General features: G+C 36.0%; 48 protein-coding genes, 2 tRNA genes and 1 pseudogene (1 of these 51 cut by a window edge). 23 read left to right on the top strand and 28 right to left on the bottom strand.

Annotated features, from left to right (window positions below):
• The first annotated feature begins 252 nt into the window (after positions 1-252).
• Positions 253-381 (top strand): hypothetical protein, encoded by a 129-nt coding sequence (locus ACSVH7_RS01015; protein ID WP_438064837.1) that lies wholly within the window; start codon positions 253-255, stop codon positions 379-381.
• Between the two features lie 87 nt (positions 382-468).
• On the opposite strand, the gene ACSVH7_RS01010 is transcribed toward ACSVH7_RS01015, so the two are convergent.
• Positions 469-687: a helix-turn-helix domain-containing protein gene (locus ACSVH7_RS01010; RefSeq protein WP_438064836.1), complete on the bottom strand. Its 219-nt coding sequence runs from the start codon at positions 685-687 to the stop codon at positions 469-471.
• 163 nt (positions 688-850) lie between these two features.
• On the opposite strand from ACSVH7_RS01010, the gene ACSVH7_RS01005 reads away from it, so the two are divergent.
• The 3 genes from ACSVH7_RS01005 to ACSVH7_RS00995 are packed head-to-tail and all read left to right on the top strand — an operon-like array spanning position 851 to position 1,941.
• Positions 851-1,261, top strand: coding sequence for a hypothetical protein (locus ACSVH7_RS01005; RefSeq protein ID WP_438064835.1), 411 nt, complete (start codon positions 851-853; stop codon positions 1,259-1,261).
• A 6-nt stretch (positions 1,262-1,267) separates the two neighbouring features.
• The gene (locus ACSVH7_RS01000; RefSeq protein WP_438064834.1) at positions 1,268-1,639 is read left to right on the top strand and encodes a hypothetical protein; all 372 of its coding nucleotides are present in this window, start codon (positions 1,268-1,270) and stop codon (positions 1,637-1,639) included.
• 11 nt (positions 1,640-1,650) lie between these two features.
• Complete coding sequence (locus tag ACSVH7_RS00995) at positions 1,651-1,941, top strand: hypothetical protein (protein WP_438064833.1); 291 nt, start codon at positions 1,651-1,653, stop codon at positions 1,939-1,941.
• 348 nt (positions 1,942-2,289) lie between these two features.
• Here ACSVH7_RS00995 and ACSVH7_RS00990 read toward each other — a convergent pair whose 3' ends face one another.
• From ACSVH7_RS00990 to ACSVH7_RS00955, 8 genes are all read right to left on the bottom strand, one after another.
• Positions 2,290-3,495: an NAD(P)/FAD-dependent oxidoreductase gene (locus tag ACSVH7_RS00990; RefSeq protein WP_438064832.1), complete on the bottom strand. Its 1,206-nt coding sequence runs from the start codon at positions 3,493-3,495 to the stop codon at positions 2,290-2,292.
• The gene (locus ACSVH7_RS00985; protein ID WP_438064831.1) at positions 3,492-4,235 is read right to left on the bottom strand and encodes a glycerophosphodiester phosphodiesterase; all 744 of its coding nucleotides are present in this window, start codon (positions 4,233-4,235) and stop codon (positions 3,492-3,494) included. Before ACSVH7_RS00985 ends, ACSVH7_RS00990 begins: the two co-directional genes overlap by 4 nt.
• A gap of 414 nt (positions 4,236-4,649) precedes the next feature.
• Positions 4,650-6,314 carry an alpha-amylase family glycosyl hydrolase gene (locus ACSVH7_RS00980; RefSeq protein ID WP_438064830.1) on the bottom strand — a complete coding sequence of 555 codons (1,665 nt, stop codon included), beginning with the start codon at positions 6,312-6,314 and terminating at the stop codon, positions 4,650-4,652.
• Complete coding sequence (locus ACSVH7_RS00975) at positions 6,314-8,680, bottom strand: TIM-barrel domain-containing protein (RefSeq protein WP_438064829.1); 2,367 nt, start codon at positions 8,678-8,680, stop codon at positions 6,314-6,316. Before ACSVH7_RS00975 ends, ACSVH7_RS00980 begins: the two co-directional genes overlap by 1 nt.
• Positions 8,681-8,745: 65 nt before the next feature.
• Entirely contained in the window at positions 8,746-11,037 is a 2,292-nt protein-coding gene (locus ACSVH7_RS00970; RefSeq protein WP_438064828.1) for a glycoside hydrolase family 65 protein, read from the bottom strand.
• Between the two features lie 62 nt (positions 11,038-11,099).
• Positions 11,100-11,759 carry a beta-phosphoglucomutase gene (gene pgmB, locus ACSVH7_RS00965; protein ID WP_438064827.1) on the bottom strand — a complete coding sequence of 220 codons (660 nt, stop codon included), beginning with the start codon at positions 11,757-11,759 and terminating at the stop codon, positions 11,100-11,102.
• Positions 11,760-11,773: 14 nt separating this feature from the next.
• Complete coding sequence (locus ACSVH7_RS00960; protein ID WP_438064826.1) at positions 11,774-13,102, bottom strand: MFS transporter; 1,329 nt, start codon at positions 13,100-13,102, stop codon at positions 11,774-11,776.
• Between the two features lie 625 nt (positions 13,103-13,727).
• A complete protein-coding gene (locus ACSVH7_RS00955) occupies positions 13,728-14,750 on the bottom strand; it encodes a LacI family DNA-binding transcriptional regulator (protein ID WP_438064825.1) in 1,023 nt (340 codons plus the stop codon).
• A gap of 234 nt (positions 14,751-14,984) precedes the next feature.
• Between ACSVH7_RS00955 and ACSVH7_RS00950 the strand changes: the two genes are divergently transcribed.
• The 4 genes from ACSVH7_RS00950 to ACSVH7_RS00935 all read left to right on the top strand — a co-directional run bounded on the left by ACSVH7_RS00950 (position 14,985) and on the right by ACSVH7_RS00935 (position 23,690).
• Entirely contained in the window at positions 14,985-18,065 is a 3,081-nt protein-coding gene (locus ACSVH7_RS00950) for a SusC/RagA family TonB-linked outer membrane protein (protein WP_438064824.1), read from the top strand.
• Positions 18,066-18,081: 16 nt separating this feature from the next.
• Positions 18,082-19,653: a RagB/SusD family nutrient uptake outer membrane protein gene (locus ACSVH7_RS00945; RefSeq protein ID WP_438064823.1), complete on the top strand. Its 1,572-nt coding sequence runs from the start codon at positions 18,082-18,084 to the stop codon at positions 19,651-19,653.
• A gap of 18 nt (positions 19,654-19,671) precedes the next feature.
• Positions 19,672-20,760, top strand: a complete 1,089-nt coding sequence (locus tag ACSVH7_RS00940; protein ID WP_438064822.1) for a SusE domain-containing protein — start codon at positions 19,672-19,674, stop codon at positions 20,758-20,760.
• Between the two features lie 71 nt (positions 20,761-20,831).
• Positions 20,832-23,690, top strand: a complete 2,859-nt coding sequence (locus tag ACSVH7_RS00935; protein WP_438064821.1) for an alpha-amylase family glycosyl hydrolase — start codon at positions 20,832-20,834, stop codon at positions 23,688-23,690.
• 67 nt (positions 23,691-23,757) lie between these two features.
• Here the strand turns inward: ACSVH7_RS00935 and acs are convergent, their stop codons facing one another.
• The 9 genes and pseudogenes from acs to ACSVH7_RS00890 all read right to left on the bottom strand — a co-directional run bounded on the left by acs (position 23,758) and on the right by ACSVH7_RS00890 (position 33,002).
• On the bottom strand, positions 23,758-25,665 hold the full coding sequence (gene acs / locus ACSVH7_RS00930) for an acetate--CoA ligase (RefSeq protein WP_438064820.1): 1,908 nt from the start codon (positions 25,663-25,665) through the stop codon (positions 23,758-23,760).
• A gap of 18 nt (positions 25,666-25,683) precedes the next feature.
• Positions 25,684-26,043, bottom strand: a complete 360-nt coding sequence (locus tag ACSVH7_RS00925) for a response regulator transcription factor (protein ID WP_438064819.1) — start codon at positions 26,041-26,043, stop codon at positions 25,684-25,686.
• Positions 26,040-28,751 (bottom strand): ATP-binding protein, encoded by a 2,712-nt coding sequence (locus ACSVH7_RS00920; protein ID WP_438064818.1) that lies wholly within the window; start codon positions 28,749-28,751, stop codon positions 26,040-26,042. The genes ACSVH7_RS00925 and ACSVH7_RS00920 overlap by 4 nt, the downstream gene beginning before the upstream one ends.
• A gap of 267 nt (positions 28,752-29,018) precedes the next feature.
• A complete protein-coding gene (locus tag ACSVH7_RS00915; RefSeq protein ID WP_438064817.1) occupies positions 29,019-29,246 on the bottom strand; it encodes a DUF6814 family protein in 228 nt (75 codons plus the stop codon).
• A gap of 10 nt (positions 29,247-29,256) precedes the next feature.
• Positions 29,257-30,789, bottom strand: a complete 1,533-nt coding sequence (locus ACSVH7_RS00910) for an MFS transporter (RefSeq protein ID WP_438064816.1) — start codon at positions 30,787-30,789, stop codon at positions 29,257-29,259.
• A gap of 29 nt (positions 30,790-30,818) precedes the next feature.
• Positions 30,819-32,198, bottom strand: coding sequence for a porin (locus ACSVH7_RS00905; RefSeq protein ID WP_438064815.1), 1,380 nt, complete (start codon positions 32,196-32,198; stop codon positions 30,819-30,821).
• Between the two features lie 92 nt (positions 32,199-32,290).
• A complete protein-coding gene (locus tag ACSVH7_RS00900; protein WP_438065427.1) occupies positions 32,291-32,593 on the bottom strand; it encodes a helix-turn-helix domain-containing protein in 303 nt (100 codons plus the stop codon).
• 21 nt (positions 32,594-32,614) lie between these two features.
• A pseudogene (locus ACSVH7_RS00895) lies at positions 32,615-32,710 on the bottom strand (transposase-like zinc-binding domain-containing protein); the annotation flags it as partial.
• Positions 32,711-32,929: 219 nt separating this feature from the next.
• Positions 32,930-33,002, bottom strand: a tRNA-Phe gene (locus tag ACSVH7_RS00890).
• A gap of 99 nt (positions 33,003-33,101) precedes the next feature.
• Between ACSVH7_RS00890 and ACSVH7_RS00885 the strand changes: the two genes are divergently transcribed.
• The 6 genes from ACSVH7_RS00885 to ACSVH7_RS00860 all read left to right on the top strand — a co-directional run bounded on the left by ACSVH7_RS00885 (position 33,102) and on the right by ACSVH7_RS00860 (position 39,981).
• Entirely contained in the window at positions 33,102-33,836 is a 735-nt protein-coding gene (locus ACSVH7_RS00885; RefSeq protein ID WP_438064814.1) for a type III pantothenate kinase, read from the top strand.
• Positions 33,829-35,076 (top strand): hypothetical protein, encoded by a 1,248-nt coding sequence (locus tag ACSVH7_RS00880; RefSeq protein ID WP_438064813.1) that lies wholly within the window; start codon positions 33,829-33,831, stop codon positions 35,074-35,076. Before ACSVH7_RS00885 ends, ACSVH7_RS00880 begins: the two co-directional genes overlap by 8 nt.
• Before the next feature lie 22 nt (positions 35,077-35,098).
• Positions 35,099-35,653 carry an LPS export ABC transporter periplasmic protein LptC gene (gene lptC, locus ACSVH7_RS00875; protein WP_438064812.1) on the top strand — a complete coding sequence of 185 codons (555 nt, stop codon included), beginning with the start codon at positions 35,099-35,101 and terminating at the stop codon, positions 35,651-35,653.
• 12 nt (positions 35,654-35,665) lie between these two features.
• The gene (locus ACSVH7_RS00870) at positions 35,666-35,860 is read left to right on the top strand and encodes a hypothetical protein (RefSeq protein ID WP_438064811.1); all 195 of its coding nucleotides are present in this window, start codon (positions 35,666-35,668) and stop codon (positions 35,858-35,860) included.
• A 150-nt stretch (positions 35,861-36,010) separates the two neighbouring features.
• The gene (locus ACSVH7_RS00865; RefSeq protein WP_438064810.1) at positions 36,011-38,110 is read left to right on the top strand and encodes a peptidylprolyl isomerase; all 2,100 of its coding nucleotides are present in this window, start codon (positions 36,011-36,013) and stop codon (positions 38,108-38,110) included.
• A 101-nt stretch (positions 38,111-38,211) separates the two neighbouring features.
• Positions 38,212-39,981 (top strand): DUF4153 domain-containing protein, encoded by a 1,770-nt coding sequence (locus ACSVH7_RS00860; protein ID WP_438064809.1) that lies wholly within the window; start codon positions 38,212-38,214, stop codon positions 39,979-39,981.
• Positions 39,982-40,129: 148 nt separating this feature from the next.
• Here the strand turns inward: ACSVH7_RS00860 and ACSVH7_RS00855 are convergent, their stop codons facing one another.
• Both ACSVH7_RS00855 and ACSVH7_RS00850 read right to left on the bottom strand, forming a co-directional pair.
• Positions 40,130-42,832 carry a carboxypeptidase-like regulatory domain-containing protein gene (locus ACSVH7_RS00855; protein WP_438064808.1) on the bottom strand — a complete coding sequence of 901 codons (2,703 nt, stop codon included), beginning with the start codon at positions 42,830-42,832 and terminating at the stop codon, positions 40,130-40,132.
• Positions 42,833-43,026: 194 nt separating this feature from the next.
• Positions 43,027-43,938 (bottom strand): GLPGLI family protein, encoded by a 912-nt coding sequence (locus ACSVH7_RS00850; protein ID WP_159687821.1) that lies wholly within the window; start codon positions 43,936-43,938, stop codon positions 43,027-43,029.
• A gap of 111 nt (positions 43,939-44,049) precedes the next feature.
• Here ACSVH7_RS00850 and ACSVH7_RS00845 point away from each other — a divergent pair, with 111 nt between their 5' ends.
• Both ACSVH7_RS00845 and ACSVH7_RS00840 read left to right on the top strand, forming a co-directional pair.
• Positions 44,050-44,850: a hypothetical protein gene (locus tag ACSVH7_RS00845; protein WP_438064807.1), complete on the top strand. Its 801-nt coding sequence runs from the start codon at positions 44,050-44,052 to the stop codon at positions 44,848-44,850.
• A complete protein-coding gene (locus ACSVH7_RS00840) occupies positions 44,850-45,464 on the top strand; it encodes a deoxynucleoside kinase (RefSeq protein WP_438064806.1) in 615 nt (204 codons plus the stop codon). Before ACSVH7_RS00845 ends, ACSVH7_RS00840 begins: the two co-directional genes overlap by 1 nt.
• Before the next feature lie 68 nt (positions 45,465-45,532).
• Here ACSVH7_RS00840 and ACSVH7_RS00835 read toward each other — a convergent pair whose 3' ends face one another.
• Positions 45,533-46,123, bottom strand: a complete 591-nt coding sequence (locus ACSVH7_RS00835; RefSeq protein WP_438064805.1) for a thymidine kinase — start codon at positions 46,121-46,123, stop codon at positions 45,533-45,535.
• A 102-nt stretch (positions 46,124-46,225) separates the two neighbouring features.
• On the opposite strand from ACSVH7_RS00835, the gene ACSVH7_RS00830 reads away from it, so the two are divergent.
• The 6 genes from ACSVH7_RS00830 (at position 46,226) to ACSVH7_RS00805 (ending at position 52,835) form a co-directional block, all read left to right on the top strand.
• On the top strand, positions 46,226-47,110 hold the full coding sequence (locus tag ACSVH7_RS00830) for a hypothetical protein (protein ID WP_438064804.1): 885 nt from the start codon (positions 46,226-46,228) through the stop codon (positions 47,108-47,110).
• Between the two features lie 87 nt (positions 47,111-47,197).
• Positions 47,198-47,911: a 16S rRNA (cytidine(1402)-2'-O)-methyltransferase gene (rsmI, locus tag ACSVH7_RS00825; RefSeq protein WP_438064803.1), complete on the top strand. Its 714-nt coding sequence runs from the start codon at positions 47,198-47,200 to the stop codon at positions 47,909-47,911.
• 10 nt (positions 47,912-47,921) lie between these two features.
• Positions 47,922-48,272, top strand: coding sequence for a HopJ type III effector protein (locus ACSVH7_RS00820; RefSeq protein ID WP_438064802.1), 351 nt, complete (start codon positions 47,922-47,924; stop codon positions 48,270-48,272).
• 116 nt (positions 48,273-48,388) lie between these two features.
• Positions 48,389-49,579, top strand: coding sequence for an ATP-binding protein (locus tag ACSVH7_RS00815; protein WP_438064801.1), 1,191 nt, complete (start codon positions 48,389-48,391; stop codon positions 49,577-49,579).
• 293 nt (positions 49,580-49,872) lie between these two features.
• Positions 49,873-51,564, top strand: a complete 1,692-nt coding sequence (gene recJ, locus ACSVH7_RS00810) for a single-stranded-DNA-specific exonuclease RecJ (protein ID WP_438064800.1) — start codon at positions 49,873-49,875, stop codon at positions 51,562-51,564.
• A 2-nt stretch (positions 51,565-51,566) separates the two neighbouring features.
• Entirely contained in the window at positions 51,567-52,835 is a 1,269-nt protein-coding gene (locus ACSVH7_RS00805; protein WP_438064799.1) for an MFS transporter, read from the top strand.
• A gap of 10 nt (positions 52,836-52,845) precedes the next feature.
• Here ACSVH7_RS00805 and ACSVH7_RS00800 read toward each other — a convergent pair whose 3' ends face one another.
• From ACSVH7_RS00800 to ACSVH7_RS00780, 5 genes are all read right to left on the bottom strand, one after another.
• Entirely contained in the window at positions 52,846-53,529 is a 684-nt protein-coding gene (locus ACSVH7_RS00800; RefSeq protein WP_438064798.1) for a GNAT family N-acetyltransferase, read from the bottom strand.
• Between the two features lie 11 nt (positions 53,530-53,540).
• Positions 53,541-54,293, bottom strand: a complete 753-nt coding sequence (locus ACSVH7_RS00795) for a UDP-2,3-diacylglucosamine diphosphatase (RefSeq protein ID WP_438064797.1) — start codon at positions 54,291-54,293, stop codon at positions 53,541-53,543.
• 258 nt (positions 54,294-54,551) lie between these two features.
• Positions 54,552-55,004: a 6-pyruvoyl trahydropterin synthase family protein gene (locus ACSVH7_RS00790; protein ID WP_438064796.1), complete on the bottom strand. Its 453-nt coding sequence runs from the start codon at positions 55,002-55,004 to the stop codon at positions 54,552-54,554.
• Between the two features lie 42 nt (positions 55,005-55,046).
• Entirely contained in the window at positions 55,047-55,211 is a 165-nt protein-coding gene (locus tag ACSVH7_RS00785) for a hypothetical protein (RefSeq protein WP_438064795.1), read from the bottom strand.
• Positions 55,212-55,216: 5 nt separating this feature from the next.
• Positions 55,217-55,984 carry an enoyl-CoA hydratase/isomerase family protein gene (locus tag ACSVH7_RS00780; RefSeq protein ID WP_438064794.1) on the bottom strand — a complete coding sequence of 256 codons (768 nt, stop codon included), beginning with the start codon at positions 55,982-55,984 and terminating at the stop codon, positions 55,217-55,219.
• A gap of 128 nt (positions 55,985-56,112) precedes the next feature.
• Here ACSVH7_RS00780 and ACSVH7_RS00775 point away from each other — a divergent pair.
• Positions 56,113-56,186 (top strand) — tRNA-Ala (locus ACSVH7_RS00775).
• A 97-nt stretch (positions 56,187-56,283) separates the two neighbouring features.
• Here the strand turns inward: ACSVH7_RS00775 and ACSVH7_RS00770 are convergent.
• A complete protein-coding gene (locus ACSVH7_RS00770) occupies positions 56,284-56,982 on the bottom strand; it encodes a hypothetical protein (RefSeq protein ID WP_438064793.1) in 699 nt (232 codons plus the stop codon).
• Between the two features lie 7 nt (positions 56,983-56,989).
• On the bottom strand, positions 56,990-57,671 hold the end of the coding sequence (locus ACSVH7_RS00765) for a hypothetical protein (RefSeq protein WP_438064792.1). The gene runs 1,190 nt beyond the window's last position; only the last 682 of its 1,872 coding nucleotides appear in the window; the start codon falls outside the window, past its right edge; it ends in the stop codon at positions 56,990-56,992.

Here is a 57,671-nt window from a genome sequence, read left to right as displayed (position 1 = left end):
ATAGTGATTTGTGTTTTTTCTGTATTACCCCACCGCATTCGCCACAATATACCCACTGGTCCAAGCATTTTGAAAATTAAATCCGCCTGTGATGGCGTCGATGTTGACAATTTCGCCTGCAAAATATTTTGAGAAAAAGAATATGCTTTTGTAGTATTAAGAATAATGTCCTAGCGCTGAACTTATTTTGCAATTAATAAAGGGTTGATAAAATTTGTGTTGCAAAACATACTAATTTTAAAATCAACACTTATGTATAGTGTACTTGACAAAGATAAAATAAAAAGTGAGATTGTTCCTTATTTACCATTAGCAAAACGTGATTTTCTGGAAACAGTACCCTTAGAAGAAATAATAAATTGGGTTCTTTATAACCTGTAAACAAGAGTTCAAAGATGTCAATTGCCTGTTAAATCATAAGTGGCAATTTGTTTATTATCATTATCGAAAAAGGTGTGTTGTTTTGTTTTAAAACAACTCTTTAATTTCAATTTTAAGAGCTTTACAAATTTTGTATAGAGTAGAAATTGTGGTGCTAATTTCTCCTCTTTCAATTCTTCCAATTTGATTTCTAGGAATATTTGCATCATAAGATAAAATTTCTTGAGAAAGATTTAGGTTCAATCTTCTCAATTTTATTTTCTCTCCAACATCTTTTATTAATTTTATTTCTTCATTTTCTACCACGATTTAAAATTGCACAATCCTTTAATATTTAACTGACACATATTTGTGTCATTAAATTATTTTTTTTAATATTTGTAAAAAAAAATATCTGGCTTTTGAGGTTTCCCGTAAGGATCAAAAAAAAAACCGCCCTAATCTTGTATAAACATTAAATTAATAAATTATGAAAAAATTATTATTGCTTATTTGCACAGTTTTTTTGTTCAGTTGTTCCTCCGAAGAAAACGATTCAGGAAGTAGTTCTTATTATAATCCTCCTGCTTGGATTCAGGGAACTTGGGGAGAAAAAGCGGATGGAAATATAAATATTACAGACGAACCTTTGGTTAAATTTACTTCAGATAATTTTTGTCTCTTTGTTGGTGGTATAACAACACAATGTTGGAAAGAAGTAATTCAATTAACGCCACAATTTATGTCTGGTTCGGATAGTCATACTGATAGCACATATGAAATAAATCTTATATCAGGAAATGGCGCTGAAACATTAACAATGAATTTTAAAAAAGTTTCTGCAACTAAAATAATATTGGTAACTTCTACAGGGGGTAGAGAGTTAGATAAATTAAAATAAAAAGCTATGGTAATATTTATAATAATTGTGCTGGTAGTAATAATCTACATTTATAAATTTAATAACAGAGATAGAAATTTAGATTATAAACATTCACCTGAATATCAAAACCTTACTATTGCCGATAAAATGACAATAGATATAATAAATGGGCTAGAAGCTTCTATTAAACAGGATGTTTTAAATAAATTTAGTGATGACCATACAAGAATTACAGCTATAAAATCAATTATAAACCAAAGAGAAAATTCTTTTCTAAATAATATATATCAAATATCTAATCAAGAAAGAATATCTATTCCTTTAGCTTCAAAAGTAGTGAAAACTGCATGTGATACAGTTAGAATCACTTATGGATTAGACACAAAAAACTATTAAACTATTGATTTATGAAAATATATTTTAAAAAATACAAATACACTCATCAAATATTTTACTCTTCTGCCTCCGGGGCAAGTGTAGATATAACTAATGACGGGATTATTTTTGATTTACCGATGCACCCACAATTAAGTGGTACTTATTTCACTTTTGGAGAAGTTAGGAGAACAAATTCAAAGATTACTTATGAAGCACGAAAAATGGGACATAATGCAGTCTTTTATATCGATGAGGAAATTAACAGCAGTAAGTATAGTATTTATTTAGAAAATTTAGAAGGAATAATTTTAAAAGCTTGATAAAATTACCAACATAATTTGTCATTAAGCCAATAAATTCTTAATTTAAAAATAGTTAATAGATTAAATACAAACTAACCACAATACGGGTCTTTTAGCAATTCAATCTATTATTTTAATACAAAAAAAAACCTAAAATTTAAGTTTGCGACTTATATTTTAGGTTTTTTACGCAAAAGACAATTGTTGAATAAAAAATTAAATTAACGTTAATCCCTCACTCTAGACTTAACTCAATTGTTGGAAGCATAAAAAAATCAACCCTCTCCAACGCCCTGCTTGAAAAAATCGATTTTTTTTAAAAACTTCATCATTTTAAAATTGGGATTTTTGCTTTTTTAGTTATAATCACCCCACCGCATTCGCCACAATATACCCACTGGTCCAAGCATTTTGAAAATTAAATCCGCCTGTGATGGCGTCGATATTGACAATTTCGCCTGCAAAATATAGGTTGGGGTGGATTTTACTTTCCATAGTTTTAAAGTTGATTTCCTTTAAATCAATACCGCCAGCTGTAACGAATTCTTCTTTGAAAGTGCTTTTACCATTGATTTGGAAAACACCATTTGTGAGCTGTTGGGCCAAGTGTTGCAATTGGGTTTTGGACAAATCGGCCCATTTGGTTTCGGTGCTGATACCAGCGGCCAGCACCAAACTTTCCCATAAGCGGTTGGTGAGTTCAAAAGGTGATTTTTTGGCGACTGTTTTTTTAGCTTGTTCTTGTTTAAGGGTTTTCAATTGAGCAAGGGCTTCTGCTGTATCCAGATCATTGAGCCAATTCACCAATAGCGTAAATTGATAGTTTTTGTCGTGTAAAATGCGGGCACCCCAAGCGGATAGTTTCAAAATTGCGGGGCCACTCATTCCCCAATGGGTAATTAAAAGTGGTCCAGTGGCTTCGAGTTTGGTGTCCTTCACTCTTACGGTTACTTTTGCCGAAACGCCTGGCAACTCTTTGATTCGGGGGTCTTTGGTGTTAAACGTGAATAAAGAGGGCACGGGAGGAATGATGGCGTGGCCAAATTCCTGTAGCATATCCCAAATTTTCGGGTTACTTCCCGTAGCTAAAATCAAATTTTCGGCTTGATAGTTTTGATTTTGGGTGTCAATTTTCCAGTAGTTGTCTTTTTTGAAAATAGATTGTACGCTCTGACCTGTGAGGACTTTGATGCCTAGCTGTTGGGTAGCTTTTAGAAAACAATCAATGATGGTTTGAGAAGAGTTCGAAACGGGAAACATTCGGCCGTCGTCTTCAATTTTGAGGGCTACGCCATGGCGTTCAAACCACTCGATGGTGTCTCCAGAGCAAAATTGATGGAAAGGACCTCGCAATTCTTTTTCGCCTCTTGGATAAAATTTTACGAGTTCGTTAGGTTCAAAACAGGCGTGGGTTACATTGCAACGACCGCCACCCGAAATGCGCACTTTGCCTAGTACTTCGGCACCACGTTCTAAAATGGCTACTTTGGCTTTTGGATTTCTTTCTACAATGTTGATGGCAGTAAAAAAACCTGCAGCGCCACCTCCCACAATTAAACAGTCGTACATCATTGTAATCTTTCGGGAAAATTACAAAAAATTCCATCGACACCCAATGCGATTACTCTTTTAATGTCTTCAGGGTTGTTTACGGTGTACGTGTTGATTTTAAATCCTTCTTGGTGAATGCGTTTTACATTTTCGGGCGTGAGGGTTTTGAACCAAGGATTGATGGAGGTTGCCTTTAATTGATGTGCTATTGGGAGTGCGTCTAGCGGATTTTCTTCCGTTAAAACGTCGATAGCTATTTTGGAATCGAGTTTTCGATAGGTTGCTAATTCGTTCCAAAGGAAACTGGAGATGATAAAATCAGAAGTTTTCCAGCCTTTTTTGCCAAAAGAAGAAACAATTTTATGTGTAGCTTCGGCGGTATTTTTGCCTTTTAATTCAATATTTAAAGGCACTTTTCGGTCGATGGTGGTGATGATTTCTTCTAGCGTTGGAATGTGATGTCCGCCTTTTACGATTACTTTTTGCAAGGCTTCGAAAGTGTAGTCTTCTATCGGACCTTTTGCATTGGTGAGGCTATCCAAAATATCGTCGTGAAATACCATAACTTCTCCTGTTTTGATGACAAACACATCAATTTCGATGCGGTCGACACCCATCGCTAATGCTTTTTTAATCGCTGGAACGGTGTTTTGGGTTTCGTGTCCCATGGCGCCTCTGTGGCCAATGTTGAGTGGTTTGTGCATAGTTGTACAACTGGTTAATCCAATAAAAATAAGCCAAAGATACGGTTGAAGTTTCATTTTTTTTCTTTTGGTCTAAAATAGGAAAAAGCAATTACTTCTTGGTTAAATACGGCGTTATCATTGTTTTATGTTTTTTGTGAAATTAACCGCAAGGTTCGCAAAGATTTACGCAAGGAACGCAAAGTAAAAAGTATTTCTTAGTGTTACTTTGTGATTCCTTAGTGTTTCTTCGTGGTAAAAAACTTAACCGCAAGGACGCAAAGTCGCAAAGTTTAATAGCATTTCTTAGTGTTTCTTTGTGGTAAAAATTAACCGCAAGGTCCGCAAAGATTTACGCAAGGAACGCAAAGTACAAAAGTATCTTGCTTCTTGTTCTTTCTTGGTAAAAAAACACCGCAAATTCGCAAATTATGCTCCCTACTTTGGGAAATGAATTTGCGAATTTGCGGTCTATAAAATCTTATGAATTTTCTATTTTTTTGCCTCTAAAAGCACAAAAGTAAAGTTGGAATCGATGATTACTTTTCCGTTTTTCACTTTGGCAGTTTGGTTGGAATAAGCATCGCGAACCGTAGTGCCATTTTTGAAAATAGAGCCAACAGGGATTTCTTTTTTACCAGTTTTAACATCTAAGGCCACTACTACCTGATCGTTGTAATTGCCTTTGGTGTATTGACGGCTAAACACGTAAGGAGCCTCAGCAATTTTTTGGTGAACTCCAGCACCTACCGATGGATGGTTTCTTCGGAATTGCCCTAGTTTTTGCCAATGTGCCAATGTCTTCTGCGTTTCAGGATTGGTTTTGATGGCGCCCCAATTCATAAACGAACGCAAAGTCGCATCGCCTTGAGTGCCTTCGATTACTAAAGAACGTCCCGATTCATCACCATAATACACTTGAGAAATTCCTGGGGAAAGCAAAAGTTTAGTGCTACTTTCTATAGTTTTTTCTCTTTTTGGATCAAAAGGGGCTCCGTCATCATGAGAAGATAAATAATTCAGAACGCTGTAGCCTTTGAGTTCGTTGTTTAATTTGGAACTGTATTTTGAGAAAATGGATTCATAATCGTTTTTAGCATCCCATTTGAACTCAAAATTGATCATGTTGTTGAAGCCGTTTTGGAAATAATTGATTTTTTTGTCGCCAAAATCAAAATCTTGTCCACCACTGATACCGTAGTTGTACACTTCGGCTATGGTGTAAAAAGGGTTGTTGTCTAATACTTTGGTAGGATTGTTTTTCTTCCAAACCTCAAAAGCGTACAAACATTCTTTTTGAAAGGCGGCCCATACTTTTTCATCGGTATGTTTTACGGTGTCGGCACGGTAGCCATCGATTCCGAATTCTACGATATAATCTGTCAACCATTTGATGATGTAATATTTTGGGGCTCTTGGGTAACCTGTTCTTTTGAAAAAGGCATCCAAAGAAGCGATTTCTTTTTCGTAACGGCCTTCTTTTTTCCATTTTTTAATCAAGAAAGGAGGGAGGGCTACTTCTTTTTCACTTTCTGTCAAAACATCGGGAAGATTGGCCACTAAGGTACATTCGGTAGTGCCTACAAAATTTTTGTAATCGCATTGTGGTCCTGTGCGAACCCAATCCGGTGGCCATACGGCATCTTTCTCAGTCACAGGTCCGGTATGATTGATTACGCCATCCAAAACAATACGGATGCCTTTGGCGTGGGCTTTTTTTACTAAGTCGGCCAAATCTTCTTTGGTACCAAAATTCGGATCTAAGGCTGTCCAATCTTTCGCCCAATAGCCATGAAAACCATAACTTAAGCCCGTTCCTTCGTCTACACCTTCGTGAATGTTTTCTACGATCGGTGTCATCCAAATGGCATTGATTCCGAGTTTAGTAAAATAGCCTTCTTCAATTTTTTGGGTGATACCTTTGAGGTTTCCACCTTCAAAACCGCGGAGTTTTCCTGGGGTTTTGGTTCTGTCAAAATAGATTTCTTTTTGATTATTATCGTCATTAAAACGATCGGTCATTAAGAAATACAAATTGGCCCCTTCCCAAACAAAGGGAGTAGTTTCTTTTTTGGGTGCTTGTTTTTGCTGTGCGCTAGCCATTCCACCCACTAAGGTGGAAAGGGCTAAAGTAAGCGCTATCGTTTGTTTTTTCATTAGTGTTGCATTTGAATTTGAGTCGGTTTGTTATTGCTTACAGGAACTGTCACAGTAATTGTTTGTGCTTCTTTGGTAAACGGAGTAACGATTCCGTTTACTTTGATTTGGCTAATCGCTTCAGTATTGTGTAAGATTAGATTGGCTTTTTTGTCTTTTGAAGAGAATGCTTTTCCTGATTTAGTCGCTACTGTAATTGTAGTACTATTTCCTTTGGTTTGGGCATTGAACGTGATTATTTCATACAGACCTTTTTCGAAAGCATTAGCAGTTACACCATCATCATTGTATACTTTTCCTTCACTATTAAGTGTTTTTTCATCCATAAAATAATGAACGTCAAAGGAGTCTAAACTATATTTTGTAGTGCTTTGAATGGTTTTGATCATAGGAATGAAAGCGCCTCCACGTACAAAAACAGGAATATGATCAGTAGCTGTAGCTACATTCGCAGTGCTTCCACCTTCATATTTTGCATCAGAATAAAAGTCGAACCAAGAATTGTTTTTTGGAAAATAAATGTCGGCCGATTTTTTACCCGCTTCGGTGATTGGGTGTACTAAAAAGTCATTCCCCCAAAGATAAGTGTGGGAAACCGTTTGCAAGATGTTGTTTTCAGGCTCTTCAAAAAACAACGGACGCATTAAAGGTGTTCCTTTTTGATTGTTTTCAAAAGCGATGGTGTAATTGTAAGGTAACAATTGGTACCTCAATTCCACTTGTTTTTTAGCAGTAGCTTTGGTTACAATGTCTTTGAAAATGGGCTCTGAAGGCACATCTTGTTGGGCATGTGGACGGAAAATAGGTTGAAAAACCCCATATTGCAACCATCTTAAGTACAATTCATTGTCGTAGTAATCGCCTGCAAATCCACCCAAATCCGAGTGCATGTAACCGATTCCTTGTAATCCCATTTGTAAGGAGATTTCGGTTTGTGGTTGCAATCCGCCCCAAGTACGATTCACATCGCCTGACCACGGGATCATGCCAAAACGTTGTGATCCAGAGTAGCCAGCACGCATTAAGATAAAGGGACGAGTGGTTGAAAATTCTTTTTTGTAGCCTTCAGCAATCAATTCGGCCCAGTGGTGACCGTAGATATTGTGTACTTCGTCAGCGGTTCCGCCTTTAGTGATGGCCGCTGAAGGGAATACTTCGGGTTCTCCTAGATCGCCCCAAAATCCGCCAACACCTTGCTGGATTAATCTTTTGTAAACATCCCAAAACCATTGTTTTCCGTCCGGATTAAAAATGTCTACAATTCCGGTGTTACCAAAAAAGAATTGAAAGGTATAGGGCTTGCCTTCTTTGTCAGTAGCTAAAACCTTTTTCTCTACGGTTTCATTCCATTTACTTGATGTTGTAGTGATGAACGGCTCGGTGATCAAGACGGTTTTCACTCCTTTTTGATTTAAGTCATCTATCATTTTGGTTGGATTGGGAAAGTTGTCTTTGTCCCAATCTAAATTACCCATAGTTCCAGTAATTTCTTTTCCAAACCAATACAAATCCAAAATAATAGCATCTACTGGAATCGCGTCTTTGATGTATTTATCAATAGTTTTGTTGACTTCGTCTTGAGAATGATACCCAAATCGGCTAGAAAAATTTCCTAAAGTCCAAAGTGCCGGTAACGGTTGTTTTCCAGTCAATGTTGTATAACTATCGATTAAATCAGTCCAAGAATTTCCGGCTATCACTTGATAGGTTTTGCGACCCGAAATGGTTTCATACGCTAAAGTGTTGTCTTTTTTACTGTCTAAATCCAAATAACCAATTGGTGCATTGTCAAAATGGATGGCGTAAATTTTAGAAGAAAGTACCAATGGCATGGTGAAATTCATCAATTCAGAATGCGTTTCGTAACCGTAGTGCGCTCTGTTGTACAATTGCAAACGATGACCACGACGATTCATTCCCAAAACACGTTCTCCAGTACCGTACAATATTTCAGTAGCATCTAAATTAAAATCAAGAATTTCGTTCGTTTCTTTTTTGAAATAGCCTGTTTTTTCCGAAATTAATTCTTTGTTTAAGTAAGAATACGTGATTTTAAAAGGTGCTTTGTCAACAACGACCACAATTCCATTAGTTGCCATTTTAAGGGACGTTGGAGTTGTGGTAATTTTTAGGTTGACCTTTTGAGGCGTTGCTACTACAGCATGCGATTTTGGATTGGCTTTTTCTCCATTTGGTACAAACGAAGTGGAAATGATTTTGTCAGAATACGGTTGGAAAGTGTACACACCATCTGAAGTGGTAACTTCTAGCGATTGATTGGTTTTTTTGAAACTTTCAAACTTTCGATTGGCATTTTGTGCCAATGCTAGTGAGCTGAATAATAGTAATACGATTATTTTTCTCATTTTTTTTAAATTTTAAACCCTTTCAAAGCGGACTTTGAAAGGGTTATTAGTATTGTTGAATCGAATTAGTTAGGTTGTACCACCACTTCTTTTCCGTTGACAAATACGGTCAATGCTTTATCGCCTTCTAATGAAAATTTGGTCTCGTTTTGAGTAACTTCCATTTTTAGTATTTGGTGTCTAAAGTTGATTTTGAATGAATATCCTTCCCATTCTTTAGGGATTTTTGGGGCAAAATGTAAGGCATTTTCTTTAACACGCATTCCACCAAAACCTTCTACGATACTCATCCAAGTACCTGCCATAGAAGTGATATGACACCCTTCTTCTACCTCTTTGTTGTAATCATCTAAATCTAGACGGGATGTTCTTAAGTAGAAAGCATAAGCCATATCCATTTTGTCTAGTTTGGCTGCTTGAATAGAGTGAACACAAGGAGAAAGGGAACTTTCGTGTACCGTAAATGATTCGTAGAATTCAAAATTCTTTCTTAATTCTTCGGTGGTGAAATCATCTTCGAAGAAATAAAACCCTTGTAATACGTCGGCTTGTTTGATGTAAGGGGAACGTAATACTCTATCCCAAGACCATTTTTGGTTGATCGGACGTTGTGAGCGGTCTAAGTCTTTTACAGGAACTAAATCTTTGTCTAAGAACCCATCTTGTTGCAAGTAAATCCCCAATTCTTCTGATTTTGGGAAATACATATTACCAGAAACTTTTTTCCAATCTTGTAACTCTGCATCGGCTAGATTTACTTTTTCGATGACGCGTTTGTGATCTGATGGATATTCCGTGGCTACTTTTTGAATTTGTTCGTAGGCATAATCAATACACCATTTAGCAATATAATTGGTGTAGAAATTATTGTTGATGTTGTTTTCGTATTCGTTTGGTCCTGTAACGCCCAAAATCATATATTGATTTTTGTTAGTCGAGAACGAGGCTCTTTGGTGCCAGAAACGAGCAATACCAATTAACACTTCTAATCCTTTTTCAGGAATATAAGAGTAGTCTCCGGTGTAACGGTAGTAGTTATAAATGGCGAAAGCAATTGCTCCATTACGGTGAATTTCTTCATGGGTAATTTCCCATTCGTTGTGGCATTCTTCTCCGTTCATGGTTACCATTGGATACAAGGCCGCACCGTTTTTGAAGCCTAAATTATCTTTAGCATTTTCGATAGCTTTGTCTAATTGATTGTAACGGTACGTTAACAAGTTCCGCGCCACTTCTTGGTCTTTGGTGGCCATGTAGAAAGGAATACAATACGCTTCAGTGTCCCAATAAGTAGATCCACCGTATTTCTCACCTGTAAATCCTTTTGGACCAATGTTCAATCTAGAATCTTTACCTAAATACGTTTGGTTCAATTGGAAGATGTTAAAACGAATACCTTGTTGTGCTTTGACGTCACCGGCAATTGTAATATCTGACATTTCCCAAATTTTAGCCCAAGCTTCAATTTGTTCTTGTAATAAGACGTCATATCCTTTAGATAAAGCTGCTTGAATTACTTTTTCGGCGGCAACTTGTGTGTGATCATGGTTTAAAGAAACGGTGTAACCTCCCATTTTTTGGATTGAAGATTTTTCTCCTTTGGCTACTAAAGTTTCATAAGTATACTGCACTTTATCATGGCTAGACTCAACAGAAGATGCCGAAATTTGTGAAGGCGCTCCATTAATTAGAATAGTATTGTGCATAAAAGTAGTTACTTTAAAATGCGTTTTGAAGGTTTGAGCGGTAATGAATGCTTCGTTACTTCCTTTTTTAACATCTAATGGTTCCCAGAATTTTTCTTCCCAGTTGGCGTCTTCATTGGTGATTCCAGCGTCGATATAGGGTTTGTAAACGATTTTGGCATCTTTGTTTAGAGGCGTAATTTCGTAATTAATTACACCTACTTCGTCTAGAGTTAAACTTAAAAAACGACGCACATTTACAGCGATTTCTGTACCATTGGCTAAGATGGCTTCGAAAGATCGGTTGTACCAACCTTCCTTCATGTTTAATTCTCTTTTGAAATTTTTTACTTCAGAACAGCTAAATAAATCAAAATTTTCACCATTAATTACTATTTCAATTCCAATCCAATTAGGAGCGTTTAATACTTTGGCAAAATATTTTGGGTAACCGTTTTTCCACCATCCCACTTTGGTTTTATCGGGATAGTAAATTCCGGCGATATAACTTCCTTGAAAAGTTGGACCAGCGTAGTTTTCCTCAAAATTAGCTCTTTGTCCCATGGCGCCATTACCGATGCTGAATAGACTTTCGGATGACTTTACTCTTTCTACATCAAATTCTTCTTCAATGATGGACCAATTGTCGGGTTTAATATAATCTTGGTTCATTTTTTCTATTTTTTTATTGTTCTTTATAGGGGTGTTTAGACTTTTTACTGTCTTTGAATTTCTTATTTGTTGATTAATTCACTTAAAAAAGCTTCACTAATACATGTAAAGTCTTTAAAGTTGTGGTGTGCTTCGTATAAAACAGTGGCATCTCCAATGCCAATACTTGTCATAGTACCAATATTAGCGGCTTGAACACCGGCAACGGAATCTTCGAAAACAAAAGAATCGCTGTTGGCAACTGCTAATTTTTGGGCAGCAATTAAGAAAACTTCCGGATCTGGTTTCGCATTGCTAACGTCATTTCCGTCAACAATAACATCAAAATAGGATAGAATTCCTGTTTTTTCTAAAATAGGTCTGGCGTTTTTACTGGCTGATCCAAGAGCAATACCTTGTCCTTTGGCTTTTAAAAAATTCAATACAGTCATTACACCAGGAAGAATCTCAGTTTCATCCATATCCACTAAATAGGATAGATAGTCTTCATTTTTTTGAATTAACCATTGGTCTTTTTGTTCTTGAGAAGCTTCAATTTTTCCTAAATCTAAAATGATGTCTAGGGAACGTACTCGACTCACTCCTTTTAATAATTCATTATGGTCGTGCGTAAATTCAATATGTAGGCTATCGGCAATTTTTTTCCAAGCCAAATAGTGATATTTCGCTGTGTCAACAATGACACCATCTAAATCGAATATAAATCCTTTTTTCTTTTTCATTTTTAAAATAAATTTTAATGACTCGTTGTTTTTTCTTTAATGAAAATAACCCCTAAGCCTGCAATCAACATTGAAATTCCAGCGATGACAATAATAGCCATTGGGAAACCACCAAAAAATGCAATAAGAGTGCTTCCTAATAATCCTGCTGCAATTTGTGGAAGGGTTATTGTGGCATTGAATAGGCCCATGTAAACTCCCATTTTGTCTGCGGGCAGTGAGCCAGATAGCATAGCATAAGGCATGGCTAATATGGCAGCCCAAGCCAATCCTACTCCAACCATAGAGAGTAGTAATAGATTTTTGTCTTCGATTAAAAACATCGAAATTAATCCTAGTCCTCCTAGTAATAAGGAAAAGGAATAGGTTTTTTTTCGTCCAATGGTTTTAGCTATGGAAGGCATAAGTAGCGAATAAAAAGCGGCTACGGCACTATAAAAGGCGAATAAAACACCAGTCCAATCTCCTGCTTCATTAAACCCGATAGATTTGGCATCCAGTGCATCAGGTCCCCATACTTGATTGGCAATCGCTCTTGTGGTATACACCCACATTAAAAATAGGGCAAACCAGGAAAAGAATTGTACAAATCCCAACTGCCAAAATATTTTTGGAGCCGTTGAGATTAATTTTAGAATACTTGTTTTTTCTTTTTTGACTTCAGCATTTAAGTCGATTTTATTATAAAGAGCGTGTTCTTTGGGAGCATATTCCTTGGTTTTAAATACAGTCCATAATACACTGATCAGTAATATGCTACCGCCAATGTAGAACGACCATATTACTGAGTCGGCTACTTTTTCGCCTGCAGCAGGAACATTTGCAATTCCGGATTGAGCTAAAATCCAAGGAAGTAAGGAACCAAATACGGCTCCAAAGTTGATTAAAGCACTTTGAAGAGAATAGCCTAAATTGCGTTGGTCATCATTGACCATATCGCCCACTAAAGCTCTAAAGGGTTGCATGGTTACATTAAATGAAGTATCCATCAAAAGCAACATCAAACCTCCGAAGAATAGTGGGGGTAAGAGGTAGGCAAAATACTCAGCATTAGGCATAAAAAACATCGCTAGCGCTGAAACAATGGCACCAAAAAATATAAATGGAATTCGTCTACCAAGTCGGGTCCAGGTTTTATCACTTGAAAGTCCGATAATAGGTTGTACTATTAATCCTGCCAATGGAGCGGCTAGCCAAAAGTAACCAATACTATGAACATCAGCTCCAAGTGCTTCTAAGATTCTACTAGTATTTCCATTTTGAAGGGAGTATCCAATTTGAACCCCTAAAAACCCAAAGCTTAGATTCCAAATTTGCCAAAAACTTAATTTTGGTTTTTCCATATGATTGTTTTTAAAAGTTAATTACTACAAACGCCATAGTGTTTGTTTACGTCTAATGCTGATAAAACAAATACATGTTGTAAGGTTATACTACATTAAAAGAGGAGGTACAAAGCAATTTGATGTTTAGGGTAGTGCTATGTTTTAAAAAATAGGCAAACAATTAAAGGGTATTTCACTTTAATGGTTCGACTATTGTAAAACTAGGATGCCTTAAATGGGGCAATTGCAATATATTCTTTACGTTTTAATGTGTTATTTCTATATAAAATTAGAATATAGAGAATTTTACAAAAAAGAATGATTTGTTTTTTGCTTTTTTAAGTAAGGTCTTGGTGGTTTTTCTTTTATTTCAAGGGTTATTTTGAAGTAAAAGAGGGGAAGTCATAAAACTTTACTTAATTTTCGAAGTAAAAGAAAAAGTTTAGACTTATGTAAATATATAAAATAATACAATTACTGCTCTTTTTATTAAGGAATAATTAGTACTCCAACGTTTTTTGTTGATAAATATAGCATAGAAATCGTGGTTAAGTACAAAGAATACAATAGCTGTTTTTGTTCCTTATTTTGTTTTCTCATGGTGCAGTAGTGTCATTGAATCTAACATTTCATGCTGATAATTTTAAGTGGATTCTCTTTCTATTAGATGAGTTTCGATAATTTCTGTGGCAAAAACTTCTTCTTCCGTATCTTGTTCTTCACTCTCTAGTCGTTGGATCAGCATTTCGGCCGCTTTTTTTCCCATTTTGACACCACTTTGACTTACGGTAGTAATAGTAGGAGTGGAGTATTTAGAGATGATACCGTCTGTAAATGCTACAATCGCTAAGTCTTTAGGGATGGCTAATCCTATTTTATGAGCAGTTTTTAAAATAGTGACTGCAAAAAGTTCATTTACAGCAAAAACAGCATCAATGGCCTTATCTTCTAGGAGTTGGCTTATGATTATTTCGCAAGTTTCTACATCTTCTATTTTGATAATTAAATCTTCATCGAAAGGGATGTGGTTGTTTTTTAGCGCTTCCGTATAGCCGTCTGTTCTTAATTTTCCAACGCTTACGTAGTCAACGGTGGTAACTAAAGCAATTTTCTTTCTTCCTAGTTTGATGAGGTATTCTACGGCTTCATAAGCCGCTTTTTTATCATCGATAATGACTTTGTCGCAAATGACTTCTTCGGTAATTCTATCAAACATGACCACGGGCATTCCTTGGTCGATTACCTCTGTGATGTGGTGAAAATCTTTTTTGAATTGCGTTTCTTTAGAGAGCGACATGATGAATCCATCGGTGCTTCCGTGTGCTAGAAGTTCCATGTTCATTACTTCTTTGTCGAAGGAATCATCAGACAAACAAATGATAACACTGTATCCTTTTTCATTGGCTACTTGTTCGATACCATTAATGACTGTAGAAAAGAAATGGTGTACTATTTCGGGGATGATAATTCCGATGGTTTTAGTTCTTCTGTTTTTTAAACTAAGCGCTATGTTATTGGGTCTGTAATTGTAAAATTTGGCAAAAGCTTGTACTTTCAAACGCGTTTCTTCTCCTATTTCCAAGCTATTTCGTAATGATTTAGAAACGGTTGAAATGGAAACATCAAGTTCTTTGGCGATTTGTTTTAAAGTTACTTTTTTTTTCATTTCTTAATTTTTTTTGGAGCAGTAATCGTTATAGTTACTCTTTTTTTTTTGTTTCTGGTAATTTTCAGATAAAAATAATAAATAATTCTCAAAGTTTTCAACACTATCACGTTTTCGTAGCTCCAGATGATTTATGTCATGTCGGTGGCATTAATATTATGTTAATTTTGAAATTCGAAGTAAAGAAAAAGCTGAACTAAAAACCAAAATTAAAAATTAATTTAAACAAAAAGTATGAAAACAATTTATAAAAAGTTGTTATTTTTATTGCTACTCCTGCCATTTAGCATGCTGGCTCAGAATGCTGTTACGGGAACGGTTCTTGAAAAAGGAACAGGACAACCTATGCCAGGGGTCAATGTAAATATACAAGGAGCTGCAAATGGTGTTTCTACCGATTTTGATGGTAAATATAAACTATCCAACCTTAAAAAAGGGGATAAAGTTGTATTTTCTTATATAGGTTTTAGAAACGTTGTTTTAACTTATGATGGGCAAGCGACTCTAAATGCATCACTAGACGAAGATTCAAATGAGTTGAAAGAAGTAGTGGTTCAAGTAGGGTACGGTTCTGTAAAGAAAAAAGATGCCACGGGATCTGTAGCGATACTTGGAGCTAAAGATTTCAACAAGGGCGCAATCGTTTCCGTAGATCAATTGTTGTCTGGAAAAGCGGCTGGGGTACGTATTACTAACAACGGTGGTCAACCGGATTCTGCTCCAAATATCAGGATTCGTGGTGGTGCTTCTTTGAGTGCTTCTAATGATCCGTTAATCATTATTGATGGGGTGCCTATTAGTAATGAAAACCCAGCGGGTGTTAGCAATCCATTATCTTTGGTGAATCCAAATGACGTAGAAAGTTTCTCTATCCTTAAAGATGCTTCTGCTACTGCAATTTACGGGGTGCGTGCTTCTAACGGGGTAATCATCATTACTACTAAAAAAGGAACTTCAGGTGCGCCTCAGTTTAATTATTCCTCAAACGTTTCCGTTGGTCAGGTAGGTAGAAAAATTAATGTAATGAACTCCAGTGAGTTTGTGAAATTTATTCAAGAATACCACCCAACAAGAACTAACGATTTGGGTATAGATGATCCAAGTAATACCTTGGTAGATGATTTGTCTACACCTCAAATTGAAGGAAGAATTATTGCTGATACGGATTGGCAAAGTCAAGTATACAGAACAGCAATTTCTACAGATCACAACTTTAGTGCGAGAGCTAATTTGTACAACAGAATTCCATTTAGAGCTTCTGTAGGATACAATAACACACAAGGTCTTGTAAAAAACAATGATTTTGAGCGATATAGCTACTCTTTAAAAATGACTCCAAAATTCTTGGATGATAATTTGAAGGTTGATTTCAATGCCAAAGGAACCATTACAACTAAAAATTCTGTGGATGACGGAGGTGCCATTGGTGGTGCTGTAGCAATGGATCCAACTAAACCTGTGTATGATAGCAATAGTATTTTTGGTGGATTTTATCAAAATACACGTCTAAACGGTGGTAGAAACCAATTAGAAGGTGCTTCAAACCCTTTAGCGTTATTAGAGCAAAGAACCAGACCTGAAAAAGCGATCCGTTTCTTAGGAAATATTGAATTTGACTATAAAATGCCTTTCCTAAAAGATTTAAGAGCGATTGTAAATTTAGGTTTAGATGCTTCTGAAGCTAGAATTAGAGAAGTGTACAGTAACAATGCTATTGCTACTTACCGATTTAATCAAGGGAAAGATCCATTGACCAATTATGTATTCAACCCAGGTGAAAATTACTTAGAAAATCAAACGTCTACTAACCAAACGATGGATGCTTATTTAGCTTACAATAAAAGCTTGACTGGATTTGTAACTAAATTAGATGTTCAAGGGGGATATACTTACCAAAACTTTAAAACAGATGGTAATAAAGATATTTATCAATACAATGTCGATTCTGGATTAAGAGAATTGCGTTACAATGTTAACAATCCAAACAACAGATATTATAGCCCTCTAAACTTACAAGCTTATTTTGCTAGAGCTAACGTAGATATTTTAGACAAATATTTATTAACGGCTACCTTTAGAGCGGATGGGTCTTCCTTATTCCAAAAAGATCAAAGATGGGGTTATTTCCCTGCAGTAGGTGCGGCTTGGAAAATTAAAGAAGAAACGTTTATCAAAGATTCTGAATTTTTCCAAAACTTAAAATTACGTTTAGGATGGGGTAAAACAGGACAACAAAACATTACAGGTTCTGTTGGATATTTTCCTTCTAGTCCATTTTTCGAAATTGGAGATCCAAATAGCCAGTATTTACCTGGATATCCAACCTATTCTGCAAAAGCATTTAATCCAAATGTTACGTGGGAAAAAACAGACAATTACAACATCGGATTGGATTTCGAATTGTTTAAAAGCGGGTTGCTTTCTGGAGCAGTTGATTTTTACAAAAGAAACACGAATGACTTGTTAGCGGTAGTTCCAGTGCCTTCTGGACAAGGATTAACTAGTACTTTTATTGATAACGTAGGTTCTATTGAAAGTAAAGGTTTTGAAGCAAATCTTGATGTGAAAGCCGTTCAAACCGAAGATTTCTCATTCACAATTGGTGGTAACATTGCTTATAACTACAGTAAAGTAACCAACCTTAAAGGGATTACTCAAGTTCAAGCCTCTGAAAGTGGATTGCCAACCGGAACAGGTTTGTTTTTAGCGAATCACGCTGTAGGACATCAACCGTATTCTGCTTGGGTTTTCCAACAAATTTATGATGAAAACGGAAAACCAATTCCAGGTGCTTTTAGAGACTTGAATGGCGATAACAAAATTGATAATCATGATAGATACTACAAAGCATTAAGACCAAATTGGACGTACGGTTTCAGTACTAATTTCAACTACAAAAATTGGGATTTAGTGGCTAACTTTAGAGGACAAATCGGTGGGCAAGTGTACAATTCAAGATTAACAACTACTGGTTTTACGGATCGCGCGATACAAGGTACTTCAAGTGCTTTGAACAACGTACTTAATTTCTATGATGGGTCTGCCGATCCTTTGTACAAAAACTTTAATGGTAATGATACTTTTTCAGATCATTTGTTAGAAGACGCTACTTTCTTGCGTTTAGACAACATTACTTTAGGATACAAGTTCAACAAATTCGTACGTAGTTCTTCTCTTAGAGTATATGGATCTGTAAACAATGTGTTTGTATTGACTAAATACTCTGGACAAGATCCTGAGAATTTTAATGCAATTGATAATAACTTTTATCCAAGACCAAGAACCTATACTTTTGGTTTGAGCCTTGATTTTTAATTCATTTTAAAGAAATATGAAAAATTTAAAATTATGTTTAGTAGGATTAGGATTAATACTACTATCCTTTAATAGTTGTTCTGATGATCTTAATACCAAGCCGAAAGTGGAACTTGATCTTGAGCAATTGTTGCAAAGAGATCCTAACGCCATCAAAGGATTAGTATCTAAAATTTATGGAGCTTTTGCTTTATCTGGACCAAAAGGACCAGGAAGTACCGATTTAGGTGCAGGTGATGATCCGGGAGAATCGCCATTCTTGAGAGGAATTATCAATCTTCAGGAATTTACTGCCGATGGTATGAAAAACCGTTGGGGTGATAATGGTTTAGACCAATTAACCACGACTTCAAAATGGGATGAGAATAATAAATTCTTTAAATACTTGTATAACCGTGTGTACTTTGTAGTACCTCAATCAAACAATCTTTTGAATGTTTTGAATAGTGTAACGGTTCCGGATCAAGAATTGTATAAAAGCGAATTGCGTTATTTGCGTGCTTTGGCTTACTACTACATGATTGATTGTTTTGGTAAAGGAGTAATTGCTACCGAAAAAGATTTAGGTAGTGGAGTGCCCATCAAAGAATCTTCAAGAACGGAGATGTTTGAGTATGTAGAAAAAGAACTATTAGCTATCGAGCCCATAATTCCTATTAAAAATGAATACGGAAGAGCAAACAAATCAGCGGTAAGAATGCTTTTGGCTAAGTTATATTTGAATGCTCAAGTATACACTGGAACTCCAAAATACAATGAGGCTCTGACTTATTCTAACAAAATTATTACAGAAGGAGGCTTTACATTAGCACCTAAATTTGTGAGTTTGTTCTCTGGAGATAACGATAAAACAGCAGCTAAAAATGAAATTATCTATGCTTTAATCGCTGATCCTATAGTGTCTCAAAGTTATGGTAATACCACTTATATCGTAAATGGTAATTTAAGTAGCGTTACTATGCCACTAACCACTTTTGGAGCCACTGATGGATGGCAAGGGCACCGTGCTACAAAAGCGTGGTATGGCTTGTTTGGTAGTTCAGCTACTGATCTAACGAATTCTTCAGATGATAGAGCGAAATTATTCTGGACTACCGGACATAATTTTGAAATGACTGATTACAAATTATGGGAAGATGGCTATCCAAGTGTGAAGTTTAGAAATACTAATTTTCAAGGTACTAATTCTCCTATCTCGTTTTCAAACACTGATTTCCCACTCTTCAGATTGGCCGATGTATACTTAATGTATGCAGAGTGCGTACTAAGAGGTGCTACCGGTGGAAGCAACGCTCAAGCTTTAGATTATGTAAACAAAGTAAGAAATCGCTCTAATGCAGCTTCTATTACTGCAGCAAATTTGAACTTGAACTTTATTTTAGATGAAAGAGCAAGAGAGTTAAACCTTGAAGGACACAGAAGAACCGATTTGATTCGTTTTGGAAAATTCACTGGAGGATCGTATTTATGGCCTTGGAAAGGTGGATCAAAAGATGGTATTTCTATCCCTGATTCTTACAAACTTTTCCCAATTCCATTGACTGCTTTGCAATCAAACCCTAACCTAACCCAAAATCCTGGCTATTAACATTAAACCAAAAACAAAATGAAAAACATTTTAAAAACCACCATTTTTGCCTTCTTGCTTGCCGCATTAGGCTCTTGTGAAAATGATATTGAAGCTGTAGCAACAAAACAAGCTGGAGCGAAACTTTTAACACCTGCATCAGGAACAGAATTAGTGCTTCTTGAAACCAATCAAGATGATGTAGCGACTACTTTAGTTTGGGATTATAGTGATTTTGGAGTGGAAACAGCTGCTTCTTATACTGTTGAAATCGCAAAAGCGGGTACTGATTTTAAAACTCCAATCGCTGCAGGAACTACTACAGAGCGTTTTTTAACTTGGACTGTGAAAGAATTGAATGATGTATTGATTAAAGCAGGTTTTACGCCAGCGGTACAATCTTCAATTGAGGTTAGAATTGCTGCTAAATTAGGAACTTCCACTAATGCTATTCAGCAATATTCTAATGTAATTACTTTAAAAGTTACTCCTTACACTGGTTTATTAGCTTACGATAAAACCGACTGGTTTTTAATTGGTGCTGCTGTAAAAGGGGGTTGGGAAAACAACGCAGACACAGACCACCAACCTATGTTTAGAGATGGTAAAAATGCAAACAAGTATTCGTTTATTGGATATTTTTTAGCGGGTGAATTCAAATTGATTTCTGTTAAAGGTAGTTGGCCTTCTCAAATAGGAAAAGCAAGTGCTACTGAAATTGAAATTAAAGACAATGCAGGAGCTTTTGTTATAGCAACTGCTGGGTACTACAAATTTACCTTTGATACCACGGCTAAAACCTACACTTTGGCGCCTTATACGGCTACTTTAAAATCATACACTACCATTGGTATGATCGGTACGGCAACAGCAGACGGTTGGAATTCAGATCAAGATATGGCGAAGTCTACTTTTGACCCTCATGTATGGACAGTTAAAATTGATTTAACTAAAGCTGAAACTAAATTCAGAGCCGAAAATGCTTGGGATACAAGCTGGGGAGGTACTACTGCGTTCTCTTCTATTGGTGGAACGGGTGATAATATTCCTGTAGCTGGAAAATCTAAATTCATTGTTTATTTCAGTGATATCGATGGAAGTTATTCTATGATTCCAAATCAAAAATAATATTCTATTTCCAATAAAAAGGGCTGTCTGTATGGCAGCCCTTTTTCTTTAATTTAAATCCTAAAAAAATAATGAGAAAAAATTTACTTATACTATTGCTTCTGGTGGGTTGGGGTGTTTTTTCACAAAAACAAACAGTCACTTATAGCATTACACCTGCCACCTTTGAAGAAACCAATACTATAACTATCACTTTTAATGGTTCAAGTATTAACGAGGGGACTTGGGGAGTTACTGGCAATGCATTGTATTTATGGGCATGGTCCTATGATTTGAACGATGCTACAGAATTGAATTGCCCCTCGAACGGGACGTGGACTAGTTCTAATGAATTGAACCGATTGACCTATAATAGTGGTAATGATACCTATTCAATAACTTTTGTGCCTACAACTTTTTATAATCGTGTTGGAATTGGTAAAATTGGTTTTTTAGTTAAAAATAAAACCGGATCTGGTCAATCACAAGATATATTTGCTGAAGTTGGTACTTTCCAAGTTACATTAAACACCCCTTCGCAAAACAGTACAACTATTTTAGCTTCTGGAGGAAGTTTAAATATTACCGCTACCAATACTAATGGAGTTGCGAATTACAATTTGAAATCCAATGGAGTTTCTATCAATACTGCATCAGCTACAGCAAGTTATTCTTTTGCTCATACGAACATTACAGGAAATCAAAACTATGAGTTAGAAGTGACGCAAGGCACTACAACCATTGTGAAGAAGTTTGCTGCTGTTGTTAATCCAATGCCGGTTTCAGAAACGATTCCAGCTGGTTTGGTAGACGGAATCAACTATAATGCAAACGATGCGACCAAAGCTACTTTGGTGTTAGATGCGCCATTCAAAGATTTTGTATATGTAGCAGGAAGTTTCAATAATTGGCAACCTACGAATGCGTATGCGATGAAAAAAGACGCTACTGCTGGATCTACAAAATTTTGGTTAGAACTAACTGGATTGACGGGGGGAACGAATTATACCTATCAATATTGGGTAGGGAAAGAAAGCCCTTTAGCAAATTCTCCAAAATTAGTAAAAACTGCCGATCCGTATTCTACTTTGGTTTTGTCGCCATTTGATGATCCTAGTATTCCTTCGGCTTCATTTCCTAATATCCCTGCTTATCCCGTAGGACAAGAGCGCGAGGTAACTTGGTTTAAAACGGGGCAAACGCCTTATGCCTGGAGTTCAGCGACGACTTCTTTCGTAAAACCAGCTAAAGAAAAATTAGTAGTTTATGAAGTATTGGTTCGTGATTTTGATGCTCGTCGAAGCTACCAAGACCTGATTGATAGAATTGATTATTTTAAAAATCTAAAGGTAAATGCTATTCAGTTAATGCCGGTTATGGAATTTGAAGGCAACGAAAGTTGGGGTTATAATACCTCCTTTCATATGGCTTTAGATAAATTCTACGGCACGCCAGAAAAATTGAAAGAGTTTATCGATTTGTGTCACCAAAACGGGATTGCGGTAATTTTAGATATTGCATTGAATCACGCTTTCGGACGGAATCCAATGGTGCGTATGTGGATGAACGATGCTGACGGAGACGGTTGGGGTTCGCCAACGTCTGAAAATCCTTATTTTAATACGGTAGCAAAACACAGTTACAGTGTTGGGGAAGATTTTAATCACCAACAACCTCTGACACAAAATTATGTAAAACGAGTAGTTGAACATTGGATCAAAGAATTCAAAATCGATGGCTTCCGTTGGGATTTAACTAAAGGATTTACACAAAATGCACAGGGATCCGATGCACAAACCAATGCGTATCAACAAGACCGTGTAGACGTTTTGAAAAAATATGCAGATTTTTCTTGGGCAGTAGATCCTACCCATTATGTGATTTTCGAGCATTTAGGAGGTGATTCAGAAGAGCGTGAATGGGCCAATTACAAAGATGGAATAATGATGTGGGGTAAAATGACCGATGAGTACAATGAACTTTCCATGGGATGGGCCAATAAAAACATCTCAAGAATGTCAAGTGCCAGCAGAGGTTTTACCAAACAACGATTGATGGGCTACCCAGAAAGTCACGACGAAGAGCGCTTAATGTACAAAAATTTACAGTTCGGAAATAGTACAAATCCAGCGCACGATGTAAAAAATCTGAGCACGGCTTTATCTAGAATGTCGGCTATTGGTGCGGTTTCTCTTTTGGTACCAGGGCCAAAAATGATTTGGCATTTTGGTGAATTAGGATGGGAACAATCCATTTATACTTGTAATAATGGTACTGTAAATACACCAAGTGATGCGACAAACGGTGATTGTAAGTTAGATAAAAAGCCGCAACCCCAATGGACAGGGAATTGGTTAGGAAATTCTGATAGAAGTAAAATCTATAATGACTGGGCCAAAATGATAAGTTTGAAAATTAACGAACCCGTGTTTTTAGGAGATGTGACTATTTCTAGTGCAAATAGCGTAACACCAAATATCAAGATAACCAATGCTAATTTAGCGAGTACTGATTTGAAAGATGTACTTATTGTTTCCAACTTTGGCGTGGTGACTAGTGCTGTAGCTACTGGTTTTCAATATACAGGAACTTGGTTTGATTTGATGGACAATACAGAAATTGTAGTTAGCGATGTCAATCAGACAATAACGTTACAACCCGGTCAATTCAAGATTTTAGGAAATAAAAAAGCGACGCTAGCGATAGAAGATTTTGAAAAAGAAGCCTCTATTCGATTATTTCCTAATCCAGCCTCGAACTATTTTACATTGAGTGTTGAAACCACTAAGGTAGAAATTTACTCGATTTCAGGTCAAAAAGTAAAAGAATTTAAGGCCAATCAATCTGTAGATCAGCAATTTTCTATCGGTGATTTGACTAAAGGATTTTATTTTGTGAAAGCATACAATGCGGCAAAACAGACTCAAGTTTTAAAATTAATAAAAGACTAAGTTTTTTTTGTAAGGCTATAAATTAAAATCGGCTGTTTCCTAAGAGACAGCCGATTTTTTGTATGATTTATAATTTCCCGTCCTTAATTTCATCGACGATTTCTGGATTTAAAAGGGTGGAGGTATCACCAAAATTAGAAAAATCACCTTCTGCAATTTTGCGTAAAATACGACGCATTATTTTTCCAGAACGGGTTTTGGGCAATCCAGTCACAAACTGAATTTTATCCAGTTTAGCGATAGGGCCAATATGGTCAGCAATAAATTGATTGATTTCTTTACTTAGATTATCTCGATCACGATATTCTCCTATCTCTTTCAGAATCACAAATCCATAGAGTGCATTTCCTTTTACATCATGCGGAAAACCTACAATGGCCGATTCTGCCACCGCCGGATGTTCATTTATAGCATCTTCTATAGGAGCAGTACCCAAATTATGCCCAGAAACAATAATGACATCATCCACACGACCCGTAATTCTATAATAGCCTACTTCGTCTCTTAGGGCGCCATCTCCTGTGAAATATTTTCCTGGAAAAGCACTAAAATAGGTTTCTTTATACCGTTGATGATCGCCCCAAATGGTTCTGGCAATACCAGGCCAAGGAAATTTGATACACAAACTTCCGGTTACTTGATTGTCCTCAATTTCATTTCTTTTTTCATCCATCAAAACGGCCTGAATTCCAGGAAGTGGTAGGGTAGCATAGGTGGGTTTTGTTGGTGTCACGAAGGCGATAGGTGAGATTAGAATTCCTCCCGTCTCGGTTTGCCACCACGTATCCACCACAGGACATCTTTTACCTCCCACATGGTCATTGTACCAGTGCCAGGCTTCTTCATTGATGGGCTCGCCAACAGACCCAATAACTTTTAAGGAGTCTAAAGGATATTTTTGAACGTAGTCTAGATTTTCTTTAGCCAAGGCTCTAATGGCTGTAGGAGCGGTATAAAAATGAGTCACCTTGTGTTTCTCGATGGTTTCCCAAAAACGACTGAAAGTAGGATAGGAAGGCACTCCTTCAAAAATAACAGTGGTCGCTCCATTTAATAAAGGACCATATAAAATATAGGAATGTCCAGTAATCCAACCAATATCTGCGGTACACCAAAAGATGTCGTTGTCTTGATAATTGAATACATTCTTGAAAGTATAAGCCGTATATACCATATAGCCCGCGGTGGTGTGCACCATCCCTTTGGGTTTTCCGGTAGAGCCGGAGGTATATAAAATAAACAAGGGATCTTCTGCGTCCATGATTTCGGCAACATTAGCATCAGAGGCTTTGTCTAGTAAGGGCTGTAACCACAAATCTCTGCCGTTTTGCATGGCCACTTCGCTATGGGTTCTTTTGGCTACAAGTACTTTGGTGACAGAAGGACATTTTTTTAAAGCTTCATCAATGATTCCTTTAAGATCAATCGTCTTGTTGCCTCGATAGCCTCCGTCAGAAGTAATGACCATTTTACACTCGCTATCGTTGATTCTTGCCGCAACAGCCGTATCTGAAAAACCGGCAAAAACTACAGAATGGATCGCTCCAATTCGAGCACAAGCCAAAACAGAAACAGCCAATTCTGGAATCATCGGAAGATAAATACAAACGCGATCTCCTTTTTGAATGCCTTGTTCAAGTAGTACATTAGCCATTTTATTGACCCTTACAGAAAGTTCGTTATAGCTGATGTGTGTGGCAGTTTCATTCGGGTCATTCGGTTCAAAAATAATAGCAGTTTTATCCCCATTTCGAGCCAAATGTCTATCGATGCAATTTTTAGTAATATTTACTTTAGCATTTACGAACCATTTGATATCGGCCTCAGCCATGTTAAAATCGATTACTTTTTCCCACTCTTGGTACCAAACAAAATTTTCAGATGCAATTTTATCCCAGAATTTTCGGGGTTCTCTTATGGATTTTTTGTAATGTTTGAAGTATTCTTCAAGGGTGTTAATTTTAAAATAACTCATGTTTTAGTTTTTGGTTAATTATAATAATTCATGTACTTGTTCTACTAGTTTTTTGATAGAAAAAGGTTTTAAAACATACAAATCAGCGCCTAATGCTAATCCTTTTTCAATGTCTTTTTCTTTGTTTTTGGCCGAAAGAAAAATCACTTTGCAATGTTGTAATTTTTCTTCTTTTTTAATTTGGCGTAAGGTTTCGTAACCATCCACCAAAGGCATCATGATATCTAAAATGATGATGTCAGGTTGTTGTTTTTGCAGGATGTCTAATGCTTCTTGACCATCACGAGCCACATAAACTTCAAAATTGTTTTTTTTGAAGGTGTATTCTAAAGACATTAGAATATTAGGTTCGTCGTCTACTAAGAGTATTTTTTTCATGGTATTATGGTTTCTGAAGTATTGTAATTAGGGAGGGTGAAATTAAAAGTCACTCCTTCGTCTTTGGTGTTTTCTGCCCAAATTTTGCCTTTATGATGTTCTATTATTTGTTTGCAAATGGCCAATCCGAGTCCGCTTCCTACAGGTTTTTTTATATTTTGGTTTTTAGATTGATAGAATTTGTCAAAGATCGCTTCATATTCTTCTTCATTAATTTTTGTTCCATTATTTTGGATGCTAACCAACACCGATGAAGGATTCTCGTTGATAGAAATGGTTATTTTTCCATTTGGATTGGGGCAAAATTTTAGAGCGTTAGAAACCAAATTATGCACCACTTGCACCATGCGTTCTTCATCATAAAAAGCGCGAATTACTGTAGCTTGATTTTTAAATTCAATCTGAATGTTTTTACTCTGAATGATGTGCTGAAGTGGATGTAATGTTTTGGTAATGGTTTGTACTAAATTATTTTTGGATAAATATATTTTTTGTTTTCCAGTTTCGAATTTTTCTAAATCCAAAATTTTGTCAATTAATCGATTCAATCGATCGGATTCAGAAATGATGTTTTGCAAAAATTGCTGACGCAGTTCTGATGGGATTGCTTCATCCTCAAATAAAATTTCGCTAGCGGCTCTAATGGCGGTTATGGGTGTGCGCAATTCGTGTGTTACTGTATCGAGAAATTCATTTTTTTGCGCATCTTTTTTGAGTAGTTTTAAGTTAGCGACCTGTAATTGCTCCGAAGTTTTCTGTAATGCATGAGTAGTTTCGGTTAGTTTTTTGTTGACAATTATATTTTCTTGAGATTCTTCAAGAATACGTAACACTTCAGGGAGCGCTATTTTTTCTTCTTTGACTACGCTAGCAATTAATATTTTGGAGGAAGATGTTCCAATGTGGCCCGTCAGTAAATTTTCGGCAAATTTTATAAAACGAGCATCAGCTGTTACAATGTTTTTGTCGATGTTGTATTTTCGATGAAATAATTCCAAGGCCCTTTGGGTTCTTACTACTCCCAAAAAACGTTCTAAAATTATTTGAATATCAGCAATGTAAGCGGTTCCTTTCCACACAAAAGCGTTTTCTAAATGGCCACTATATTTGTCAATATCTACAAACATTTCCGCATAATTTCGTTCTCTATAATTTCCTTTAAAACTCACCGAAACAGTCAAGTAAATAATGGAATTAAAGAATAAACTCCAAAATACTGCCTGAGGAATTGGATCAAGATAGTTTAATCCAAAAAGCGCAAAGGGTTTTAGGTGTTCAATTTCCCAAGGGCCATTTTGAATAAAAGAGCTGTTATTTTCATTTAATCCTAAAGCAAAAGGGATAATGAGTGTGTAACTACAAATTAAAAAGCCAATTACTATTCCACTTATTGCACCTTTAGTGGATCCTCTCCTCCAGAATAGTGCGCCAAAAAAAGCTGGAGCCAATTGGGCAATGACCACAAAGGAAACTAATCCGATGGAGTACAACGAATAATCTAAAATAAAAATTTTGTAAATAATATAGGATAAAATGGTCAAACACAAAATACCTATTTTTCGACTGTTTACAATTCTTCGTGTATTCTCTCGTTGTTGTTTATTTTCTAACGAACCAATAAAGCCGTAGGGAATCAATAAATTGTTGCTTACCATAGTGGCCAAGGCTATTGATGAAACAATAATCATGGATATGGCTGCTGAAAATCCGCCAAGAAAAACAAGAACGGTTAAAGTATTGTTATTGAAGTACTGCGGAATCAATAAAGAGTAGGTGTCTGAGTTTAGATTTTGACCCTGAAACAAAATACTGCCTCCCCAAGCGATAGGAAAAACAAAAACATTGAACAAAATCAAATATAACGGGAACAACCAAATAGCTGTTTTGATATGTTTGCTATGGTTGTTTTCTACAATACTTGTATGAAATTGTCTGGGCAGTAAAAACATGGCAAACATAGAAACTAAGCATAAAAAGAACCAATTCAAGGCGTTTTCAATACTGCCAATCGTGTTTTTCTTTTTAAAATCGGCAATGGTAACAGCTTGATTGTAGATGTCTTCAAAGCCATTAAAGACAAAATAAGTAACATAAATACCAAGGATTAAAAAGAAGAGTAATTTTAAAATCGATTCTATAGCAACTGCTAATACAATACCACGTCTTTTTTCAGAGGCATCTACATAGCGGGTTCCATAATAAGATGCAAAAATGCCCAAGGCTAAACAGACATAAGTTGTGGTGTCCAAAAAAATATTTTCGGTCGATTGTGTTCCGGTTACGATGTGAAAAGTATCCGAAATAGACTTTAGCTGTAAAGCGATATAAGGTAAGATTCCAATGACGCAAACTAGAGTTACAAGAGCTCCCAAAAATCGGCTATTGCCATACCGAAGAGAGATAAAATCAGCAATACTTGAGATTTTATTGACTTTGGAAATTTGTATAATTTTTTTCAAAATCAACATCCAAGCGGGTATGATCATTATAGGACCAATGTAAATAGGGAGGTAGCTCAAACCTGAATTTGCCGCCACTCCTATACTGCCATAATACGTCCAAGCAGTGCAATACACTGCTAACGAAAGAGAATAAATATAAGGATTGTTAGTCCATTTGTAATGTTGTTTCTTTTCTGCCCAATGCGCGATAAGAAACAACAAGGACACATAAAGTCCTAAAATAATTAGAATACCTAGACTACTCATCGTACTTTTTTATCAAGATAAAACTAATAATAATGGAGAATATCCAAACCATGAATATGTAGCTGTAAATAATTGGTAATCCTGCCAATGAATCCGAACTGTCAAATAATAACAGTAGCGGAAAGTTCATTGCCAGGAATACTAGTAAACTTAAAATAATGAATTTTTGTTCGTGCCTTTTTTTCATAATTCTACTTACTTTAGTTCAAAGTAAGAATTTTAAAAGTGAATCGCAATCTCTTGACTATAAGTGATTGCGATAATTGATTATCGTTTGGTGTCATCATATTCACCCATGAGGGAATAGTAACCAAAAATGCCCATTCCTATAACCACAAGCGGAGTCAGTACACATAAAATGATGATTCCAAAAACTAAATCGTCTTGTTTTCCTGATGCAAATTTGGGTAAGCCAAATTCAAATACACAAAAATAGGCGGCTGCTATAGCTAAGGCAATCCATACCATTCCTAAAGCTCTTTTTATCTGATTCATAATGTTGGTTTTAAACGTGTTTGTTAGTTTTTGAATTGTCTAGATAAATCATTCCGATCAAAAAACATACGGAGGCGATAATAATTGGATACCATAATCCTTCAAGATAATAGCTTACATCTCCTGCTTCTTTGGCATTGGTTACTAAATAAGTGGATATTGCAGGTAAAAGTCCGCCAAATATTCCATTCCCCACGTGGTAAGGCAATGACATCGAGGTGTAGCGAATTTTAACTGGAAACATTTCTACTAGAAAGGCTGCTATTGGGCCATAGACCATCGTTACAAAAAGTACTTGAACAAAGATGTAAAAAACCAACATCCACATGTCATTATTGTTAATTGTTAAAGTTGTTTTGATTTCGGATTTTGGTTTGCCATCAACCATTTTGGCTACTCCATTTTCAAGAGGAACTGTTTTGATTTCTACCCATTTTGTACCATCTTCAAATTGTTTGGTAGTAGTGTACACTGAGTCTAGGGCTTGTTTGTTAGCTTTAGTTTCGGCTAAGACCACGGTTTGTGCGACAATTTCAGTTTTGTTTTTGATGTTTGTCGTTTCGAACATCGCTTGATAGATGGGTCTGTACAAAAGAATAGCAATTAGCATTCCTCCCATCATGATGTATTTTCTACCCAATTTATCACTCAACCATCCAAAAACAATGAAAAAAGGAGTTCCGAGTATCAATGCAATACCCAACAGTTTGTCTACTTGAGACGACTCGACGGTCATTACCGTTTTTAAGAAACTCATGGCGTAGAATTGTCCAGTGTACCAAACGACTCCTTGTCCCATGGTGGCACCAAATAAAGCAAGTAGTACAAATTTTAAGTTGTATCGATTGCCAAAGCTTTCTTTTAAAGGATTGGTACTTGTTTTTCCTTCTGACTTCGCTTTTGCAAATACTGGAGATTCATCCATGTTTTTTCGAATCAAATACGAAATACCTACCATTACTATAGAAACCCAAAAAGGCACTCTCCATCCCCAAGCGTCGAATTCTTCTGGGGTTAATACGTTTCTGGTGGCTAGGATTACCATTAATGAAATGAATAGCCCTACGGTAGCGGTAGTTTGTATCCAAGAGGTCCAGTACCCGCGTTGTCCAATCGGGGCATGTTCGGCTACATAGGTGGCAGCTCCACCATATTCACCACCCAAAGCTAATCCTTGTAGCATTCTTAAAATAAGTACCAACAAAGGAGCTATAAATCCAATCGTTTCATAACTAGGGATACAGCCTATCAAGAAAGTGGCGCCTCCCATCAAAAGCAACGTCACCATAAACGTATATTTCCTTCCGATGATATCTCCTAATCTTCCGAAGAAAAGGGCACCAAATGGTCGCACCACAAAACCTACTGCAAAGGTGGCAAGTGTAGCCAAAAAGGCTGCTGTTGGATTATCGGCAGGAAAAAATTTGGTTGAAATCACTACAGCTAAACTGCCGAAGATGTAAAAGTCGTACCACTCAATCATGGTACCCATGGATGAAGCTGAAATTACTTTCCAGATTCCTTTTGTTGATTTGTTACTCATTGGTTAATTTTTTTGGTTGTTTTTTGGGTTTATAAATAGATCTGTAATTGTACTACAAATTCTCCTTTATTGTTTTCTTTTACTCCCGGTGCACTGTATACAGGTCGAGTAGAATATTGAGCCGTAATTTTAGAATGTTGGCCATCCAATAAAAAGTTAGTACCTACATCAAATTGGGTACTTGATTTTTTTAAGGCATCAAAATCTTTATAAGTAAAGGCACCAAAAGGTTGAATTCTAACCTTAGGTTTTTCGTTTTTGTCCGGAATTAAAAAACCAGCTTGCGTATACCAGATTGTTCCAGTGCCAATGGTTGCTTGTACATTTCCTGGGCCTGCAATAGCTCTATTTCCAGTAAAATTAGGGTCAGAAGCCCCTACATTCATGATTCCGATATTGCGTAAATAATTGGGTCCAAAATCATAATTATAGTATACACTATAGGCGGTTACAGCCATTTTTTTCTCTTTTTTACCTACCGGAAGATCCAAGAAAATATCAGCAGAAAAAAGATTCATATCGTGTTTTTGAATTTGATTGTTTACCGATGATTTGGTAGCATTAGCCGCGGTATAAAAACCAGCTCCAATATTGAATACTTTTTTAGTGCCTACATACGAACCTACTTTAAAAGGGAGCAGGTTGGATTCTTGATCTAAAAATTGGTATTCAAAATAACCAGCGGTTGACCATTTTGCATTCCCGTTATTATCTACAGCAATTGCATTTTCTGCATCATTAACATTGGTTGGTGTAACATTTGTTACAAAAGGTTTATTGTGACTTAGTCTGTATTCGAACTTTCCGTATTTTCCCTTTGCAAAGAGTCCCATTTGTCTTGCAAATTGATCGGAATTTTCAATTAATGGCCAATTGAAAATTGGAGCATCAATCGTTAAAAAATTTAAAGTAGATGCCATAGTTTCTCTTGAAAGCCCCATGTAATAATGTAATCCGCCACCTAAGGATAAACTAAACTTTTTGTCTTTTTGTGGCAGAACTACAGCATATTCATTCCAAGCATCATGAAAGAATAAACCGGGTTTTTTGCCTGAACCATAGCCGCCAGTTCCTGTGGTTCCAGAAGCACCACCACTGGCAAAAGATTGATTATTGATGCCGAAATGGGTAACAATCATGTAGCGAGGTGAGATTTGAGAGTAGGCTAAAAAACGTAAGCGTCTATTTCCAATATCGGTTGCACTTGAAGCGGCTTCATTGCCAACTAAAGTTCCGGGATTCATTTGTGAAGAGCGAAACCAGATTTGGTTCCAAACGATAAATCGCATGTATTTAGAACCTCCTTCATTGAGGTTGAATTTCATGCCACTTGAATATTCACTTGATCCTTGAGCAAAAGCTACAATCGAAGTAAATAAGAGAAAAAGCAGTGTGGTGTGTTTTTTCATAAAAATTAAATTTATTTGATTTTTGTGAGACCAAATTCTAATTTAATTTTCAATAAAAAAAAAGTGATATATGTAGTTGTAAATTACTATAGTTAATCTTTAAATCGTTCCCATTTGATTAGCATAAACTTGTCTCCCAGTTCTGTTATGATCATGCCTGCTCCTTTAAGTATCTCTTTGTTTTTTATGTATTCAACTAGTTCTAAGTGGTTTAGTATTTTGTATGTTGGGTGATAATTAGTGTGTGATGTTTTTTTTATGTGATACGATTTCACCCAATTACTTACGGTGACATGAGAAACACCTAGAATTCGTTCGATTTCTCTATAGCTTAATCCTTCGAGGTAAAGTTGTAATGCTTTGGTTACATAGTAGTCATCTATTTTTTTTCCCAATTTTGCAACTGTGAAGCTATATTTGCATTTTTTGCAAGTATACCTCTGTTTTTCAGCAATTATTCCGCTTTTTATAATGTGATCGCTTTGACATTTTGGACAGGCTGTAGTTTCCATGTATATTTAATTTGCATAAATATATCAAATTAGCAATTAAATAAAAAATGAATGTCAAAAAACAGCGGTTGTTTTTTGTTTATTCTTGATTTCACTAGGAAAATAATAGAATTTTTTATAAAAAGAATTCTTGTATTAGAGTATAGTGAACGTGAGGGTCCTTTGTAGGTCGAGAAAGTATAAAAAACAAAAAACCCGAATACTACTATTCGGGTTTCGTGGTACCTCCAGGGATCGAACCAGGGACACATGGATTTTCAGTCCATTGCTCTACCATCTGAGCTAAGGTACCTTGCTTGATGCGGGTGCAAATATAGAACCATTTTTAATTTATCCAAAACAATTTTGAAAAAAAATCTATTTGTATATTCGCTTCCTCAAACAAGCAGGTATGATTTTAACAATTGATGTGGGTAATACTCGAATTAAAGGAGCTGTTTTTGAAGCAGATACTTTACTAGAAGATTTTGTTTTTGAAGAAAAAACGCTCTTTACTACACTTGATTTTTTTTTAAAAAAATATCAAAATGTGTCTCATTTGGTCTTTTCTACGGTAGGAAAAATAGAAAAAGAGGCTTTTTTGACCTTTGAATCCAAGATTAAAATTCATAGTATTTCTCGTGAGGACAGATTCCCCTTTGTAAATAAATATGCTACACCGACCACCTTAGGTATTGACCGTATGGTTTTGGCAGCAGGTGCAACACTAAGGTTTCCAAAACAAAACCGCTTAGTGATTGATGTAGGTACTTGTATTACATATGATTATATCGATGAAAACGATTGTTATTGGGGCGGGGCGATTTCGCCAGGAATACGTTTACGGTATGAATCATTACATAATTATACGGCAAAATTACCTTTGCTTACCCTCGAACTACCCGATTCATTTGTAGGGGACTCTACGGCGAATGCCATACATTCGGGAGTTGTAAATGGTGTGACTTGTGAAATTGATGGTTTTATTGATGAATTCAAAGCGAAACATTCAAATTTTATCATAATTTTAACGGGGGGGGATGCACTTTTTTTGGCGAAGCGATTAAAAAATACCATATTTGCCAATTCAAATTTTCTTTTAGAAAGTTTGAATCAAACATTTCAATATACAATCAACAATGATTAAAAAAATCTTTAAAGCGGCTTGTTTGCTTTTTTCATTAGTGTCTTTTGCCCAACAAGGTACATCATCACCTTACTCTTATTACGGTATTGGCGATATCAGATATCGAGGTATGATAGAGAATCGATCTATGGGAGGTGTAGCAATTGAGCAAGATAGCATACATGTTAATGTAGAAAATCCGGCTAGTTATGGGAGTTTGATTAGAACCACCTTGACTATGGGGGGTACTTATGGAACCCGCGTGCTAAAAGATGAAAAAAGTAAAGCTACAGCAGGTAGGACTACAGTTGATTATATGGTCGTGGCTATTCCTGTTGGAAAATTAGGCATTGGTTTTGGTTTGATTCCATATTCTTCTGTTGGTTACAAAATACAATCTATTACAGCAGATGTATCCAAAAACAATACTAGACTAGAAGGAAGTGGCGGAGTAAATAAAGTTTTTTTTGGCGCAGGGTATAAACTGACTAAGAATTTTAGCTTTGGCGCTGATGTGCAATACAACTTTGGTAAGATTAAAACGGAAAGTTTAGAGTACATAACCGGCGTACCCGTAGGAACTAGTGAGACTAACTTAACTTACATTAATGGTGTTAATTTTAATTTAGGAGCCATGTATCAGGCTAAAATAACGCCGAAACTGAATCTGTACTCAAGTCTAAGTTACACTTTTCAAGGAAATCTAACTTCTGAAAATACTCGAAACATTTCCACTGTTGATTACGAAGGAAATATCAATATCGATCCTGAGGGATTTGATGAATTAAAATCGAAAAAGGACTTGACGTTGCCGAGTAAAGTTACGTTTGGTCTAGGAATTGGAGAGTCCAAAAAATGGATGTTAGGTACTGAAATTGCGATGCGTAATGCTGGAGAGTTAGCCAATAATTACAATAATGTAGACGACGTAACTTTTGATAATTACAGCCGATACAGTTTGGGAGGATATTACATTCCTAATTACAAGTCTTTTACAAGTTATATGGATAGAATCGTCTACAGAGCGGGTATTCGATATGAAAAAACAGGCTTAGTAATTAGAAATCAACATATTGATGACAAATCTATTACTCTTGGTTTTGGATTACCTGCAATAGGAACGTTATCTAATTTTAATGTTGGATTAGAATATGGAATTAAAGGTAAAACAACCTCAGGTTTGATTAAAGAAAATTACTTCAATGCCAGTGTGAGTTTTTCTCTTAATGATAAATGGTTTGTGAAACGTAAATTTTACTAACAGCTAGTCGTAATTTTTTTTCATGACAATTTATTTTAAAACATACTTTCCAAAACTTCTTTTTTCAGCACTATTTTTTAGCATCCTTTCTTGTGAAAGTAATTTTAAAGAGGTTCAAAAAATTAATGTATCAGAGTTCAATCCTTCAGGAGAAGCGGATACAATTAATGTAAAATACACCGATTCTGGGCGTATTGCGGCTATTTTATTGAGTTCGAAAATGTTGGATTATTCTGCAGTAGATTTTCCTTTTACCGAATTCCCAAATGGAATAGACGTAACCCTGTTTGATGCGAAAGGGAAAAAGACTTTTGTGAAATCAAATTACGCTATTTCTTATAAAAAAACAGGAATTATAGATTTACAAGGAAAAGTCCGAATTACCACGGAAGAAGGACATGTTTTGGCTACAGAACAGTTGTATTTTGATCAAAAAAATGAATGGTTTTACACCGAAAGACATTTTGAGTTTACTAGCCCACAAGGAACTTCTAAAGGTCAAGGCATTGACTTTAGCAAGGATTTCAAAATGATTAATTCTCAAAAAATTTCAGGAGACGTAGCCACTCAAAACTAAAAAATCACACTTATGAAATATTTAAAATTTACTTCTTACGCCTATTTAGCGATTGCACTCATTACGGTTTATGACGGAATAACGAAATGGAATGATGCTTCCGGACCATGGTTGAGTTTTGGAATAGCCGCGGTTGCAGTTTTTATGTTCTTTTTTAGAACAAAATATTCGAAGCGCTTTGAGGATCGCAATAAAACAGAAAAATAATTGTACTCCCTTTTTTTGAATTTGCAATCAAATTGCAAGCTTTGAATCCGATTACCAAAAAAAATAATTAAAATAAAACACTCCAAGTGTTGTTTTTAACTAGATAATTGTATTTTCGCAACTCGTATATAAAAATTAACAATAATAAAAATGGCAGTTTTAGCAAAAATTAGACAACGTTCCGCTTTATTGATAGGCGCAATTGCAATAGCCTTATTTGCTTTTATCATTCAAGATTTGATTGGTAAAGGGGGTCTTGGTCAAAACACAAAAGATGTAGGAAGTATTAATGATAAAGATATTGCTTTTGAGGATTTTAGACTAAAAGTAACTAATCTTGAAAAAAGTGGGCAGGGTATTTCAGCCACCCAAGCGGCCAATCAAGTTTGGGAACAAGAAGTAACCTTAGCTTTATTGTCTGAAGAATTTGAAAAATTAGGACTACGTGTAGGTGAAAAACATATTATTGAAGTATTAAAAGCAGATCAAAATATTGGCAAAAATCCAATGTTTTTAAATGCTGCAGGAATGTTTGATGTGGCAAAATTCAAAGACTTTTTCAAATCTAATCCAGAGCAAGCTCAGTTTTTAAAAGATCGTGAAAAAGATGCAGAAATCAATGCAAAATATCAAATATACAACTCATTGATCAAATCCGCCTTATACACTACAGAGGCGGAAGGAAAAATGAAATATGAAGCTGAATCCAATAAAGTGAATTTTGCCTATGTTGCCGGACTATATTCTACGATTAAAGACAGTGATGTAAAAATTACTGATGCTGAAATCACTGAATATATGAAGAAAAACGAAAAGAAATTTAAAGCCGAGGAATCTCGTGAAATTTCGTATGTTTTAATCGAAGACAAAGCGTCTGCACAAGACGAAGCTGAAATAAAAAACAAAATCACCGCTTTACTTTCTGGAAGTGTAGTGTACAATCAAGCTACTGCTAAAAATGACACCGTTCCAGGATTTAAAAATGCTAAAAACGCGATAGATTTTGTAAATGCAAATTCTGATGTTCCTTACGATTCTACTTATATCGCTAAAAAGGATTTACCAGCAGTAGATGCAGATCGTTTGTTTACTTTGCCTTCAGGAGCGGTATACGGACCTTATAAATTTGGCAATTATTACTGTTTGTCTAAATCTTTAGGATTTAAATCAGGAGTTAATGCTAAAGCAAGTCACATTTTGATCAGCTATGAAGGTACACAAGTGCCTAACAAACGTGAGTTAAGAACAAAAGAAGAAGCAAAAGCAAAAGCAGAATCTATTTTGGCACAAGTACAAGCCAATCCAGATAGTTTTTTAATGTTAGCGTTTACAGCTTCAGATGATTCTTCTGCGCAACAAGGGGGTGACTTGGGGTATTTTAGCCCAGGTGCGATGGTGAAACCATTCAACGATTTTGTTTTCAATAACGGTATTGGAAAAGTAGGATTAGTAGAAACTCCTTTTGGTTTTCATGTAATTAAAATTACAGACAAACAAGATGGTATTCGTTTGGCTACTGTAGCGCAACGTATCGAGGCTTCTGAAGCAACCTCTGATAAATTATTTGCTCAAGCTACCCAATTTGAAATGGAAGCCGCTGAAAAAGATTTTGACAAATTAGCCAAAGACATGAAATTAACTGTAGCTCCTGTAGTTACTGCAAAAGCGATGGATGAAAATTTCGGATCATTAGGTAATCAAAGAAACATTGTGAGATGGGCTTTTGAGAAAGATTCAAAAGCAGGGACTATAAAGCGTTTCGAATTAGCTAATGTGGGTCACGTAATTGCTAAAGTAAAAAGTATAGATAATTCTGGTTTAGTAGCTATTTCTTTAGCCAGACCTTATGTAGAGCCTATTCTTAAAAACAAGAAAAAAGCGGAATTGATTAAAGCTAAAATGACAGGCGCAACTTTAGAGGCGATTTCAAAAACTGTGGGAGCTCCTGTACAACAAGCCACTGGATTAACACTTGAAAATGCGGTTTTACCTGGTGGTGTAGGACAAGAAGCGAAAGTTGTAGGGAATGCGTTTGCATTAGCAGCTAATAAGGTTTCTGCCCCAATAGAAGGCAACACGGGAGTTTATGTAGTAAAAAACATAAGCACTATCAAAGCACCTGCTTTAAAAAGCCATGCCCCTTATATATCTAAATTAAAAGCACAAAGTAATGGTGATGTGAATCGTGCGATTCCTGCCTTAAAAGCAGCAGCGACCATTGAAGACAATAGAAAACAATTTGGAATGTAATTTCTAAATAATCTCACTATATTTAAACCAGTTACATTTAGTTGTAGCTGGTTTTTTTATATTTTAATTTTTGCTAAATTCGATTTTAAACGCTGCAAATTATGTCAAAATTCCCATCTTTTCAAAATGTATTGCATTCTTCGGTTGCAACTGCTTTGAGATTTCCGCTAGAAACTTTGATTACTTTAATAGGTGCTATTTGCACTTGTTTATTGATACATGATGGATTTGACGCGAAGACTAATGACCAATTCATAAGAGTAATGATGAGCTGTTCGCTATGTTTGGTGTGGTTTTTATCCTGTAGTTTGTTTTTTGGAGTTTTGCAACTTAAGGTACTGTTTCGATATGGACTGAGTATGTTGATTGGTTCGTTGCTTTTTTGGTTTGTTTTTAGTTTTGATGTAGCTATTTCGGAAGTCGAAATTCAACAATTTTTTGTACTTAACATAGCGCTGCATTTGCTAGTTTCCTTTGCGGGTTTCCTGCTTATAAAATACAATCAAGAAGAATTTTGGGAATTCAATAAACAACTTTTTCTAAGAATTATTACTGCAGGTTTTTATAGCGGTGTTCTTTTTGCGGGATTGGCTTTGGCTATAGTCGCTGTAAAAGAACTTTTTGTCTTAGATTTGAATGAAAAGGTTTTTGGATATCTTTTTGTGTGTATTGCAGGACCTTTTAATACGCTGTTTTTTTTGAATGGTGTTCCTGATATCTACAACTCAAAAAACACGCTAGTGTTAAGTTACCCTGTTGGCCTCAAGAAATTCACACAGTACGTCCTTCTTCCATTGATTAGTTTGTATTTGGTAATCTTGCTATGTTATGAGGCCAAGATATTGATTACACTTTCTTTGCCTATAGGTTGGGTGTCTTATTTGGTTTTAGTTTTTGCTATTGTTGGTATTTTATCCTTTTTATTAGTCCTTCCTATTGCGTCTTCGCATGGTAACTTGTGGATACAAACTTTCAATCGTTGGTTTTATTACCTATTAATTCCTTTATTAGGTTTGTTGTTTTGGGCAATTCTATACCGAATTTATAGTTACGGTTTTACACATGAGCGTTATTATGTAGTACTCTTGTCCTTTTGGTTAGCCATTGTTGTAGGTTATTTTTTGATAGCAAATAACCCTAAAATAAAGTTCATCCCTATCAGTTTGTGCTTAGGAGGATTTTTTTCTATTTGGGGACCTCAAAGCGCAGATAGTGTGTCTAAGACGAGTCAGTTGAATCGATTAGAATCCTATGTTCAACAACTTAAAAAACAAACATTAAGTTTTGAAGAAGAAAAAGACTTGAGCTCTATTGTTACTTTTCTAGTATCAAATTATAATGGAGAAATACTGATTCCTCTGGCAAAAGACAAATTGGAAGTGGTATTTGCTACTGAAAAACAACCTGATGCCGTTGCCATCGTTGAAGCACTTGGAGTGAACTATAGATCCAAGTATGACATTGTGAATACGAAGAAAACGACTTTTAATTATGTTTACTCGGATAATTATAAGGCAACAATTGAAACAATTCGTGGATATGATTTGTCTTTTTTATTATCCAATTATGGCCAATTGGAATGCGACAATTGTGTGGTCATCAATTCGACCTCATATTCCATACAATCGATAAAAAAATCCTATGGAGTTGATTTGAAAATTAACAATGAAGTTGTTGCTTTGCCTTTTATAACCTTTATCGAAAAGGGTGCAGGGTTTGATAACAATCATTCTTCTAAGAAAATGAGTCAAGTGGTGGAAACCCCTAATTATACTTGTTTGATTACTTTTTTGGAAGTCGGGGGTAACTATGTTAATGGTAAAAAAGAGATAGTGAATTATAACCTTAAAATTCTTCTGAAAATAAAATAGTTTTTAGCCCAGATAGGACTGAAAATCCTTTGCTAAAAAAGTTTTTGTTTTTCTTGCTCCAAAAGAGCGACCAACGGAAGCTCCTTTTGGAGGGTAGAAAAACTAACCTTTTTAGCAAAGATTGTAAGGGATAGCTGGAAATAGCTCCTTATAAATTATACTTCACAGAAAAAATCAAATAGCGTGGCTGAACGGTGTACTGAGAGGTCCTTGTAGCAAACTGCGAAAAACTATCGTCGTTGAGTGAGGTAGTATTCAATAAATTCGTGCCGCTGATTTTATACTCTAATTTGCTGTTCTTCTTTTGGTATATCAAACTCGCATTCAAGAAATCATATTCATTATTCACCGTTTTGTCATTGTTGTAATAATGATAAAACTCATACTCGGCTACAAATGAAAAACTGTCTAAGAAATAGTAATCTAACTTGGCAAAAGGACGATCGGTATAAAAAGTATTATTGTTATAGTCATTGATTACCCTATTGTATCCTACTTCTAGGTTGGGTAAGCTCTTGTAATTGGTAGAAGCTCTCAAAGTATAACTTTGTGTAAAACTCTCATTAGCGATAGTTACATTGTTCTGCTTGTTATTGAATTTCGACCAATTCAAATTAGTATCAAAAGAAGCTTTGTAATTTTTCAAAAACGAACGTCCATAAGAAGCACGTCCCGAAATGGTTTCATCGGTAAAAGGTGAGTTAAAAGGCCTTGACGTTTGATTCACCCCATCAAAAGTAGCATCTGTTTTAATGGCATCTACCGTTTTGGTGTAATTCACAAAAGCGGTAATGTTTTCCATATTGAACATATTGTACTTGAAGTAACGCAACGAATGTTGTTGTGCCGTAGCATTTTCTAGTGCTCTGAAACCGCGAGTTAAACTATTGTAGTTCGAAAAAACATAACCTTCCACCAATCTGTTGATATCGGTAAAATTGTTGGTATACGAGAAATTATAAGTCAAAGTCTCGGCTTTTTTGATTTGGTAAATTGCCACAAAATCAGGTAAGGCTCTGAAGAATTTCTGACTGAATTCGGTTCCTAATTGCGCATTGGTCATGTTGTAACTGTGCAAACTTACTCCCGGCGTAAACGTAAATTTACCCGTGAGCATCTTATAATGCAATCCTAAAAAGACATCATTAAAACGATAATCTACATCGTTGGTATTTTCAGAAGCGTTCAAATCGTTTACTGTGCCATTATCCAAAACCTGAAAAATAGAGGAATTAAAATTTTGATACGAATACGTATTGCCTAAAGTCAAATTGATATTGCTTTTAGGAGTTAACATATAATAATAATCTAACTTAGCATCGAGTTTGTTTGTTTTTACAAATCGGGTTTGGTTGATGTCGTTTCTATTTTGACCTGGTTGATAGCCACTTAAAGTAAAAGGTTGCGATTGCAAATTGGCATTGTAAAACGGATCTTCTTCTTGATATAAATTTTGCATTTCAACCGCAAAAACATTTTTTTCATTCAAAGTAAAATACGCACTCAAATTCTGATTTACCGAAACAGGATCTTGCTTTTTGAGCGTAGCAATAGCTTCCGTAGCCGAACTATTTTGCACTATCGATTCACGAAGCAACGAAGTGTTTTCATCTTGTTTGGACAACTTGGTCAACACATCATAATCCAACTGAAAATTGGTCGACGGCTTGTAGGTTGTACTCAGCTTGAATAAACCCAAATTACTGTTTTGATGCGCCACTTCTTTGCGGTTTTCGGTAGAGGCAACTTCTGATGAATTTGGTTTCAAGATATTATTTTGAGAAATGGTTTCTAAATCGGTAATCGAAGAAGAAACAATCCCAAAACCACTAAAACTCCAAGCTTTATTTACATTGTACGAGAAATTAGTTGCGCCAAACTTCGTATCAATTTCTTTGGCTCTGTTATTCCTTGCCAAAGCAATCCCCAAATCATTAGAAGAAACGTTAAAACTAGAACCACCTTTAGCCGACAATCCACGAAATCCACCGGTAAATTTAAAGTAATCCTGAATCGTCAAAGGTAATTCGCCTATGTTATTAAAATTCGAAATCAAATTTACACTGTACTTTGGGCTGTAATAAAACAATTTCGGATTAATCACATACCTGCTTTCTTTATGCGCCACGCCAACACCCGCGTTGATATCTCCAAACCAAAAGTTCTTCTTCCCAGATTTCAATTTAATATTCATTCCAATATTATCTTGATTGTTTTCCACTCCTTTTAGAATCGAGTTTTCGTTGAAATTACGCAATACTTGTATTTTGTCAATCGCATCGGCAGGGATATTTTTTACCCCCAATTTGGTATCTCCATCAAAAAAGTCTTTTCCTTCCACCATCAATTTGGTTACTTTTTTACCTTCTACTTCAATCTCTCCATCAGCATTGACTTCAACACCAGGTAATTTTTTCAGAACATCTTCGAGTTTTCTTTCGGTTCCCGATTTAAACGAATCGGCATTATACACAATCGTGTCGCCTTTAATAGAAACCGGCATTTCTCGAACAATTTCCACCCCATCCAGTTCAATACCACCGGCGTCTAGAGCAATGTTTTTGACCAAATTAGTGGTAGCCGTAGTCACTTCGACCTCTTTATTTTGCATCCCCAAAAAACTTACTTTGATTACATAAGTCGTATTGGGTTTCAAATTCAAATTGAATTTCCCTTTGTCATTCGTTATGGCATAGGCATCCATCGCTTTGGTGGTTTTATTCACCGCCATTACGTTCGCCATTTCAAGTCCTACATTTTTAGTGTCGGTAATCAAACCATCGAGTTTAATGGTTTGGGCAAAAGATACAATAGAAAAAAGAAAAAGAGCAATTCCAAGCAATGCTTTCATACAATGGTTATTGAATGTGTTAGTTGTAGTATTATTTTGGAGCAGCAACAATGGGCATTTTGAGCCAGCAAAGTCCCGTCGTCCGCTATATCTTTGCCTTTTGTAAAGAAAAAAGGCAAAGGATGCCGCTACCACCGGGGCTAGAAGGCAGTATTATTTTGTTTTTGTTGTTATTTTTAAACTGACGAGAAGTGTTAACCTCCTATTCTCATTCTAAATCCGCCATTATTTCCGCCTCTTCCACGATTCATCTCACGGAATTCCTCCATTTTTTTGATCACCGTTTCGTCAAAATCTTTTTGATTGATTACTTTACCATTAGTGGCTGGTTTTATAGCTGCTTTCTCTTTTGGATTCAAAACCACTTTAGAACACAAAATCACGGTTTTGCCATCGTTAACTTCCAAAATCAAACCAGGTAATCCCCAATACCCTTCAGGTCCTTGATTTACTGGGATTTCTGGAGTGTACCAAGCTGTTATCGTAACTTCTTTGGGGATATCTAATTCATCCATAAAGCTGGTTTTCTTTGGTTCGCCCGCTTTCTCAGTGGCATCTTTTTTAGTCTCGTCTTTTTTCTCGTCTCTTGGTCTAAAATTTCTAAAATCGGTTTTACTAACCGGACGAACAGCTGTCGCTTTGTAGCAATTGTAACCGCCAATTACTCTCGTTTCACCTTCCATTTTCCATTTTAAGTTGGTAAGCGTATCTTTAACCAAGAACTCTTTTCCCATAAATTCTTTATCGACTGTATAACTTTTATCTTTTACATTTTTGTAATACGTTCCACCTCCGCCAGTCATAGAAGCCATCATTCGCATTCCGCCGCCGCCATCTTGTCCTGGAGCATCTAATTTCTCTTCTTCTTTGTAAATTGACGCCGATTTATCAAAATTCAGAATGAATGTTTTTTCAAACATTTTTTTCATTCGGTCCTCGATATTTTTCATCATTTCGGGCGTAATGTTTTTATTTCCTTCCATTCTGGTCTTAAAATCAGCGGTACTCGTTTTAGATTCATACACTGCCATCCCTTGAAATTCCTGAGCTCTAAGCCCAATACTACTCAATACAAGCGCCGTCAAAAGCAAAATAATTTTATACATAGTTTCCAAATTTTTCAATAAGACGAGATTCAAATTCATTTGTTACAGCATTAGTTTATAAATAACTATAGACTTAAGAAAAATGAAAAGGTTTAATTGTAAATTAGCGAAATGAAGAAGTATTTGATGTTTTTAATAGCATTTTCGTTTTTAACCCAATGCTACTCCCAAATCAAAGGGATTCCAATGCAAGCAATGGAAGTCGCTCCCAAAACAGTCACGTTTTTGGCTTGCGACGCCTTTGAGTATGTTTACACAATAGAAAATAACGTTTTCAAGAAAAGCAAAGGCTCTGAAAACTGGGAATACAAAAACGTGACATTAGGAAAAATTACCAAAGTTGACCTTCAAAATCCACTCAAAATAGTGTTGTTTTATGAGGATTTCAACACCGTAATCCTATTAGACAACCAACTCAACGAAAGTCAAAAAATTAATTTTTCGGAGCACCCTACGCCAATCAATGCTACGGCAGTGGGTATTGCTTCTCAAAACCAATTGTGGGTCTACAACAACCTCAACCAACAAATTGGATTGTATGACTATCTCAAAAACGAGTACAAAGCCATAAGTACGCCGCTGTCGGGGAAAATCAAAAACTACAGCACAGACTTCAATTCCTTTATCTGGATGGATGACAATGGAGAAGGTTACTCTTGTTCGCTATTTGGCGCCATCGAGAATTTAGGAAAATTTCCAAATGCGGACCAACTACAAATCATCAGCTCCAATCAAATACTTTATAATGTAGGCCAAAAAATAACGCTATTGAGCCGACAAAAAGACAAAATATGGATCCATATTCCGCTTCAAATCCCTGAAAAAAGGTTTGAAAAATTCTATTACTTAGCCCAAAATTTAGCTATTTTTACCACCGAAGGAATTTATAATTTTAAAATCATACTACCGTAATGCATATAGCAGTAGCAGGAAACATAGGCTCAGGAAAAACAACCTTAACACAATTATTGTCGAAACATTTCAAATGGGAGCCGCATTATGAAGATGTAGTAGATAATCCTTATTTAGACGATTTTTATCACCAAATGGAACGCTGGTCTTTTAACCTGCAAATTTATTTCTTGAACAGCCGTTTTCGCCAAGTGATGCAAATTCGGGAAAGCGGCAAAAAAATCATTCAAGACCGCACCATTTACGAGGATGCGCACATTTTTGCGCCCAACTTGCACGCGATGGGATTAATGACCAATCGAGATTTTCAAAATTATACTTCTTTATTTGAATTGATGGAAACGATGGTGCAACCTCCTGATTTGTTGATTTATTTAAGAAGTTCTATTCCTAATTTGGTGGGTCAGATACACAAACGCGGGCGCGAATATGAAAACTCTATTTCTATCGATTATTTGAGCCGTTTGAACGAACGTTACGAAGCGTGGATTCAAAGTTATACGAAAGGAAAGCTTTTGGTAATTGATGTTGATAATATCAATTTTGTCGATAATCCTGAAGACTTGGGGAATATTATCAACCGCATAGATGCAGAACTCAACGGATTGTTTTAGATCACAGATGGTGAAGATAGTCAATAGTTATATCTAATAAAAAAGCTTTGCGATGCAAAGCTTTTTTATTATTTTTCCTTTGACTCATGCATCGCATGATAATAGGCGGCACGACTCAAAGGTTCATATTCTTCTGTTTCTCCCAGCATGACCAATTTGTCATTGTCTGTTTTTCGGAAACTATAATTGGCTAAATTACCTGTCCGAGTACACACCGCATGTACTTTGGTTACATACTCCGCAGTAGCCATCAAAGCAGGCATCGGACCAAAAGGATTTCCTTTGAAATCCATATCTAAACCCGCTACGATCACGCGAATACCTTGATTGGCTAAATCATTACAAACAGCAACAATTTCATCGTCAAAAAATTGAGCTTCGTCAATACCAACAACGTCACAGCCTTGCGCAAAAAGCATGATGTTAGCCGCTGCGGGAACCGGCGTAGAACGAATTTCATTCTCGTCGTGAGACACTACCATTTCCTCATGATAACGCGTATCAATGGACGGCTTAAAAATTTCTATTTTCTGCTTGGCAAACTGCGCTCGTTTTAAGCGACGAATGAGTTCTTCTGTTTTACCCGAAAACATGGAGCCACAAATGACTTCGATCCAACCAAATTGTTCTTTATGATTTACTGTATTTTCGAGAAACATTTTGTATTTTTCTACCTTTAAAAATGAATAGTTTTTATTACTTTGTATCGGCACAAATTTATTAAAAAAGACACACCCTATTCATTATAAATTCCAAAAGTTATGAAAAAAAGATTGGAGGCTGATTTAGTTAGCATTGCACACAGAATTCTACAACTTAAAAACAAATCGGATGTGAATGTGCTGTTCTTAGAAACCCAAAAACTATACGAAAAACTGGCGATTTTAAAGTTTGTCGAAGAAAACTTAGGGGAAAGTAAACCTACTATCGGGCAAGCTTCCCTTGAAGCTGAAATAGAAAAAGCTTTTGATTTATCCGAAATCAAAACCGTAATGGAACCGATAGAAGTAAGAGTAGACGCTGTTGATGAAAACGAAGCTGTCGTTACAGAAGCGATTGCTCTTGAGGAAGACATTCTAGAGAAAATTGCTCCTGAAGCTAGTCTTTTTGAATCTTTAAATCCTGTTCCAGATGTAATCCTTGGGGAAGTAGCTACTCCAGAAGCGTTTGTTCCTTTATTTGAAGCAATAGCTGTCACACCAGAAAAAATAGAAATTGAAAATCCAAATGAAATAGTCCCTAAAAAAGAGGTGGTGCAAATTTCATTTGAAGATTTGCTTGGAGGAAGTTTTGCCGATGCGCAATTTGTAAAAAAAGAGCATGCAGAAATCGCAAAAGCCACCATCGCTTTCGATAAAGTAGCGACTCTAACCGAAGAGAAGGAAATCAAATCAAAATCGCTAAACGATAAATTAAGCAAAGGAATTTCAATTGACCTGAATGATCGCATTGGTTTTGTAAAACATCTTTTTGGAAATAGCAATGAAGATTACAACCGTGTGTTGAGTCAGTTGAATAGCTTTAATAATTTCTATGAAACCAAATCGTTTATTGATGAAATGATAAAGCCTGAGTACAACAATTGGGAAGGCAAAGACGATTATGCTAATCGTTTTATGGAAATGGTAGAGAAAAAATTCTTGTAGACCACCTTTTTAGTAATCATTTCAGCAAGCAATCATCAAACACGAACTTCGTTTTAGAACGGATTTCGTGTTTTAACTTTTTAAACTATGTCTAAACTATATATTGTACCTACTCCAATTGGCAACCTCGAAGATATGACGTTTCGAGCGATACGCATTCTTAAAGAAGCCGATTTGATTTTGGCCGAAGACACCCGAACCAGTGGCAAATTGCTAAAGCATTTTGAGATTAGCACGCACATGCACAGCCATCACATGCACAATGAACACAAAACCATCGAAAACATAATTAGTCGATTGCAAGGAGGAGAAACCATCGCTTTGATTTCGGATGCTGGAACACCAGCCATCTCAGATCCAGGTTTTTTGATCACTAGAGCTTGTATTGAAAATGGTATTGCCGTAGAATGTCTGCCTGGTGCAACCGCATTTGTACCTGCTTTAGTCAATAGTGGATTGCCTAATGACAAATTTGTATTTGAGGGTTTCTTACCTGATAAAAAAGGCAGACAAACCCGCTATTTGGCTTTGGCCGAAGAAACCAGAACGATGATTCTTTATGTTTCTCCTCACAAATTAGTAAAGACTTTAAGTGAATTTATTACTTATTTTGGTGAAGACCGTCCTGTTTGTGTATCGAGAGAATTATCTAAAATGCATGAAGAAAATGTTCGCGGAACGGTAAAAGAAGTACTAACGCACTTTGAAAAAACCGCACCAAGAGGCGAAATCGTAGTGGTGGTTGGTGGAAAACCGATAACCAAAGAAAACAAAAAAAGTAAATTTACAGAAGAACCATAAAATCGAAAATATGAGCCTAACTGCCTTTTTAGAAAAAGTAAAAAACACCCCAAACGCGATTACCTTTCAAGAAACTATTGCTGTTATTGAAGCCAATTATGATTTTGAACCAACAGCCTTCGAAAACGGCTTACAACATAATGCCGCAAACGAGAATAACGGCTCTTGCAAATTGTTTGCTTTTGCTGAATTACAGCAGTTGTCTCCAGAAGCTACATTAGCTTGTTTTGGGGCTTATTATACTGAAGATGTCTTGAAAAATCCAGAAGGCACAGACCATCAAAACATTCGTAATTTTATGAAAACGGGCTGGGATGGTATTGCTTTTTATGGAGAGCCTTTGATATTGAAACAACAATAATTGTTATTTACAGATAACATTTATTATAAAAATTGTTATTTGTAGATAACAAAAATAACAAATAATGTTATTTACAAATAACAATTTTTATATATTTGTTTCTTAAAAAGCATAAAATGGAAAATCTTTTATTAGAATTTCAGCAAAAAATAGCCCGAACTTCTTTGGATTTTCAGCGGTATTTGATAGATGAAATCGATTGGAACAATCAATTGATTGCCATAAAAGGCGCAAGAGGTTCAGGAAAAACTACACTATTATTACAACATATAAAAAAACATTTGAATGTAAAAACTACATTATTTGTGAGTTTGGATCATTTGTTTTTTATCGAAAATACGGTAATTGATTTAGCAAAAAATTTTTCAAAGATTGGAGGAACACATTTATTACTAGATGAAGTACACAAATATACCAATTGGTCGAGAGAGTTAAAACTAATTTATGATGATGTTCCAGAATTAAAAGTGGTGTTTACCTCCTCCTCTATGCTTGAAATCTACAAGTCAGAATCGGATTTAAGCAGACGAGCGGTGAGTTATGATTTGAAAGAAATGTCGTTTCGGGAATTCATTGTTTTTGAAACGGGAATTGACTTACAATCGCTGGATTTTACTACTATCATAGAAAATCATACTGAAATTGCGAGTAGCCTTTTGCAACAAATAAAACCTATTCCATTATTTTTGAAATATTTAGAGTTTGGCGCATACCCTTACTATAAAGAAAACAGTAAGTTGTACCATCAAAAACTGATTAACACGATCAATTTAATTATCGAAATTGACATCAATGCAGTAGACCATATTAGCTACGAATTGATTGTTAAACTCAAAAAACTGCTTTTTGCTATCGCTACAAGTGCTCCATTTACACCAAATATCACTAAATTGAGCGAGAGAATTGGCGCATCGAGAGCGGTTTTAATTCAAGCTATAAAACAATTAGAACGAGCCGGTTTGGTCAACGAACTGTACCGCCCAACTAAAGGAATTGGCGCACTTACAAAACCCGAAAAATTATTTTTGAACAATACGAATTTGATGTATGCCTTAGCGAAGGAAAACGTAAATGTGGGCAATTTAAGAGAAACCTTTTTTGTAAATCAATTTAAAAATTTGGCAGTTATTCATTTAGCCGATCAAGGTGACTTTTTGATTGATGAAAAGTATACTTTTGAGATTGGTGGAAAAAACAAAAAACAAATTCAGATTCAAAATATTGACAACAGCTTTATTGCAAAGGATAATATTGAAATTGGTGCGGGAAATGTGATTCCGGTTTGGCTTTTTGGGTTTCTGTATTAAATAGAATAAAGAAAATAGCATAAAGAGGTAAGACTTATTCAGAAGCTATTTTGCTCAGAAAATGTACCAATAAATAGTTGTAGTTACTTAAAAAGCACATTTAAAATGCCAACAAAAAGGCAATTTGTGGCTCTTTAACCCCGATAGTAGCGGTATCCTTTGTTTTTTTCCTTAAAAAAAAAACAAAGATATAGCGGATAGCGGGACCCGTGTTTCCTGAAAAAACCTTTTGCTTTGGTTCCTAAAAAAATAAAGTATACGCCTAATTAACAAGTTATAAAACCCAAAACAGCATGCGTTGGACACTCAAACCCAAACCCGAAGAAGAAAAAATAAATGAATTAGCGACTGCCTTACAAGTTTCTGGAACGATTGCTTCATTATTACTGCAAAGAGGCATCACTTCATTTGAGGAAGCCCGACAATTTTTTCGTCCCTCATTAAACGATTTGCATGACCCGTATTTGATGAAAGATATGGATAAAGCGGTGGCAAGACTTGAAAAAGCGATAGAAAACGAGGAAAATATTTTGGTTTTTGGAGATTATGATGTGGATGGAACAACGGCAGTTTCTTTGGTTTCGGGCTATTTGAAAAGTTTTTATTCTAATGTTGCGACATATATTCCAGATCGTTATAATGAAGGCTACGGAGTATCGTTTAAAGGTATTGATTTTGCAGATGACAACGGATTTTCGCTAATTATAGCGCTAGATTGTGGCATAAAATCTATAGATCACGTGGCGTATGCCAAAGAAAAGAATATCGATTTTATCATTGGCGACCACCACCGTCCTGGTGACAACTTACCTGATGCCGTAGCGATTTTGGACCCGAAACGAGAAGATTGCCACTATCCGTATGATGAATTGTGTGGTTGTGGCATTGGTTTTAAACTCATTCAAGCGCTGGCAGCAAACCGCAACCAAACCATTGATGATTTGATTCCGTATCTTGACTTGGTCGCCACTGCCATTGGTGCCGATATAGTGCCGATGACTGGAGAGAATAGGGTGTTAGCATATTTTGGACTGCAAGTAATTAATAGCGATCCTCGTCCAGGAATTAAGGCGATGACCCATCTACTCAAGAAAAAAACGCTCGATATAACGGATGTCGTTTTTATTATAGCGCCGAGAATCAACGCTGCGGGTCGCATCAAACACGGGAATCATGCGGTGGAATTGTTAACCGAATTTGATTTTGAACAGGCGCAACAGTTTGCTTCAGAAATTGAAATCTATAATCAGGAGCGCAAAGGCTTGGACCAACAAATTACAAAAGAAGCATTGCTCCAAATTGAAGAAAATGGAGAACAAAACCGATTTACTTCGGTAGTTTTTCAAGAAACTTGGCACAAAGGTGTGATTGGGATTGTGGCTTCTCGATTGATAGAAACCTATTATCGTCCCACCTTGGTGTTTACCAAAAGTGGCGATAAATATGCCGCTTCGGCCCGCTCAGTAAGAGGATTTGATGTGTACAATGCACTCGAAGCTTGTGGGGAACATTTGGAACAATTTGGAGGTCATATGTATGCGGCCGGAATGACTTTAAAGCCTGAAAATTATGTCGCTTTTAAGGAAGCTTTTGAAAAAGTTGTTCAAGAAACCATTGCCCCCGAATTACTACAACTCGAACTTTCTATAGATGCTGTTGTTCATTTTGAAGAAATAACCCCTAAATTTACACGCATTCTAAAACAATTTGAGCCTTGTGGCCCTCAAAACATGACGCCTATTTTTGTTTCCAACAATGTCTTTGATACTGGTTACGGGAAGCCTATGGGAAAAGAAGAAGAGCATCTGAAACTTTTTGTGCGCCAAAATAATTCAGAAGGAATTCCAGCCATTGGTTTTGGATTAGGAAACAAACATGAAATAGTAAAAAACAAACAACCGTTCGAGGCAGCTTATTGTATTGACGAAAACGAATGGAATGACAAAATAGAATTACAATTGCGATTGAAAGACATTAGAAACTAAAAATGAAAACAAAAAACGACCCTTATCAAGCCCTTCGCTATAAAGAATTTAATATTTTTTTACTTATCCGATTCGCTATGGTTTTTGCATGGTCCATGCAGTTTATTATCATTGAATGGGAGGTATATAGAGTAACAAAAAGCGCTTTGTCATTGGGGATTATTGGCTTAATGGAAATTATTCCGGCGGTTGCCATGGCTCTGTTTGCGGGTCATATCGTGGATCAAAATGAAAAAAAAGGCATGCTCATTAAATGTATTTTTGGCTTTCTTTTTATAAGTTCAGGATTGTTTTGCTTAACATTACCCTCCCTTTCTGCACATTTCCAAACAACGACCCTACTCTATCTTATTTACTTTTTTGTTTTTCTAGGTGGTATTGTACGTTCTTTTTTAGGACCAACGATTTTCTCGCTTTTAGCCTTAATCGTACCCAAACAAGCTTATTCTAATGCCGCTACTTGGAGTAGTTCGGTTTGGCAAGTGGGTTCGGTTATTGGTCCTGCGGTTGCAGGGTTTTCGATTACTTTCATAGGAGTACATTGGTCATTAGCACTAGTGGTAGCTTTTGCTTTTGCGGCTTTAATAGGTCTTACATTCATTGAAAAGAAACCCATTTTAAATCCAAAAATTGGCGAACCTGTTTTAGAAAGTCTAAAAGAAGGAGTGAAATTTGTATTCAATAACAAAATGATTCTTGGAGCCTTGACCTTAGATATGACCGCTGTTTTGTTTGGTGGAGCAGTAGCGCTATTGCCTATTTTCGCATTGGATATTTTGCAAGTCGGCCCACAAGGTTTTGGTGTTTTAAGAGCGGCCCCAGCGGTAGGTGCAATTCTAACCATGCTTTTCACCGCTTATGTTCCAGTAAATAAAAATGCTGGAATGAAATTGCTAACCGCTATTTTCTTATTTGGTGTTTGCATCATCATTTTTGGACTTTCTACTATCTTCTGGATTTCGTTATTGGCCTTGTTCTTTAGTGGCGTTGTTGATGGTATTTCGATGGTGATTCGTTCCACTATTTTACAACTCAAAACGCCAGATCATATGCGTGGAAGAGTAGCTTCGGTTAATTCAATTTTTGTAGGTTCTTCCAATGAATTAGGCGCTTTTGAAAGTGGTTTAACTGCCAAATTAATGGGGACCGTTCCTGCGGTAGTTTTTGGAGGATGTATGACGTTGTTGATAGTTCTCGGGATGGGTACATTCATGCCTTCTTTCCGAAAATTAGATTTACAAAAAGATTTAGAGGAAATTGAAAAGGCATAAAACAGAAAACCTATTTTTTGACCAAATGCCAAATACTTATTTTTTTTCGAGTAGAAAATCCCAAAGATTCGTATACGTGAATAGCGGCAGCGTTTTGATCCGAAACATGTAAAAAAGGAATTTTATTTTGATCAAAAATGGCGTTTGCAGTATGTGTTACTAACTGTTTTGCATAGCCTTTTCCGGTGTGATTTGGATGCGTAATTACAGCACTAACTTCTATAAAATCGTTCGTTTGCATGCGCTCACCAGTTACTGCTACTAACTGGTTTTGCTTATAAATCCCATAATAATTTCCCATAGCTGCTGTTTGAGGTTTGAAATACTCTGGATAAACCAAACGCACCAAACCCAACAAATCGTCCAACTTTTCAGGACCTAGCTTGATGATAGTTTCAGTAATAGGATGCTTAATTCTAGTCGTTAGGATCATTTGACGACAAAGTAATTCACCTTTATTTTCTATACTTGACGGGACTTCAGGTAAGCTGCCAAAAATGTAAAAAGAAGAAGTAATTTGGGCATACTGCTCTAAGATAGAAGCTGCATTTTCAAAAGAAGAAAAGTCTCCAAAAGGACAGTATTCAGGAAGATAAAAATGCCCATTTTGAAAATTCAATCCATACTGGCTATGGCATTCTTTGACGGAATTCCCAACAGGATAATCTAATGTATCAAAATCTATTGGCTCCATATCACTTTAATTTAGTTGAATGTTTTGACCTCAAAAGTTTCACCATCAAAAACGCCGTATGTAAAATAAGTAATCCAATCGCCTAGATTGACGTATTCAGCGTTTTCACCAACGGTATATTTCATAGGCAAATGGCGGTGTCCAAAAACTAAATAATTGTAATGCTTGGTTTCTAGTTTTCGTTTGGCATATTGAATTAACCACTCGTTGTCTTCGCCTAAAAAAGTAACATCTTCCGCTCCAGAAATTAATTTGTTTTTTACTGAAAGATATTGTGCTAGTCCAACTCCAAGATCAGGATGCAACCAACGAAACAACCATTTTGAGAATGGATTCGTAAACACTTTTTTCATGCGTTTGTATCCCAAATCGCCTGGTCCTTTTCCGTCTCCATGTCCAATCAAAAAAGTTTTTCCATGAAAAGTATATTCTTGATTGTCATGAAAAACCGGAATATTCAGTTCTTTTTCAAAGTAATCGTTCATCCATAAATCATGATTCCCGACGAAAAAATAAATCGGAATACCGCTATCGCGAATCTCGGCCAATTTACCTAAAACGCGAACAAATCCTTTGGGAACCACGGTTTTGTATTCAAACCAAAAATCGAATAAATCACCCAATAAAAAAATAGCTTCGGCATCTTTCTTTACTTCGTCTAGCCAAGCTACAAATTTTTGTTCTCTAGGAAAACTCAACTCAGGCGTAGGCGCACCAAAATGCTGATCAGAAGCGAAATATATTTTTTTGGAGATTGAAGTCATGCAATTTAATTTGGAATTTGGTCCAGAAACGTTAGGTTAAATTGTTTTTTACCACATAGAATCATAGAATTTGTAGTTTTTTAAGAGAAAAAATAGACATTTTACTATTCACATAGTTCATCTATTGTGGAAAATAGAACTATTTCTGTTTTTTCTATGTTGATTTACAATTAATCTATATCTCTAGCCTGCACTGAGGCATCGAAGTGTGGTTAAGTTTTTATTTTATTTGAATTTTACCCATAGGGTTATCTATTCCTATACATTATCGCTGGCAAACCATTCTGCGAAAGAAGATTCGGTTTCTTGCAATTTTAAAGAGAATAAGGTAATTCCTTGCGGTAATCGACTTTTGATTCTTGCCGCAAAATCAACAATCATGTTTTCGCTTGTAGGCTGATAATCGACCAAAATCACATGATGCCCACGATCTTTTAATTCTTTAGCCAATTCAATATGAGGAGTCGTTTGGTTGAAAACGGTAGCATGGTCAAATTGATCGACTACTTCTTCTTTGACAATTTTTTTCAAATCGGTAAAATCAATCACCATTCCTAGTTTTACGTTCGATCGATCGGTTATCGGAGCGCCAATTACGGTTACTGATAACTTGTAACTGTGTCCGTGTACATTTTTGCATTTCCCATCATAACCATATAAAGCATGACCGGTTTCGAAACTAAATTTTTTGGTGATTCTGATATTACTCATCTGTATTGAATTTGGCAGCAAATTTAAGGAATTTTAGCGGTTTTAGTCTCTTTTTTTTGCTCGGTAATACATCCAATACGCAAATCCTACCAAAACAACGAAAGGCAAATACGAGCCAATTACCACTCCTATTTCGTAGCTCTTGTCAGGAGCTTGGGCTATTTTTTGAGCTACATCTGCTTTTTGAATCAAAGAAAATGGTGTCATTCTTGCTATTTTTTAAATTGAAGTAAAGCGTTTTTGGTAAAATCAGAAAGTACCAATTGTCCTGAAATCGCGGCGCGTTCTAGCAATAAAGTTGCCCAATGATCGGTACCTTCCCAAAACACTTTCTTGATTTCGAGTAAAGCTTTTGGATTATAGCTCGCTAGTTGTGTGGCCATTTGTTGCACGGCTTCGTCTAATTCCGGAAGCGTTTCAAAAGTAGCAGCATACAAACCTTGTTGCTGTGCCCACTCAGCCGATTTCCATTCTTGAGCCGCCAAGGTCATTTGGGACATCGCCATTTTTCCTATTTTACGACTCACCGCAGGCTCAATCACAAAAGGGCCAATTCCGATGGCAAGTTCTGATAATTTGATACTTGCCTGACGAGTTGCCAAGGTATAATCACAAGCAGCAGCAATACCTACACCACCACCAATGGCTTTGCCTTGAATGCGACCAATAATCACTTTCGGACAAGCTCGCATTGCATTAATGACATTAGCAAACCCAGAAAAGAAGGCTGCTCCTTCGGCTTCATTGCTGACTGCCAAAAGTTCGTCGAATGAGGCACCTGCGCAGAAAACGCCTGTACCTTCACTCTGTAGTACCACCACCTGAACGGCATCATTAGTACTTACTTCCTGAATCACGGTTGTGAGTTGCTGCAAAAGGGCTTTAGGAAAAGAATTGCTGGCGGGGTTGCCAAAGGTAAGTGTGGCAATACCATTGGCAATCGTTGTGTTAAGTGTGCCTGAGGCAATCATTTGTGACATACTTTGTTTTTAAGTGTAAAGATAATTGTATTGTAGTAACAGTCCTCTTTTTTGGTTTAAAAAACATTTTTGTAGGCAATAAATTTGTGTATTGAATAATTAAAATACTATATTTGCGCCATAGTCATGGGGATGTAGCTCAGTTGGCTAGAGTGCTTGACTGGCAGTCAAGAGGTCGTGGGTTCGAGCCCCATCTTCTCCACAAAAAAAAGCCTTAGAAACATTTTGTTTTTAAGGCTTTTTTATTTTAGTGTGTCATTTCTGACGGAATACTATGATTCGTTTTCAGGTATATTGCACTATTTTAGGATAGGGATTGAAACGCCAAGACCAGTAGCGACACCAGACCAACCAGTTATAACTTTTTCTCCTTCGGCATTCGTTAAATGGCCATCTTTAAAATCACCCTCTTTAATCTTTAGCTTGCCATAGGCATAAGCTTCTAAATCAACGTAAGCTCTTAAAATTACAAAATGTAAGTCATATTCATAAGCTACTCCAGCAGCTACTCCAAAATCGATAGACTTAAAATCAATTTGACTCTCCTCGGTTACATTTAATATAGTACTTTGAGATTTTAATTTCAATATTGATTTAGTTACAAAACTTTTGAAGCTTACCATTAATGATCCCTTTTCTTGTGGGTTAATTTTCTTTTGATAAATTAGTCCCAAGGTGTGCCCAGATAACTCATTGGTAAGTCGGACATAACCGGAATAATCTGCCACAGACGATTTGGCCCCAGTTACTTTGTTGCTATAGAAAACGGATAAATTGCTATTGTATCGAAGGCCACAAGTGAATCCATAATAGTTATTGAAATTTTCTTTAGTTTTAAAATTCTCAAAATTAGCTTGCTGCACCAGTTCATCGTGAAATATTTTCAATGATTTTGCTGAGGGTATACCGAAGTTTGCATCGCTAAAAAATTCAATTTTTTGGGCTTGAATTTTAAAATTTAGCAAAATACAAATGAGTAAGAAACAATATTTTTTCATGTATATTTTAATTTAGATCTGTAGCAAATCCTTTGGAGTGTAGTAGTTTTTTGTTTCTGATTCTCAGAAAATACTCAGTATCTTCCTGATAGAATTCACCAATTGCTTGTTTATTTATTTCTGATGAAAACAAACTTATCGTACTAGTTGATAGGTCATATATAGCGAATCGATTATTTTGAGCAAAAAGTATTTTTTGAGAAATAACATCAAAGTACATGTTATCATACGAGCCAACAGTAAATGATTTGCTAATCTTAGATTTAAGATCTACAATATTTATTTGATTATTATTCATATAATATAAAATATCATCTTCAATATCTATATTGTTTCTCCATGAGTTATAATTTATGTCTACTAGTTTAGTAAGTTGATTGTTTTCGATTTTGAACACTGTATTATAGGTCTGGTTTTTAATATAGAGATATTTGCCATCACGAGATAGGTAGCAGCTACTTGCAATGCCCGAGAATATTGGAATATTGGAAGTTATATTTGAAAGTTTAATATTGTTTCCATCGGTAATCACTAATTTATCATTTCTTAAAATTGAGGAAGCAGAAAATGGCTGACCAATATATTGTTTTATGATACTTAAATTTGATTTTTCAATTGTGTACGAACCGTGATCAGCATCGACATAGAAATTATGACTGCTTGGGTCTAAAGAAAATTTTAATCGCTCG

The organism is Flavobacterium sp. TSSA_36 (genome assembly GCF_051547165.1).
Classification (GTDB): Bacteria; Bacteroidota; Bacteroidia; order Flavobacteriales; family Flavobacteriaceae; genus Flavobacterium.
The sequence above is the reverse complement of the archived record's forward strand: the minus strand, read 5'-3'. Positions and strand labels throughout refer to the sequence as shown.

Coding starts and splice junctions, on each gene's coding strand:
- ACSVH7_RS01015 (WP_438064837.1), top strand. CDS start 253: ATGTATAGTGTACTTGACAAAGATAAAATAAAAAGTGAGATTGTTCCT.
- ACSVH7_RS01005 (WP_438064835.1), top strand. CDS start 851: ATGAAAAAATTATTATTGCTTATTTGCACAGTTTTTTTGTTCAGTTGT.
- ACSVH7_RS01000 (WP_438064834.1), top strand. CDS start 1,268: ATGGTAATATTTATAATAATTGTGCTGGTAGTAATAATCTACATTTAT.
- ACSVH7_RS00995 (WP_438064833.1), top strand. CDS start 1,651: ATGAAAATATATTTTAAAAAATACAAATACACTCATCAAATATTTTAC.
- ACSVH7_RS00990 (WP_438064832.1), bottom strand. CDS start 3,495: ATGATGTACGACTGTTTAATTGTGGGAGGTGGCGCTGCAGGTTTTTTT.
- ACSVH7_RS00985 (WP_438064831.1), bottom strand. CDS start 4,235: ATGAAACTTCAACCGTATCTTTGGCTTATTTTTATTGGATTAACCAGT.
- ACSVH7_RS00980 (WP_438064830.1), bottom strand. CDS start 6,314: ATGAAAAAACAAACGATAGCGCTTACTTTAGCCCTTTCCACCTTAGTG.
- ACSVH7_RS00975 (WP_438064829.1), bottom strand. CDS start 8,680: ATGAGAAAAATAATCGTATTACTATTATTCAGCTCACTAGCATTGGCA.
- ACSVH7_RS00970 (WP_438064828.1), bottom strand. CDS start 11,037: ATGAACCAAGATTATATTAAACCCGACAATTGGTCCATCATTGAAGAA.
- pgmB (WP_438064827.1), bottom strand. CDS start 11,759: ATGAAAAAGAAAAAAGGATTTATATTCGATTTAGATGGTGTCATTGTT.
- ACSVH7_RS00960 (WP_438064826.1), bottom strand. CDS start 13,102: ATGGAAAAACCAAAATTAAGTTTTTGGCAAATTTGGAATCTAAGCTTT.
- ACSVH7_RS00955 (WP_438064825.1), bottom strand. CDS start 14,750: ATGAAAAAAAAAGTAACTTTAAAACAAATCGCCAAAGAACTTGATGTT.
- ACSVH7_RS00950 (WP_438064824.1), top strand. CDS start 14,985: ATGAAAACAATTTATAAAAAGTTGTTATTTTTATTGCTACTCCTGCCA.
- ACSVH7_RS00945 (WP_438064823.1), top strand. CDS start 18,082: ATGAAAAATTTAAAATTATGTTTAGTAGGATTAGGATTAATACTACTA.
- ACSVH7_RS00940 (WP_438064822.1), top strand. CDS start 19,672: ATGAAAAACATTTTAAAAACCACCATTTTTGCCTTCTTGCTTGCCGCA.
- ACSVH7_RS00935 (WP_438064821.1), top strand. CDS start 20,832: ATGAGAAAAAATTTACTTATACTATTGCTTCTGGTGGGTTGGGGTGTT.
- acs (WP_438064820.1), bottom strand. CDS start 25,665: ATGAGTTATTTTAAAATTAACACCCTTGAAGAATACTTCAAACATTAC.
- ACSVH7_RS00925 (WP_438064819.1), bottom strand. CDS start 26,043: ATGAAAAAAATACTCTTAGTAGACGACGAACCTAATATTCTAATGTCT.
- ACSVH7_RS00920 (WP_438064818.1), bottom strand. CDS start 28,751: ATGAGTAGTCTAGGTATTCTAATTATTTTAGGACTTTATGTGTCCTTG.
- ACSVH7_RS00915 (WP_438064817.1), bottom strand. CDS start 29,246: ATGAATCAGATAAAAAGAGCTTTAGGAATGGTATGGATTGCCTTAGCT.
- ACSVH7_RS00910 (WP_438064816.1), bottom strand. CDS start 30,789: ATGAGTAACAAATCAACAAAAGGAATCTGGAAAGTAATTTCAGCTTCA.
- ACSVH7_RS00905 (WP_438064815.1), bottom strand. CDS start 32,198: ATGAAAAAACACACCACACTGCTTTTTCTCTTATTTACTTCGATTGTA.
- ACSVH7_RS00885 (WP_438064814.1), top strand. CDS start 33,102: ATGATTTTAACAATTGATGTGGGTAATACTCGAATTAAAGGAGCTGTT.
- ACSVH7_RS00880 (WP_438064813.1), top strand. CDS start 33,829: ATGATTAAAAAAATCTTTAAAGCGGCTTGTTTGCTTTTTTCATTAGTG.
- lptC (WP_438064812.1), top strand. CDS start 35,099: ATGACAATTTATTTTAAAACATACTTTCCAAAACTTCTTTTTTCAGCA.
- ACSVH7_RS00870 (WP_438064811.1), top strand. CDS start 35,666: ATGAAATATTTAAAATTTACTTCTTACGCCTATTTAGCGATTGCACTC.
- ACSVH7_RS00865 (WP_438064810.1), top strand. CDS start 36,011: ATGGCAGTTTTAGCAAAAATTAGACAACGTTCCGCTTTATTGATAGGC.
- ACSVH7_RS00860 (WP_438064809.1), top strand. CDS start 38,212: ATGTCAAAATTCCCATCTTTTCAAAATGTATTGCATTCTTCGGTTGCA.
- ACSVH7_RS00855 (WP_438064808.1), bottom strand. CDS start 42,832: ATGAAAGCATTGCTTGGAATTGCTCTTTTTCTTTTTTCTATTGTATCT.
- ACSVH7_RS00850 (WP_159687821.1), bottom strand. CDS start 43,938: ATGTATAAAATTATTTTGCTTTTGACGGCGCTTGTATTGAGTAGTATT.
- ACSVH7_RS00845 (WP_438064807.1), top strand. CDS start 44,050: ATGAAGAAGTATTTGATGTTTTTAATAGCATTTTCGTTTTTAACCCAA.
- ACSVH7_RS00840 (WP_438064806.1), top strand. CDS start 44,850: ATGCATATAGCAGTAGCAGGAAACATAGGCTCAGGAAAAACAACCTTA.
- ACSVH7_RS00835 (WP_438064805.1), bottom strand. CDS start 46,123: ATGTTTCTCGAAAATACAGTAAATCATAAAGAACAATTTGGTTGGATC.
- ACSVH7_RS00830 (WP_438064804.1), top strand. CDS start 46,226: ATGAAAAAAAGATTGGAGGCTGATTTAGTTAGCATTGCACACAGAATT.
- rsmI (WP_438064803.1), top strand. CDS start 47,198: ATGTCTAAACTATATATTGTACCTACTCCAATTGGCAACCTCGAAGAT.
- ACSVH7_RS00820 (WP_438064802.1), top strand. CDS start 47,922: ATGAGCCTAACTGCCTTTTTAGAAAAAGTAAAAAACACCCCAAACGCG.
- ACSVH7_RS00815 (WP_438064801.1), top strand. CDS start 48,389: ATGGAAAATCTTTTATTAGAATTTCAGCAAAAAATAGCCCGAACTTCT.
- recJ (WP_438064800.1), top strand. CDS start 49,873: ATGCGTTGGACACTCAAACCCAAACCCGAAGAAGAAAAAATAAATGAA.
- ACSVH7_RS00805 (WP_438064799.1), top strand. CDS start 51,567: ATGAAAACAAAAAACGACCCTTATCAAGCCCTTCGCTATAAAGAATTT.
- ACSVH7_RS00800 (WP_438064798.1), bottom strand. CDS start 53,529: ATGGAGCCAATAGATTTTGATACATTAGATTATCCTGTTGGGAATTCC.
- ACSVH7_RS00795 (WP_438064797.1), bottom strand. CDS start 54,293: ATGACTTCAATCTCCAAAAAAATATATTTCGCTTCTGATCAGCATTTT.
- ACSVH7_RS00790 (WP_438064796.1), bottom strand. CDS start 55,004: ATGAGTAATATCAGAATCACCAAAAAATTTAGTTTCGAAACCGGTCAT.
- ACSVH7_RS00785 (WP_438064795.1), bottom strand. CDS start 55,211: ATGACACCATTTTCTTTGATTCAAAAAGCAGATGTAGCTCAAAAAATA.
- ACSVH7_RS00780 (WP_438064794.1), bottom strand. CDS start 55,984: ATGTCACAAATGATTGCCTCAGGCACACTTAACACAACGATTGCCAAT.
- ACSVH7_RS00770 (WP_438064793.1), bottom strand. CDS start 56,982: ATGAAAAAATATTGTTTCTTACTCATTTGTATTTTGCTAAATTTTAAA.